General features: G+C 60.9%; 53 protein-coding genes (2 of these 53 running past the window's edge). 37 read left to right on the top strand and 16 right to left on the bottom strand.

The genetic code is table 11. From position 1 onward, the window contains the following. The 6 genes in view from rfbA to K5K89_RS02245 are tightly spaced (at most 36 nt apart) and all read left to right on the top strand, a layout consistent with a single transcriptional unit that may run on beyond the window. A protein-coding gene (gene rfbA, locus K5K89_RS02270; protein ID WP_222540781.1) for a glucose-1-phosphate thymidylyltransferase RfbA crosses the window boundary here: on the top strand, positions 1-110 show its final stretch. The gene continues 766 nt to the left of window position 1, outside the view; the window shows 110 of its 876 coding nt (coding positions 767-876); its start codon lies beyond the left edge, outside the window; the stop codon is at positions 108-110. Continuing rightward, positions 107-652, top strand: coding sequence for a dTDP-4-dehydrorhamnose 3,5-epimerase (rfbC, locus tag K5K89_RS02265; RefSeq protein ID WP_222540780.1), 546 nt, complete (start codon positions 107-109; stop codon positions 650-652). Before rfbA ends, rfbC begins: the two co-directional genes overlap by 4 nt. Next, on the top strand, positions 649-1,518 hold the full coding sequence (rfbD, locus tag K5K89_RS02260; RefSeq protein ID WP_093121629.1) for a dTDP-4-dehydrorhamnose reductase: 870 nt from the start codon (positions 649-651) through the stop codon (positions 1,516-1,518). Before rfbC ends, rfbD begins: the two co-directional genes overlap by 4 nt. Before the next feature lie 36 nt (positions 1,519-1,554). Next, on the top strand, positions 1,555-3,363 hold the full coding sequence (locus tag K5K89_RS02255; RefSeq protein WP_071492473.1) for an ATP-binding protein: 1,809 nt from the start codon (positions 1,555-1,557) through the stop codon (positions 3,361-3,363). Further along, positions 3,360-4,736 carry a sigma-54-dependent transcriptional regulator gene (locus tag K5K89_RS02250; RefSeq protein WP_222540779.1) on the top strand — a complete coding sequence of 459 codons (1,377 nt, stop codon included), beginning with the start codon at positions 3,360-3,362 and terminating at the stop codon, positions 4,734-4,736. The genes K5K89_RS02255 and K5K89_RS02250 overlap by 4 nt, the downstream gene beginning before the upstream one ends. Before the next feature lie 26 nt (positions 4,737-4,762). Further along, entirely contained in the window at positions 4,763-5,218 is a 456-nt protein-coding gene (locus K5K89_RS02245; protein WP_071492475.1) for a YiiD C-terminal domain-containing protein, read from the top strand. 26 nt (positions 5,219-5,244) lie between these two features. Here the strand turns inward: K5K89_RS02245 and cysQ are convergent, their stop codons facing one another. After that, positions 5,245-6,081 carry a 3'(2'),5'-bisphosphate nucleotidase CysQ gene (gene cysQ, locus K5K89_RS02240; protein ID WP_071492476.1) on the bottom strand — a complete coding sequence of 279 codons (837 nt, stop codon included), beginning with the start codon at positions 6,079-6,081 and terminating at the stop codon, positions 5,245-5,247. Then, a complete protein-coding gene (gene nudE, locus K5K89_RS02235) occupies positions 6,078-6,644 on the bottom strand; it encodes an ADP compounds hydrolase NudE (protein WP_071492477.1) in 567 nt (188 codons plus the stop codon). The genes cysQ and nudE overlap by 4 nt, the downstream gene beginning before the upstream one ends. 87 nt (positions 6,645-6,731) lie before the next feature. On the opposite strand from nudE, the gene yrfG reads away from it, so the two are divergent. After that, on the top strand, positions 6,732-7,394 hold the full coding sequence (gene yrfG / locus K5K89_RS02230) for a GMP/IMP nucleotidase (protein WP_222540778.1): 663 nt from the start codon (positions 6,732-6,734) through the stop codon (positions 7,392-7,394). A gap of 107 nt (positions 7,395-7,501) precedes the next feature. On the opposite strand, the gene lysM is transcribed toward yrfG, so the two are convergent. Next, positions 7,502-7,942, bottom strand: a complete 441-nt coding sequence (gene lysM, locus K5K89_RS02225; RefSeq protein WP_071492479.1) for a peptidoglycan-binding protein LysM — start codon at positions 7,940-7,942, stop codon at positions 7,502-7,504. A 132-nt stretch (positions 7,943-8,074) separates the two neighbouring features. Here lysM and K5K89_RS02220 point away from each other — a divergent pair, with 132 nt between their 5' ends. The 4 genes from K5K89_RS02220 (at position 8,075) to K5K89_RS02205 (ending at position 12,986) form a co-directional block, all read left to right on the top strand. Continuing rightward, positions 8,075-8,962, top strand: a complete 888-nt coding sequence (locus K5K89_RS02220; protein WP_222540777.1) for a LysR family transcriptional regulator — start codon at positions 8,075-8,077, stop codon at positions 8,960-8,962. 97 nt (positions 8,963-9,059) lie between these two features. Next, positions 9,060-9,899, top strand: a complete 840-nt coding sequence (fdhD, locus tag K5K89_RS02215) for a formate dehydrogenase accessory sulfurtransferase FdhD (protein WP_071492481.1) — start codon at positions 9,060-9,062, stop codon at positions 9,897-9,899. After that, complete coding sequence (locus K5K89_RS02210) at positions 9,896-12,244, top strand: FdhF/YdeP family oxidoreductase (RefSeq protein ID WP_071492482.1); 2,349 nt, start codon at positions 9,896-9,898, stop codon at positions 12,242-12,244. The genes fdhD and K5K89_RS02210 overlap by 4 nt, the downstream gene beginning before the upstream one ends. A gap of 265 nt (positions 12,245-12,509) precedes the next feature. Then, on the top strand, positions 12,510-12,986 hold the full coding sequence (locus K5K89_RS02205) for a glycine zipper domain-containing protein (RefSeq protein ID WP_058424794.1): 477 nt from the start codon (positions 12,510-12,512) through the stop codon (positions 12,984-12,986). A gap of 34 nt (positions 12,987-13,020) precedes the next feature. Here the strand turns inward: K5K89_RS02205 and K5K89_RS02200 are convergent, their stop codons facing one another. After that, entirely contained in the window at positions 13,021-13,455 is a 435-nt protein-coding gene (locus K5K89_RS02200; RefSeq protein WP_071492483.1) for an acyl-CoA thioesterase, read from the bottom strand. A 22-nt stretch (positions 13,456-13,477) separates the two neighbouring features. Continuing rightward, positions 13,478-15,415 carry an ATP-dependent DNA helicase RecQ gene (locus K5K89_RS02195; RefSeq protein ID WP_222540776.1) on the bottom strand — a complete coding sequence of 646 codons (1,938 nt, stop codon included), beginning with the start codon at positions 15,413-15,415 and terminating at the stop codon, positions 13,478-13,480. A gap of 164 nt (positions 15,416-15,579) precedes the next feature. Here K5K89_RS02195 and K5K89_RS02190 point away from each other — a divergent pair, with 164 nt between their 5' ends. Beyond that, positions 15,580-16,629, top strand: coding sequence for a S8 family peptidase (locus K5K89_RS02190; RefSeq protein ID WP_222540775.1), 1,050 nt, complete (start codon positions 15,580-15,582; stop codon positions 16,627-16,629). 62 nt (positions 16,630-16,691) lie between these two features. Here K5K89_RS02190 and K5K89_RS02185 read toward each other — a convergent pair whose 3' ends face one another. Beyond that, positions 16,692-17,867, bottom strand: coding sequence for a tetratricopeptide repeat protein (locus K5K89_RS02185; protein ID WP_092248522.1), 1,176 nt, complete (start codon positions 17,865-17,867; stop codon positions 16,692-16,694). Between the two features lie 175 nt (positions 17,868-18,042). Here K5K89_RS02185 and K5K89_RS02180 point away from each other — a divergent pair, with 175 nt between their 5' ends. The 4 genes from K5K89_RS02180 (at position 18,043) to K5K89_RS02165 (ending at position 20,671) form a co-directional block, all read left to right on the top strand. Then, positions 18,043-18,213, top strand: coding sequence for a YhfG family protein (locus tag K5K89_RS02180; RefSeq protein ID WP_016979054.1), 171 nt, complete (start codon positions 18,043-18,045; stop codon positions 18,211-18,213). Then, on the top strand, positions 18,213-18,812 hold the full coding sequence (locus K5K89_RS02175; RefSeq protein WP_071492487.1) for a putative adenosine monophosphate-protein transferase Fic: 600 nt from the start codon (positions 18,213-18,215) through the stop codon (positions 18,810-18,812). Before K5K89_RS02180 ends, K5K89_RS02175 begins: the two co-directional genes overlap by 1 nt. Before the next feature lie 266 nt (positions 18,813-19,078). After that, positions 19,079-19,711, top strand: coding sequence for a DUF1493 family protein (locus K5K89_RS28835; protein WP_261400888.1), 633 nt, complete (start codon positions 19,079-19,081; stop codon positions 19,709-19,711). A 96-nt stretch (positions 19,712-19,807) separates the two neighbouring features. Further along, positions 19,808-20,671 (top strand): DMT family transporter, encoded by an 864-nt coding sequence (locus K5K89_RS02165; RefSeq protein ID WP_231999476.1) that lies wholly within the window; start codon positions 19,808-19,810, stop codon positions 20,669-20,671. A 58-nt stretch (positions 20,672-20,729) separates the two neighbouring features. Here K5K89_RS02165 and K5K89_RS02160 read toward each other — a convergent pair whose 3' ends face one another. Together K5K89_RS02160 and hslO are read right to left on the bottom strand one after the other, a co-directional pair. After that, entirely contained in the window at positions 20,730-22,271 is a 1,542-nt protein-coding gene (locus tag K5K89_RS02160) for a phosphoenolpyruvate carboxykinase (RefSeq protein ID WP_071492490.1), read from the bottom strand. A gap of 179 nt (positions 22,272-22,450) precedes the next feature. Then, a complete protein-coding gene (gene hslO, locus K5K89_RS02155; protein ID WP_071492491.1) occupies positions 22,451-23,353 on the bottom strand; it encodes an Hsp33 family molecular chaperone HslO in 903 nt (300 codons plus the stop codon). 103 nt (positions 23,354-23,456) lie between these two features. On the opposite strand from hslO, the gene K5K89_RS02150 reads away from it, so the two are divergent. Beyond that, positions 23,457-24,260 carry a phosphatase PAP2 family protein gene (locus K5K89_RS02150; RefSeq protein ID WP_071492492.1) on the top strand — a complete coding sequence of 268 codons (804 nt, stop codon included), beginning with the start codon at positions 23,457-23,459 and terminating at the stop codon, positions 24,258-24,260. 52 nt (positions 24,261-24,312) lie between these two features. On the opposite strand, the gene K5K89_RS02145 is transcribed toward K5K89_RS02150, so the two are convergent. Next, complete coding sequence (locus tag K5K89_RS02145; protein ID WP_058424805.1) at positions 24,313-24,720, bottom strand: RNA-binding S4 domain-containing protein; 408 nt, start codon at positions 24,718-24,720, stop codon at positions 24,313-24,315. Positions 24,721-24,836: 116 nt separating this feature from the next. Here K5K89_RS02145 and K5K89_RS02140 point away from each other — a divergent pair, with 116 nt between their 5' ends. The 3 genes from K5K89_RS02140 to rimK are packed head-to-tail and all read left to right on the top strand — an operon-like array spanning position 24,837 to position 27,014. Then, positions 24,837-25,616, top strand: coding sequence for an EAL domain-containing protein (locus tag K5K89_RS02140; RefSeq protein ID WP_222540773.1), 780 nt, complete (start codon positions 24,837-24,839; stop codon positions 25,614-25,616). A gap of 31 nt (positions 25,617-25,647) precedes the next feature. Next, entirely contained in the window at positions 25,648-26,112 is a 465-nt protein-coding gene (locus tag K5K89_RS02135; protein WP_371322030.1) for an ATP-dependent zinc protease, read from the top strand. Next, on the top strand, positions 26,109-27,014 hold the full coding sequence (rimK, locus tag K5K89_RS02130; protein ID WP_010214091.1) for a 30S ribosomal protein S6--L-glutamate ligase: 906 nt from the start codon (positions 26,109-26,111) through the stop codon (positions 27,012-27,014). Before K5K89_RS02135 ends, rimK begins: the two co-directional genes overlap by 4 nt. A gap of 95 nt (positions 27,015-27,109) precedes the next feature. Here rimK and K5K89_RS02125 read toward each other — a convergent pair whose 3' ends face one another. Together K5K89_RS02125 and ompR are read right to left on the bottom strand one after the other, a co-directional pair. Next, positions 27,110-28,423 carry an ATP-binding protein gene (locus tag K5K89_RS02125; protein WP_071492496.1) on the bottom strand — a complete coding sequence of 438 codons (1,314 nt, stop codon included), beginning with the start codon at positions 28,421-28,423 and terminating at the stop codon, positions 27,110-27,112. A 117-nt stretch (positions 28,424-28,540) separates the two neighbouring features. Continuing rightward, positions 28,541-29,281, bottom strand: a complete 741-nt coding sequence (gene ompR, locus K5K89_RS02120) for a two-component system response regulator OmpR (RefSeq protein ID WP_016979041.1) — start codon at positions 29,279-29,281, stop codon at positions 28,541-28,543. 357 nt (positions 29,282-29,638) lie between these two features. On the opposite strand from ompR, the gene K5K89_RS02115 reads away from it, so the two are divergent. From K5K89_RS02115 to tauD, 7 genes are all read left to right on the top strand, one after another. After that, positions 29,639-31,963, top strand: a complete 2,325-nt coding sequence (locus K5K89_RS02115; protein WP_071492497.1) for a Tex family protein — start codon at positions 29,639-29,641, stop codon at positions 31,961-31,963. Next, entirely contained in the window at positions 31,963-32,346 is a 384-nt protein-coding gene (locus K5K89_RS02110) for a PaaI family thioesterase (RefSeq protein ID WP_071492498.1), read from the top strand. Before K5K89_RS02115 ends, K5K89_RS02110 begins: the two co-directional genes overlap by 1 nt. Positions 32,347-32,560: 214 nt before the next feature. Next, positions 32,561-34,144 (top strand): glutamate--cysteine ligase, encoded by a 1,584-nt coding sequence (gene gshA, locus K5K89_RS02105; protein WP_222540772.1) that lies wholly within the window; start codon positions 32,561-32,563, stop codon positions 34,142-34,144. A 189-nt stretch (positions 34,145-34,333) separates the two neighbouring features. Next, the gene (gene tauA, locus K5K89_RS02100) at positions 34,334-35,311 is read left to right on the top strand and encodes a taurine ABC transporter substrate-binding protein (protein ID WP_071492500.1); all 978 of its coding nucleotides are present in this window, start codon (positions 34,334-34,336) and stop codon (positions 35,309-35,311) included. Positions 35,312-35,327: 16 nt separating this feature from the next. Then, on the top strand, positions 35,328-36,107 hold the full coding sequence (gene tauB, locus K5K89_RS02095) for a taurine ABC transporter ATP-binding subunit (protein WP_071492501.1): 780 nt from the start codon (positions 35,328-35,330) through the stop codon (positions 36,105-36,107). After that, positions 36,104-36,940 carry a taurine ABC transporter permease TauC gene (gene tauC, locus K5K89_RS02090; protein ID WP_071492502.1) on the top strand — a complete coding sequence of 279 codons (837 nt, stop codon included), beginning with the start codon at positions 36,104-36,106 and terminating at the stop codon, positions 36,938-36,940. The genes tauB and tauC overlap by 4 nt, the downstream gene beginning before the upstream one ends. 15 nt (positions 36,941-36,955) lie before the next feature. Continuing rightward, positions 36,956-37,792, top strand: coding sequence for a taurine dioxygenase (gene tauD / locus K5K89_RS02085; RefSeq protein WP_222540771.1), 837 nt, complete (start codon positions 36,956-36,958; stop codon positions 37,790-37,792). A gap of 71 nt (positions 37,793-37,863) precedes the next feature. Here the strand turns inward: tauD and mgrA are convergent, their stop codons facing one another. The 3 genes from mgrA to K5K89_RS02070 all read right to left on the bottom strand — a co-directional run bounded on the left by mgrA (position 37,864) and on the right by K5K89_RS02070 (position 41,390). Beyond that, the gene (mgrA, locus tag K5K89_RS02080) at positions 37,864-38,901 is read right to left on the bottom strand and encodes an L-glyceraldehyde 3-phosphate reductase (protein ID WP_071492504.1); all 1,038 of its coding nucleotides are present in this window, start codon (positions 38,899-38,901) and stop codon (positions 37,864-37,866) included. A gap of 108 nt (positions 38,902-39,009) precedes the next feature. Continuing rightward, complete coding sequence (locus K5K89_RS02075) at positions 39,010-40,338, bottom strand: OprD family outer membrane porin (RefSeq protein WP_222541672.1); 1,329 nt, start codon at positions 40,336-40,338, stop codon at positions 39,010-39,012. Between the two features lie 161 nt (positions 40,339-40,499). Then, a complete protein-coding gene (locus K5K89_RS02070; RefSeq protein ID WP_222540770.1) occupies positions 40,500-41,390 on the bottom strand; it encodes a LysR family transcriptional regulator in 891 nt (296 codons plus the stop codon). Between the two features lie 120 nt (positions 41,391-41,510). On the opposite strand from K5K89_RS02070, the gene K5K89_RS02065 reads away from it, so the two are divergent. Further along, positions 41,511-42,242, top strand: a complete 732-nt coding sequence (locus K5K89_RS02065; protein WP_071492507.1) for an SDR family oxidoreductase — start codon at positions 41,511-41,513, stop codon at positions 42,240-42,242. Positions 42,243-42,286: 44 nt separating this feature from the next. Further along, positions 42,287-42,742 (top strand): DoxX family protein, encoded by a 456-nt coding sequence (locus K5K89_RS02060; RefSeq protein ID WP_231999475.1) that lies wholly within the window; start codon positions 42,287-42,289, stop codon positions 42,740-42,742. A gap of 97 nt (positions 42,743-42,839) precedes the next feature. On the opposite strand, the gene betT is transcribed toward K5K89_RS02060, so the two are convergent. Continuing rightward, on the bottom strand, positions 42,840-44,801 hold the full coding sequence (gene betT / locus K5K89_RS02055) for a choline transporter BetT (RefSeq protein WP_165447923.1): 1,962 nt from the start codon (positions 44,799-44,801) through the stop codon (positions 42,840-42,842). A gap of 342 nt (positions 44,802-45,143) precedes the next feature. On the opposite strand from betT, the gene K5K89_RS02050 reads away from it, so the two are divergent. Beyond that, the gene (locus K5K89_RS02050; protein ID WP_222540769.1) at positions 45,144-50,225 is read left to right on the top strand and encodes a dermonecrotic toxin domain-containing protein; all 5,082 of its coding nucleotides are present in this window, start codon (positions 45,144-45,146) and stop codon (positions 50,223-50,225) included. Between the two features lie 5 nt (positions 50,226-50,230). On the opposite strand, the gene epsC is transcribed toward K5K89_RS02050, so the two are convergent. Beyond that, positions 50,231-51,148, bottom strand: a complete 918-nt coding sequence (gene epsC, locus K5K89_RS02045) for a serine O-acetyltransferase EpsC (protein ID WP_222540768.1) — start codon at positions 51,146-51,148, stop codon at positions 50,231-50,233. 165 nt (positions 51,149-51,313) lie between these two features. Here epsC and K5K89_RS02040 point away from each other — a divergent pair, with 165 nt between their 5' ends. The 7 genes from K5K89_RS02040 to K5K89_RS02010 all read left to right on the top strand — a co-directional run. Next, positions 51,314-52,309, top strand: coding sequence for a D-cysteine desulfhydrase (locus K5K89_RS02040; protein ID WP_092248586.1), 996 nt, complete (start codon positions 51,314-51,316; stop codon positions 52,307-52,309). Between the two features lie 290 nt (positions 52,310-52,599). Continuing rightward, positions 52,600-53,394, top strand: coding sequence for a cystine ABC transporter substrate-binding protein (tcyJ, locus tag K5K89_RS02035; protein ID WP_222540767.1), 795 nt, complete (start codon positions 52,600-52,602; stop codon positions 53,392-53,394). Beyond that, complete coding sequence (gene tcyL, locus K5K89_RS02030) at positions 53,394-54,059, top strand: cystine ABC transporter permease (RefSeq protein WP_010214112.1); 666 nt, start codon at positions 53,394-53,396, stop codon at positions 54,057-54,059. The genes tcyJ and tcyL overlap by 1 nt, the downstream gene beginning before the upstream one ends. Positions 54,060-54,062: 3 nt before the next feature. Continuing rightward, positions 54,063-54,809, top strand: coding sequence for an L-cystine ABC transporter ATP-binding protein TcyN (gene tcyN, locus K5K89_RS02025; RefSeq protein ID WP_071492513.1), 747 nt, complete (start codon positions 54,063-54,065; stop codon positions 54,807-54,809). A 371-nt stretch (positions 54,810-55,180) separates the two neighbouring features. Beyond that, positions 55,181-55,945, top strand: a complete 765-nt coding sequence (locus tag K5K89_RS02020; RefSeq protein ID WP_071492514.1) for a hypothetical protein — start codon at positions 55,181-55,183, stop codon at positions 55,943-55,945. A gap of 187 nt (positions 55,946-56,132) precedes the next feature. Beyond that, the gene (locus K5K89_RS02015) at positions 56,133-57,374 is read left to right on the top strand and encodes an SfnB family sulfur acquisition oxidoreductase (RefSeq protein ID WP_222540766.1); all 1,242 of its coding nucleotides are present in this window, start codon (positions 56,133-56,135) and stop codon (positions 57,372-57,374) included. 24 nt (positions 57,375-57,398) lie between these two features. Then, positions 57,399-57,671: the 5' end (the start) of an SfnB family sulfur acquisition oxidoreductase gene (locus K5K89_RS02010; RefSeq protein WP_071492516.1), read on the top strand. Its footprint extends 921 nt past the window's final position; 273 of the gene's 1,194 nt are visible here — the first part of the coding sequence; it begins with the start codon at positions 57,399-57,401; the stop codon falls past the right edge of the window.

The raw sequence follows: 57,671 nt of genomic DNA, 5'->3' as shown, positions 1-57,671 counted from the left end.
CCTACGAAAATGGCTGGATCGACCGCGACTACCTGCTGGAGCGTGCCAAGTACTTTGGCAAAACCGGCTATGGTCAATATCTGTTCACGATCGCAGGGGAAACTCCATGAATGTAACCGCCACTGCGCTGCCCGATGTACTGATCATCGAGCCTAAGGTTTTTGGCGATGAGCGTGGTTTCTTTTATGAGAGCTTCAACGCTCGAAATTTTGCGCAAGCCACTGGACTAGAAGCGCAATTTGTCCAGGACAACCACTCGCGCTCGCAAAAAGGGGTGTTGCGCGGTTTGCACTACCAGATCGAACACGCCCAAGGAAAACTGGTGCGTGTGACAGCGGGTGAAGTATTAGACGTAGTGGTGGACATCCGTCGCAGCTCACCTCAATTCGGCAAATGGGCCAGCGTGCGGTTGTCTGCTGACAACAAAAGACAGCTCTGGATTCCGCCAGGGTTTGGCCACGGGTTTGTGGTGCTCAGTGACTATGCCGAATTCCTGTACAAAACCACTGATTACTACACCCCCTCAGCTGAACGCTGCATTCGCTGGAACGATTCTGATCTCAATATCGATTGGGAGTTTGCTGGCGATCCGACGCTATCCGTCAAGGATCAAAACGGCCAAAGCCTGAAAGATGCAGACCTGTTCCCATGAAGATCCTGATCTGTGGCCAGCACGGCCAAGTCTCCCGCGAACTGCAACAACGCCTCCAGGGCTTGGGCGAACTCATCGTCCTGGGCCGCGACCAGCTTGACCTGGCCAATGCAGAACAGATCCGCCAGCAAGTGCGCGCCCACCGCCCCAGCCTGATTATCAACGCAGCGGCTCACACCGCTGTCGATCAGGCCGAAAGCGAACCGGACGCCGCATTTGCCATCAACGCCATCGCCCCCGGCATTCTCGCCGAGGAAGCCAAGGCACTGGGCATCCCGTTGATCCACTACTCAACCGACTACGTGTTCGACGGCAGCAAACCGGCGCCTTACACCGAAGCCGACACGCCGAACCCGCTGGGCGTCTATGGCCAGAGCAAGCTGGCCGGCGAGCAGGCGATTGCAGCCGTAGGGGGTCAGTACCTGGTTCTGCGCACCAGTTGGGTCTACTCCAACCACGGCAAGAACTTCCTGCTGACCATGCAACGCCTGCTGCAGGAAAAACCGCAGATGCGCATCGTCGCCGATCAGATCGGCGCACCGACCTGGGCCGGTAGCATCGCCAACAGTACGCTTGCGTTGATCGAGCGCTGGCAAGCCGGCACAGCGGGGGAATGGGGGGTATATCACCTGACCGCCCAAGGTGAAACGTCGTGGTTCGGTTTTGCCGAGGCCATCGGCGAGCATCTGCGCAAGCAGGGCAAAGCCTGTGCCGAGCTGGAAGCCATCCCTTCCAGCGCCTACCCGACGCCCGCCCAGCGTCCCTTGAACTCACGCCTCGATTGCAGCCGCTTGCAACAACAATGGCACGTCAGCCAGCCGCAGTGGCAAGACGCATTGCGCGAGTGTCTTGCACAGCAGCACTAGGCATAATGCGCCTGTACCCACAGGCGCACGACTCCCATGACTCCACCCCTCCCGCGCAGACCCCGCTGGCGCAGCCTCGCCCTCCTGGCGCTTTGCCTGGCGCCGCTATTGTGGCCGCTGGAGCATCTGGCCGAGCGTTATTACCGCAGCGAACTGGCCGGCCAGAACCGCCAGACCCTCGACCTGTACGTCGCCAACCTGCTCGGCACCCTGCACCGCTATGAAGTGCTGCCGCAAATCCTCGGCGACCTGCCGGCACTGCGCACTGCATTGGACGCGCCCAACGTCAGCACCAACCTGGTCAACGCCAACCTGCTGCTCAAGGAGGTCGCCGCCCAGGCCGGGGTGGAAGTGATGTACCTGATGGACACCACCGGCAAGACCCTCGCGGCGTCCAATTGGGATAAACAAGATAGCTTTGTCGGGCGCAACTTCTCGTTCCGCCCGTATTTCAGCGAAGCCATGGCCGGGCGTCTGGGGCGGTTTTTCGGCCTGGGCACTACATCGGCCAAGCGCGGTTATTTCTTCGCCGCCGCCGTACGTGACGGCGATAAGATCATCGGTGTATTGGTGGTCAAGGTCGACCTGGACCACACCGAAAGCCTGTGGGGCAACACCCCGGAACAACTGCTGGTCACCGACCATAACGGCGTGGTGATCCTGACCTCGCGCCCGCAATGGCGATTCCGCGCGACCCGTCCGCTGACCGCTGAAGAACGCCAGGCCATCATCGCCATCCAGCCCTACCCGACCCGCGACCCGCAGCCGTTGAGTCTGAGCAGCACCGCGTGGCTGCGCCAATCCACGGCCATCGCCGAAACGGGCTGGAATGTGGAAATCCTTGCGCCACGCTCGTTGATCAACCGCCCGGTGCGCACCGTGGTTGCCGTCGGCGGCGCGACGCTGCTGGTGTTGATGTTGCTGCTGGGACTGATGATGCAACGTCGCCGTCACTACCTGGAGCGCATTGCGTTCGAAGCCAAGGCCCGCCGCGAGCTGGAAGCGCGGGTGGTCGAGCGTACCAGTGACCTGGAGGGCCTCAACCGGCGCCTGAAACAGGAAGTGCTGGAGCGCGAACACGCCCAGCAGGAGCTGGTACGGGCCCAGGACGACCTGGTGCAAGCAGGTAAACTGTCGGCGCTGGGCACCATGTCGGCGAGCATCAGTCACGAACTCAATCAGCCCCTGGCCGCCATTCGCAGCTACGCGGAAAACGCCGAAATCCTGCTCGACCATGAACGCACCAATGACGCCCGCGGCAACCTCAAGCTGATCAGCGAACTGACCGGGCGCATGGCCTCGATCATCGCCCACCTGCGCGCTTTCGCCCGTCGCGACCGCCATGCGCCCGAAAGCGTGGCCCTGCAACCGGCGCTCGACGATGCGCTGGCGTTGCTGGCCAAGCGGCGACGGTCGATGGAAGTGGAACTGATCCGCGACTTGCCGGAAGCCACCCTCTGGGTACAAGCCGGCGAAACCCGCCTGCGCCAGGTGCTGGGCAACCTGCTGGCCAACGCCCTCGACGCCCTCACCGAAAAAGGCCCGCCGCGCAGACTCTGGCTGAGTGCCGAAACCACCGAACAGGGCGTCAACCTGTACATTCGCGACAACGGCCCGGGTTTTTGCATGGAGGCCCTGGGGCGCGCCAGCGAGCCGTTCTACACCACCAAGACACGCACCCAGGGCCTGGGCCTGGGGCTGGCGATCTGCGAGACCCTGATGCGTGCCTTCGGCGGCGAACTGCTGTTTGCCAACCACAAGGAAGGCGGCGCGCTGTTAACCTTGAAATTGCGCGCCGGCTCGCCGGGCGTCAGTCTGCAACCGTCCGAGGACCGCAGTGTATGAGTATCGATAACCAGATTCAGGTGGTGTTGATCGACGACGATCCACACCTGCGTCAGGCGCTGTGCCAGACCCTGGACCTGGCCGGGCTGAAAGTCCTGCCCCTGGGCGAAGCCAGCGGCCTCACCGCACGCCTGTCGCGGGACTGGCCGGGGGTGGTGGTCAGCGATATCCGCATGCCCGGCATGGACGGCCTGGAGCTGCTCGCCGAACTGCACGGCCAGGACCCGGACCTGCCGGTGCTGCTGATCACCGGTCATGGCGATGTGCCGCTGGCGGTGCAAGCCATGCGCGCCGGTGCCTATGACTTTCTGGAAAAACCCTTCGCCAGCGACGCCCTGCTCGACAGCGTCCGCCGTGCCCTGGCTCTGCGCCGCCTGGTACTGGACAACCGCAGCCTGCGCCTGGCCCTCAGCGATCGTCAGCAATTGAGCACGCGACTGGTCGGGCATTCGCCGCAAATGCTGCGCCTGCGTGAACAGATCGGCGCCCTGGCCGCGACCAAGGCCGATGTGCTGATCCTCGGCGAAACCGGCGCCGGCAAAGAGGTGGTGGCGCGTGCGCTGCACGACCTGTCGAGCCGCCGCAGCGGGCCGTTCGTGGCGATCAACGCCGGGGCGCTGGCTGAATCGGTGGTCGAAAGCGAGCTGTTCGGCCACGAGCCTGGCGCCTTCACCGGCGCGCAGAAACGCCGCATCGGCAAGTTCGAGTTCGCCAACGGCGGTACCTTGTTCCTCGATGAAATCGAAAGCATGAGCCTGGACGTGCAGGTCAAACTCTTGCGCCTGCTGCAGGAGCGTGTGGTGGAGCGGCTGGGCGGCAATCAACTGATCCCGCTGGATATCCGCATCATCGCCGCCACCAAGGAAGACCTGCGCCAGTCCGCCGACCAGGGTCGCTTCCGTGCCGACTTGTATTACCGACTCAACGTCGCGCCGCTGCGTATTCCGCCGCTGCGTGAGCGGGGTGAGGATGCCTTGATGCTGTTCCAGCACTTCGCCGATGAAGCCAGCAGTCGTCACGGCCTGCCGCTGCACGAACTGCAACCGGGCCAGCGCGCCCTGCTGCTGCGCCATAACTGGCCGGGCAATGTACGCGAACTGCAAAACGCCGCCGAACGCTTCGCATTGGGGCTGGAACTGGCACTGGATGCCACGCCGGACAACCCTGCCGCCGGTGTGTTGACGTCCAACTCGGGTGGCCTGAGCGAACAGGTCGAGCAGTTCGAAAAAAGCCTGATCGCCGCTGAGCTGACCCGCCCCCACGGCTCCATGCGCAGCCTCGCCGAAGCCCTCGGCGTACCGCGCAAGACCTTGCACGACAAGCTGCGCAAGCACGGCCTGAATTTCGCCAACCAAAGCGGCGATGACGAATGACCGCTCCCACTCGCCAAGAGGCCCCCATGAACCGCGACAGCCGTTACCTGGAATCCATTCTTCACCACGACATCCCCCTCACCCGGGAAATGGGCCTCAAGGTGCTCGACTGGCACCACGGGCGGCTGGAACTGCATCTGCCCTTGCACGCCAACATCAACCACAAGAGCACCATGTTCGGCGGCAGCCTGTATTGCGGCGCAGTGCTGGGGGGTTGGGGCTGGCTGCACTTGCAACTGCGTGAAGAAGGCATCGAAGACGGGCACATCGTGATTCAGGAAGGGCAGATCAGTTATCCGCTGCCGGTCACGCGGGATGCAACGGTGGTATGCCAGGCGCCGGAGGAGAAGGTGTGGAAGCGCTTTTTAGCGACGTACCAGCGCTATGGTCGCGCGCGCATCACGCTGGAGACGTGGGTTGTGAATGAAGGCAGCGAGGAGCGTGCAGTGGCCTTCACCGGGCAGTACGTCCTGCACCGCTGACTGCCACCCCCCTCCCACCTTCCGCCTCAGGATCTGGCCAGGGTCAGCAAGCGCTCGCGCCACGCAGCCTTGGCCGGCAACGCCAAAAAGAACGGGTTCAACAACGATGCCCGCGCCGGGTAGCTGAACGGCTCACCGCTCAGCTCCAACACTTCGCCCCCCGCGCCTTCGAGTACGCCCTGGGCCGCCGCCGTGTCCCACTGCGAGGTCGGCGCCAGGCGCGGATAGCAGTCCGCACTGCCCTCGGCCAACAAACAGAACTTCAGCGAGCTGCCGATATTCGTCAGCTTCAACGCGCCCAGGCCTTCGCTCAGCCCGCCCAGTAAACGCTCCTGCTCCGCGCTGGTATGCCGACGACTTGCAACTACGGTGAACGACTCGCCCGCTGCCGGTGCTTCACGCACCTGGATCTGCTTGGGCGCTTCATTCACATCGGATCGCCAAGCACCCAAGCCGGCGCCACCGAAGTAGCAACGGCCGTTGGTGGGCATCGAGACCACGCCGAACACGACGCGGCCCTGTTCGATCAGGGCGATGTTCACGGTGAATTCTTCGCTGCCGGAGATGAATTCCTTGGTGCCATCCAACGGATCCACCAGCCACCAGCGCTGCCAGCCGGCGCGCACGCTCTGGTCGATATCGGCATCTTCTTCGGACAGCACCGGAATGCTCGGGTCCAGCGCGGTCAGGCCGGCCAGGATCAGGTGATGAGCGGCCAGGTCCGCGGCCGTCACCGGCGAATCATCGGCTTTGGACGTAACGGCCACGTCAGCGCGCCAGTACGGCAGGATCACTTCACCGGCCTGACGGGCCAGCTCGATCACCGGGGCAATAAACGGGTGGCCTAAAAACAGTTCGCTCATGCGTTAAACGCTCCTCGCTGGGTCAACAGGTCTCGTACCAGGTACAGCGCGGCCAGAGCCCGGCCTTCGCTGAATTGCTCATTTTGCGCCAGCATCGACAGCTCGCGCAGGTTGACCCGGTCCACACGCATCGGCTCAGGTTCATCGCCTTCCAGGCGTTCTTCATAGAGGTCGGTGGCCAGTACCACCTGGATTTTCTGGCTCATGTAGCCAGGCGACAGCGACAGTTCCGTGAGGTGCTCCAACTGCCGTGCGCCGTAGCCCGCCTCTTCCTTGAGTTCGCGATTGGCCGCCGCCAGTACGTCTTCACCGGGCTCGATCAACCCCTTGGGCAACGACAGCTCATATTCGTCGGTACCGCCGCAGTATTCTTCCACCAGCAACGCATGGTCTGCGTCGATCATGGCCACAATCATCACCGCGCCGTAGCCGGCACCGCGACCCACCAGGCGCTCGTAGGTCCGCTCAACGCCATTGGAGAAGCGCAATTGCACTTCCTCCACGCGGAACAAACGGCTACTGGCGACTATTTCGCGGGCGAGGACGGTGGGTTTCTGGCGCATGAGCGGCTCCTTGGCGTGATCGGGTTACTATACCGTGGCTTTTCCGATTGTCTGTGTCGGATATCTTTACTTACATGAGACCGCCCCATGCCCTCTTTGCCCTGGCACGCCATCGACACTGTCCTGCTGGACATGGACGGCACCCTGCTCGACTTGCATTACGACAACCACTTCTGGATGGAACACCTGCCCCAGCGCTACGCCGAACTGCATGGCGTGAGCCGCGCCCTGGCCGAGATGGAGTTGCAGCCGCTGTTCGAGCGTAACGCCGGACAGTTGCAATGGTATTGCCTGGACTTCTGGAGTACCGAACTGAAGATCCCGGTGCGCGAACTCAAGCTGGAAACCGCGCACCTGATCGCCCTGCGCCCGGATGCCGACACATTCCTCACGGCAATCAAACGGGCCGGCAAGCGCGTGATCCTGATCACCAACGCTCATCGTGATTCCCTGTCATTGAAGCTGGAACGCATTGAACTGGCGCCGTATTTCGAGCGGTTGATCAGCTCCCACGATTACGGTTTCGCCAAGGAGAACCCGCAGTTCTGGGATGCCCTGCAAGCCGATATCGGCTTCGACCCGGCACGGAGTTTGTTTATCGATGACACCTTGCCGATCCTGCGCAGCGCCCGGGCGTTTGGCGTGGGGCATTTGTTGGCGGTAAAGGAGCCGGACAGCAAGAAAGGTCCAAAGGACACGGCGGAATTTGCGGCGGTCGACGACTACCGAGATCTCATTGCCGGACTCTGACCCCATGTGGGAGGGGCTTGCCCCCGATTGCTGTGCATCAGAGACACATTCAGTCACTGACACACCACCATCGGGGGCAAGCCCCATCCCACCTTTCGTCCTGCGTTTTACTCAGGAATACGCAGCGTCTGCCCTGGGTAGATTTTGTCCGGGTGCGACAACAGCGGCTTGTTGGCTTCGAAGATCTTGTTGTACTGGTTGGCGTTGCCATACACCGCCAGGGAAATCGCGCTCAGTGTGTCGCCCTTTTTCACCACGACGAAACGGGCGGCAGCCACAACAGGCCCGGAAACGGTGATCTGGTCATCTACACTGGCCACACCGGCAATGTTGCCCAGCGCCAGCAGGATCTTCTCTTTCTCTTCCTGGGTGGCGACTTCACCGGTCACCGTCACCTTGTCGCCATCCACCGTGGTCTGCACATTCGGATTACCCAGGCCCACTTTGGCCACGTGCTCCTTCAACTGCTCACTGGCGTTTGCATTACCCGGCGTCAACAGGTCGACAATCTTTTCGCCGGCTTCCTTGATAAAGCTGAAAATGCTCATAGTGCGCGCTCCTTGTTAATTGATTTCCAGATGCCCAAGACTAGACCAGTCCTACAGACTTGGGTTCCAGCCCGGCAAAAGACCCAAACGCGCTAGAATCCCCCCGCCATTGGAATAAGCCCTGGAGCGAAGATGGACATCAAACAGTTGAAATTCCTCATCGCCCTCGACGAGACCCGCCACTTCGGCCAGGCGGCCGCGCGTTGCCACATCACTCAACCGACCCTGTCGATGCGCCTGCGCAGCCTTGAAGAAGAGCTGGACCTGCCTTTGGTCAATCGCGGCCAGCGCTTCGAGGGCTTTACCGCCCCCGGTGAGCGCGTGCTGGCCTGGGCACGCACGGTGCTGGCGGCGTACGACGGCTTGCAGGCCGAAGCGGCCGCCTGTCGCGGCAACCTCGTCGGCACATTGCGCCTGGGCGTGGTGCCGTTGTCGAGCTTCGATCCCTTGGCATTGATGCAGCAACTGCACAAAGAACACCCGAACCTGCGCTTCGAGCTGTCGGCGCTCAGCTCCGAACAGATCCTTGAGCAACTGGCGAGCAATCGCCTGGACCTGGGCGTGTCTTACCTGGAGCGCCTGGACGCTGAGCGCTTCGACTCGCTGGCCTTGGGCGAAACCCGCATGGGCCTGCTCTACGACCAACGCTTCTTCAGCTTTGGCGACACGCCATTGAGCTGGGAAGCCCTGATCGAACTGCCCCTGGGCATGCTCACCAGCGGCATGCACTTTCGCCAATCCATCGACCACAACTTCCACAGCCGTGGGCTCAACCCGCAGCCATTGTTGCAGACCGATGCCGTCCATCAGTTGTTGCAAGCCGTGCATGGCGGCTTGTGCTGCGCCGTGATGCCTTTGGACGGTGGCCTGGATGCACTCACCGAGCATCTGCGCCTGCAGCCGATCGAAGACGCCCATACACTCGCGCGCCTGGGCTTGATCATGCGCCGCAGTGCACCGCGCTCGGCGCTGGCAGAGGCGTGTTTCGCGCTGTATCAGAAATCGCAAAACGAGTCTTGATCGACGTCATCTATCGGAAGATCAGTACTGGCGATTAGACGCGACGCTTTGTCGCGCCTAGTCTAAACACTGATCAATCCGCCGGTGGTACTGCCCCATGAACGCCAAGCGCCCAGTCTGCGCGGCGCCCGCTCTTGAAACGCCAGCGCCCGCCGCCAGCCAGAGCTACCAGTATTGCAATCTCGAACATACGGAATTCGCCAGCACAGCCCTGGCCGAGGAAGTGGCGTTGGCGATTGCCTACAACGACATCAGCCAAGCGGTAATGCTGGTGACGCCGACAGACCTGGAAGACTTTATCGTCGGCTTCAGTATAGGCAGCGGCATTATCGCCGACGTTAGCGACATTTATGATCTAAAACTCAGCGGATCGGGCTCTGCTCAATACGCTCAGGTGCAGATCTCCAGCCGTGCCTTCTGGAACCTCAAGCAACAGCGCCGGCAACTGGCCGGCACCAGTGGTTGCGGTCTGTGCGGTGTAGAGGCGGTAGAACAAGCATTGCCTGACCTTGATGTACTGCCGGGTGCGCCTTTGCCGCCTGCCGAATGGCTGGATGGCCTGCGCCAACGCATCAGCGCGTTCCAGCCCTTGGGCCAGTACAGCGGCGCCGTGCATGCCGCCGTATTTATGAACGGCCAGGGCGAATTGTTGCTGGGCCGCGAAGACATTGGCCGACATAACGCCCTGGATAAATTGATCGGTGCATTGATCCGCCAAAAAATTCCGACCGAAGGCGGCCTGGCGATTGTTACCAGCCGTTGCAGCCTGGAGTTGATCCAGAAAGTCCTGCGCGCGGGCATCCAGACCCTGGTCAGCCTGTCGTCACCCACCGGTCTCGCCCTGCAATGGGCGCGCCGGCATAACCTCAATCTCATCCACCTGCCGCAGAAAAGTGCGCCGCGGGTCTACAGCCCTGCGATGGAGAACCAGCCATGAGCCAGCACCACCAAGCCGACCAAACCCCGACCCCGCGCTACAAGCCCTACAAAGGCCCGGCCGGCGGCTGGGGCGCACTGATCAGCGTGGCGCAAGCCTGGCTGACCAGCGACAACGCGCTGAAAAACCTGCGCATGATGCTCAAGACCAACCAGAACGGCGGCTTCGACTGCCCGGGCTGCGCCTGGGGTGACTCGCCGGAGAGCGGCATGGTCAAGTTCTGTGAAAACGGCGCCAAGGCGGTCAACTGGGAAGCTACCAAGCGCCGTGTGGATGGTGCATTTTTTGCCAAGCACAGCGTCACCGCCTTGCTGGAACAGAGCGACTACTGGCTGGAATACCAGGGCCGCCTGACCGAGCCGATGCGCTATGACGCCGAAACCGACCGCTACACGCCCATCAGTTGGGAAGCGGCCTTCGACCTGGTCGGCAGGCACCTCAACGCCCTGCCCAGCCCTGACATGGCCGAGTTCTACACCTCGGGTCGCGCCAGCAACGAAGCGGCCTACCTGTACCAATTGTTCGTGCGCGCCTACGGCACCAACAACTTCCCGGACTGTTCGAACATGTGCCACGAAGCCAGCGGCGTTGCCCTGGCGCAAAGCGTGGGGGTCGGCAAAGGCACCGTGACCTTTGATGACTTCGAACATGCCGATGCGATCTTCGTCTGGGGCCAGAACCCCGGCACCAACCACCCGCGCATGCTTGAACCGCTGCGTGAAGCGGTTAAACGCGGCGCTCAGGTGGTGTGCATCAACCCACTCAAAGAGCGCGGCCTGGAACGCTTCCAGCACCCGCAACACCCGCTGGAAATGCTCACCAACGGCGACAAGCCAACCAACACCGCCTACTTCCGCCCGGCGCTGGGGGGCGACATGGCCATCCTGCGCGGCATGGCCAAGTTCCTGCTGCTGTGGGAACGCCAGGCCCAGGCCGAAGGCAAGGAGGCCGTGTTCGACCACGACTTCCTCAACGAGCACACCGCCAACGTGCTGGAATACCTGGGCAAGATCGACGATACCTCCTGGGATGAGATCGTCGAACAGTCCGGCCTGACCCTGGTCGAGATCGAGCAAGCGGCGCGCATGTACGCCAAAGGCAAGAACGTGATCATGTGCTGGGCGATGGGCATCACCCAGCACCGCCATTCGGTGCCGACCATCCAGGAAATCGCCAACCTGATGCTGCTGCGCGGCAATATCGGCCGCCCAGGCGCCGGCCTGTGCCCGGTGCGTGGCCACAGTAACGTGCAGGGCGACCGCACCATGGGCATCAACGAACGCCCTCCGGTGGCGTTCCTCGATGCCCTGGAGCGTCGCTTCCAATTCCAGGTGCCGCGTGAAAACGGGCACAACGTGGTGGAAGCCATCCACGCCATGCTCGAAGGCCGCTCCAAGGTGTTTATCGGCCTGGGCGGCAACTTCGCCCAAGCCACGCCGGACAGCCTGCGTACCTTCGAAGCCCTGCGCAATTGCGACCTTACCGTGCAAATCAGCACCAAGCTCAACCGTAGCCATTTGATGCACGGCAAAGATGCACTGATCCTGCCGTGCCTGGGCCGTACCGACATCGATATCCAGGCCGAAGGCCCGCAAGCGGTGACGGTGGAAGACTCGTTCAGCATGGTCCACGGTTCCAATGGCCAGTTGCAGCCGCTGTCGAAACTCATGAAATCCGAACCGGCAATCCTGGCCGGTATCGCTGCCGCGACCCTGGGCAGCAAGCCGGTGGACTGGAACTGGCTGGTGGCCGACTACAGCCGCATCCGCGACCTGATTGCCGACACCATTCCCGGCTTCAAGGACTTCAACGAGAAGATCAAGCATCCGGGCGGTTTCTATCTGGGCAACTCCGCGGGCGCGCGCCGCTGGAATACCCCGTCGGGCCGCGCCAACTTCCGCCCGAACATCCTGCCCAAGGACTTGATCCACGAACGCACCCACGCGACCGGCCGCGTACCGGACCTGATCATGCAATCGATGCGCTCCCACGATCAGTACAACACCACCATCTACGGCCTGGACGACCGCTACCGTGGGGTCAAGGGCCAGCGTGACGTGCTGTTCGTCAACGAAGCCGACATCATCCGCCTGGGCTTCAAGCCAGGGCAGAAGGCCGACATCGTGTCGTTGTGGGAGGACGGCCGCGAGCGCCGTGTGAAGGGCTTTACCTTGCTGGCGTTCGATATTCCGGCGGGGCAGGCTGCGGCTTACTACCCGGAAGTGAACCCGCTGGTGCCGTTGGAAAGCACCGGGGATGGCAGCCATACACCGACGTCGAAGTTCGTGGCGATCCGGTTGGAAGCGGCGAGTGACAATGGCTTGATCATGGCGCGCTCGGCCTGATCGGGACCGTTGTGGTGGGCAGACTTGTATTGGCCTGCTCGCCACTGGGAATTACCCGCAAAGGAATTTCAGGCACAAAAAAGGCCGCTTTTGCATAAAAGCGGCCGTTCCGAAGTAGCTAAAGACTCGCAAAACAGACTTAAGTTCCCGAGTAAAAACAGTAACTTATAGAATTGTGTACAACTCGTGCTACTGGTCGGATTTCTATTGTCACAATCCAGATACAGCCTCAGGATCGCGCCGTCATCCTCTTGAGGTCTCCCTAATGAAGTTCTCCTCGATTCTCTTGTTGTCCCTTGGCCTGGTCAGTGGCGCAGCCATGGCCGGTGGCACCACCGAAGCCGGTGTGGGCGGCGCATTGGGCGGGGTTCTGGGTTCGGTCGTTGGCCAGCAGCTAGGCGGCAACACGGGTTCGACCATCGGCGCAGCCTTGGGTGGCGCGGGTGGTAGTGCGGTGGGCGCCGACAAGCGCAGCCGTGGCGAAGCCGCTATTGGCGGCGCATTGGGCGCAGCCGGCGGCAACGTTGTGGGCCGCAGTGTCGGCGGCAGCACCGGCGCACTGATCGGTTCAGCGGCCGGCGGTGGTGCCGGTGGCGCACTGGGCAACTACATGGGCAACAAGAGCGATGACGACGACCGGCGTAGCCGTGGCCGTGATCACCGCCGTTATGACCGTGACGACCACCGTGGGCGCGGTCATGCCTATGGGCATCGCAAGAACAAGCATCACTACCGCGACTGATAGTTGCTGAGTGCAGGAGCCGGCTTGCCGGCTCCTACAGGGTGATCAACCGCTGCAATGCCTCGCGCAACCGCCCCGGAATCGTCACCGGCTGGTTCGTCCCCCGATCCACGAACACATGCACAAACCGCCCCGCCGCACAGGCGTCTTCTTCGCCCGCCTTGAACACCGCCAACTCGTACTGCACTGAGCTGTTGCCCAGCTTGCCCACCCGCAGGCCGATGTCGATGCGCTCGGGAAAGGCGATCGACGCAAAGTAATCACACGCCGAACTCACCACAAACCCCACCACATCGCCGTCCTGAATATCCAGACCACCTTGCTCGATCAGGTAGGTATTCACTGCCGTGTCAAAGAAGCTGTAGTAGGTCACGTTGTTCACATGGCCATACACATCGTTGTCGTGCCAACGCGTGATGATCGGCTGGAAGTGAGGGAAATCGGCGCGTTGCGGTACGGTATCAGGCATCGGGTCATCTCGTGAAGGTGAATTACAGGTCATTCAAATGGGCCTGGGCCCACTCGCGTACCTCGGCGTACGGATACTCTTCCAGCACAGCAAAACCCGGAATACCTCGCGCCTTCAGCTTGGTAAACAACGGCACGCTGATGCCCCCGAGGAAACGCGTCAGGCGTTCCGCGCCAGGCAGTTGCCCGGTGTGTTCATGATGCCTGTGGATAAAATCGCCGCACAGCTCCATGAAGTTCTTATCCACAAGTGGCGGCAAGCCCGGCGGCGAAGGAAGGCGCGCAACATGACCGTGGCACACCGAGCAATGCCCACAACGCTGCGGTGCATTTTCATCGCCAAAGTACTGTGCCAGGCGCTGCCCCAGGCAGTGTTCGGTGGCAAACAGATCGAGCATGGCGTGAATCCGCGCGACTTCTGCCACCTCGTGCTGCTTGAAGCCTGTGTATAACTCAACGCTCAACACCTGTGGATCGAAATCGGTCTCCAGCAGGCTGTAGACCTCGGTCATTTGCTTGCTTTCCAGTTCGATCAGGCCCTGCTCCTGGAAATAATCCAGCGCCTTCACCACCCGATTGCGCTCGGCGTTGTGCTGCTGATACAGCACGTCGAAATCCACTGTCGCCCAGCTCCTCGCGCGCTTGCAAACCTGGATGATCGCCGCGACAAACTGCTGCCGCTCACCGGAGAAACGTGCCAGCAAAGCCTCAGGTTCGACCAGGTATTTGAAACGGTACTCGGCATAAAACGCGTAACGCGGCGCGATCACGCCCTTGAGCTCCAACTGCACCAGCAGCGTCTTCAACGGCAGCTCGCGGATATTGCTGAGGTCCGACAAGGACCTGAGCAAAAACTCCCACTGCCCATCGCCCCGCGCGGCCTGCAACTCTTCCAGCACCCGCCGGATACCTTCCTGCTCTGGCGTATCGCCGTACACGAAGTTTTCCAGCACATTGAGGCTGTCGCGATTGGCCAGCACCAGGCAGTCGGATGGCTGCCCATCACGCCCCGCCCGGCCAATCTCCTGGCTGTAGTTCTCGATGGATTTGGGCAGGTCAAAGTGCACCACGTTGCGGATATCACTCTTGTCGATGCCCATGCCAAACGCGATGGTGGCGACGATGCAATTGGAGCGCCCCCCCATGAAGCGCTGCTGGATACCCTCGCGTTTATCGTGGGGCAGACCCGCGTGATAGGCCTCGGCCTGGATGCCGTTGCGATTCAGGTGCTCGGCAATCTGCTCGGCGGTTTTCTGCAAGGTCACGTAGACAATGCTCGGCTGCTCGACGCGCTCACTCATCCACTGCACCAGCCGGCGACGCTTGTCCGCACCGCTGACCGGCTCCACCAGCAGGTTGAGGTTGGGCCGGTAGAAGCCCGTGGTGACCACATCGTCCGGGGCAATGGCGAACTTGGCCTGCATGTCGGCAATCACCTTGGGCGTGGCTGTCGCCGTCAGCAGCAGTGCTTGTGGGATATTGAACTGACGCTGGTAGTCCGGCAGTTTCAGATAGTCCGGACGGAAGTTGTGACCCCATTCGGAAATACAGTGGGCCTCGTCCACCACCAACAACGAGATCCGCACACTTTGCAGGAAGTTACGGAAGCGCTCGTTCTTCAAGCGCTCCACCGAAATCATCAGGATCTTGAGTTCGCCCGACCGCGCACGGGCCATGACCTCATTGGCCTCATCGCGGTTCTGGGCCGAGTCGATACTGCCCGCCGCAATGCCATGGCGCTGCAGGAAACCCAGCTGGTCCTGCATCAACGCCAACAGCGGCGATACCACCAGCGTCAGGTGCGGCAGCAACACCGCCGACAGCTGGTAACACAGGGACTTGCCCGACCCGGTAGGGAAAATAGCGGCCGCCGAACGCCCGGCCAGTATGGCGCTGACCGTTTCTTCCTGGCCCGGACGAAACTGTGGATAACCAAAGACCTGTTGGAGGGTGTCGTGCATAGGCTGTCACTCCATTGACCGCTGAGGGAGTCAAAAACATAGATCAGCGATCGAGAATAGGTCGGGGATAAACGCTACAAACTGATACAGAGAAAACCAGCAGGCCGACGCAAAAACGAAGACATTAACATGCCTGATCACAAGCGCCCGACACGGAGTCGTGAATGTCGCACAAGCCAGTATTCCCATCGCTACGCCCGATCCTGCTCACATTGCCGCTGTTGCTGTTGGGGTGCGTGACCCCACCCTCCCCAAAGCCCGCCGAGCCGGATACACAGCGCTTTGAAACCCTCGAATACCTGGCGCAAAAAGCCCTGCCCGTCGTCAAGGCATCAGCACTCTACGCACGGGGTGGCACAGGCCAGGGTGTCAAAGTGGCACTGATTGATTCAGGCCTGAACCAGGACCTGCCTGAGTTCTACGGTCGCGTGGCCGACCCGGGCTACGACTTTGTGCGCAGCCAGCCAGGAACGCTCGATATCAAGGGTCACGGCACCCAGATGGCCGGTATTCTCGCCGCCAACAAGAACGACCAGGGCATCCACGGCATTGCGTTTAACGCCCAGTTGATTCCCATGCGCTTCGGTGATGACAAGGAGCCTTTTTATTTTGACAGTGAAATTGCCCGGGCCTGGACGCTCGCACACACAAAGGGCGCACGGATCTTCAGCAACTCATGGGCCAATCCCATCGAAGCCAACACCAACGAAGTTCCCATCTATGAACGCTTGATGGGGGACTCATTGGACGTGGCGAAAAAGCTGGTCGCCGAGGGTGATGTTTTCGTGTTTTCCACCGGCAATGAGGTCAAGCGTGAGCCGCTTGCCGAGCCCGGCCTGCCGGCACTGGTGCCTGAACTGGAGAAGGGCTGGATAGCCGTCATGGCACTCAAGAGCGACGGCACCGCCATCAATCTCAAGTCCAACTATTGCGGCCTCGCGGCGCGCTGGTGCATCGCGGTACCGGGAGGTGACGGTGGTGCAGGGCTGTTGACCACCAACAAGGACGGCAGCTACGGACCTACGGCCGGCACTTCGCCAGCCGCTGCGCTGGTCAGCGGCGCCTTGGCTGCCTTGCAAAGTCGCTTTCCCGAAATGACGCCGCAACAAGTGCGTGACCGCCTGCTCAGCACCGCCAATCGAACAGGCATCTACGCCAACAGCGAAGCCTATGGGCGTGGGTTGATGGACCTGGACGCTGCCTCGCGCCTGTAATCGTGCCCAAACGAACAACGCGCCCTAAGGCGCGTTGTCGGTAGAACATTTGTCGCTGTGTATCAGCGGTTCTGCACCCGCTCGATCGCCGTGTCATACACCGGGTTAGCCTTCTGCTCCTTGGCCAACTGATAGTGACGCAACGCATCCGGGAACTGCCCCGCCGCTTCGTAGATCCGCGCAATGTTGTAGTAAGCGCCCGCTCGCACCGTCGCAGCGTTCGCGCCCGTGGCGAGGGCGATAGCCTTGCGGTTGGCCCAGATCGACTCGGCGGTGTTGCCGGCCTTCTGATACGCCAGGCCCAGGTTGCCGTAGGCCTTGCCGAAACCATTGTCCAACTCGATAGCCTGGCGGAACAGGTCGATAGCCTGGTCCAGCTTGCCGGCCTGGTAAGCCGCTTCACCTTGCACGTTCAGACGTTTCGCATCGGCTTGTGCAGAAGAGCTCACCGCCACAGCGGTAACGGCCACGCTGTCATCCAGCAACGGTTTGACTTCGTTAAGCACGTTCGCCGCGTTCACCGTCACGCCACTGAAGGTGTTGATGTCCTGGAAGTCGCCACTGCCGGTCATGCGGAACACGGTCCACAGGTTGCCGCTGCGGTTTTTCGGCACGTAGTAGGTACGCACCAGCGATTGGCCCATGTACACGAATACCTTGGCTTCGCTGTTGGACAGCTGGCGCGAGCCTGGATTGCCGCCGTTGGTGAAGTCATGCACGGCATACACGTAGCTTTCGCCGTAGTGTTTTTTCTGCAGGGTGATGGTTTCCGGGCCGTAGCTGTCGACGTCATCCACGTCCAGTTCAGCGTCGGTGCCCGTCTTGTTCTCGAAGTAGATATTGTTGCCAGGGAAGATCATGTGGGAGTCGAGGTCTTCCGGGGTTTTGCCCCAGGTCAGTACCACACGCAGGCCGTCGAGGTTTTCCATCACCGGGCTGATGGCATACGTCATCCCGGCGCATGGGCACTTCACCACCAGGTTCGAGTAGCCGGGCTTCTTGATGATCAGAAGATTGGTGGCATCGTCTGCGGCTTCGCTGGTGAGGGTCACTTGCCCCTGGGCGTTGGTACGGCCCACTACGTTCTGCGCACCGTTGCGTTGCAGCAACACCTCGGCGTCGGCGATTTTCTGGTCCTTGACCACCGCACTGAGCACTTCAATCGGCAATTGCGCCGCCTGGACTGAAAACGCGACCGCACACAATGACATTGCCGAAGCAACACGCAGCAAACCCATGCTTAACTCCCTTTAAGTAGCGGGCGGAATCGCCCTGCAAGATTTTGCGGTGAAACATACTCCGAAATGCGTGGGCTGGCGGATTATTTATACAGAATGTGACGTGGTTTTTATCCCGTCTGCCTGTTGAAGCATTGCGCTACAATCAAACCTTGCTACCCAAGAGTACGCTGCCATGAGCGAACCGACGTTTGAGCAAAAACAGGATCATTACCACAAGATCCGCCGTTCCAATTACCTGGCCAGCCTGCGCCTGGAAGGGTTCGACACCCAACCGGCCGACGTCGACAAGCCCTTGCCGACCCGTGAAGCCGTCCTTGCCAAGTACCGCAACACCCCACGCTGATGCTCGACAAATACGGGGTGGGCCAGGATCCGTACTGCTATCCCGGTAGCAGCGTCCTGCGCAACCGCCTCGATCTGCACGACGAAACCCGACTGCACCAGGCCGAGCGAGAATTATCCGAAATCGCCGTAGGCAACCTACCTCTCTTCCCGCCGCCCTACGACCTCGAACGCCTGCAACACATCCACCGCGTCCTGTTCGGCGACCTCTACGACTGGGCCGGTGAACTGCGCAGCGTCAACATCCAGAAGGGCGACACGCTGTTCTGCACCCCGGAACGCATCCCCCCGGAAGCGGCGAAGATCATCCGGCAAATGGAGGCAGCGAACTGGTATGTCGGGGCGAGCCAGGCCGAGCTGGTGAAGCAGATTGCCGAAGCCTATGGCGACCTCAACGTCATCCACCCCTTCCGCGAAGGCAACGGCCGGGCGCAGCGGATTTTGTTCGAGCAGATCATCGTGAATGCCGGGTTTTCAGTGAACTGGTGGCTGGTGAAACACGCAGCGTGGATACCGGCGAATATTGATGCGGTGGCCTGTGATTATCGGGGGTTGGAGGCAATTTTTGAGCGGTGTGTGAGTAGGCCGGTCGGCAACTGACACACCCCAGCCCCCCACTCACATCACTTGCCTGTTTTGCTGTTAAGTCACTGCAAGCCACAAATCCCGGAAAGCCCTGTAAGAAACCTCCAAATACCACGACATCCCCTTCTGAAACTGCTTAAAACTCCTGCCCACCCCTCTATAAAACTCACCTTTCTCTGACTGAAACTGGCGCCCTTTCAGCAGCCCCGGCAAATACAAGTGAACATTGAAAGGACTCAACATATCGGCCACGGCTCAACAGCTCCAGAGTGGCTAAGACGATGAACGAATACATCGAATGGATTTATCTGCTCCTCCTCATCGCACTGGCCGCCATAATTGACAGGTCAATAAGGCTACCAGTGCTCAGAAGATGGTTTGGACTCTGCCTCTTGGTCACCGGCCCAATACTTCTGTTGTATGCCACCTCATGGATCAGAGGTGCCCAGCTTGGGAGCCTGCCGATAATCGCCTTCGTGACAGGCATCGGGTTATTGAGCACTCAGAATATCTATTGCAAAGTAAAAGCCAATCACCCACTCCTGCGTGCCCCCACCATGAACCTCGCCCCCAACTTCCCCGAAGACCTCGTGATGCAGCAACTCCTGCAGCTCTTGCACGAAGAAATCGGCCTGCCAAAACACAAGACGATCCGCCTGCAAACTTCGATCAACTTCGACCTGGGCTGCGACGGCAGTGAGGCCAAGCACCTGATGGAAGCGCTGGAGCAGGAATTCGCCCTCGACTTGGGTGACTACGACACTTATCGTTACTTCAACCCGCCGGTGTTTGATGTGTTCCTCAAGCGCCGGGCCAAGGGGCGCGGCGAAAAAGTGCCGCTGACCATCGGCATGCTCTACCTGGCGATCAAGACTCACAGCTGGGACACGCAGACGCTGGAAAACCTGAGCTGAGCGAACACAAATTCCAGGCACACCGGTACTCAAATGTGGGAGGGGGCAAGCCCCTCCCACATTCGATGAGCGTGCTCAAAACAACAAGGACCTTACATGGACGTAACAATGGGCCTGCTGGCCGCCCTGCTGTGGGGCGGCACGGATTTTCTCGTGGGCCTCAACGCCCGCGCCGTGGGTGTTAAGCGTGCGGTGTATTTCGGCCAGGCGCTGGGCTTCCTGATCATGACCCTGCTGCTGGTCATCCTCCCGACCTTCCTGTTCAAAGCCCTCGACGCCGCGCTGAGCGTCTGGCTCCTGGGCATCGCTGCCGCCCTGTTCACTGTCTCCGGCGCTCTTGCACTGTCCAAGGCCTTCGCCCTGGGCAAAGCCGCCATCGTGGCGCCGCTGGTGACCTCCTACGGCGTGGTGACCACACTTCTGTCCTGGGCCAGCGGTGAACACATCAGCCCGACGCAACTGGGCTGCATCGCCCTGTGTGTAATCGGCGTGATCCTCTCCAGCATCCATAAGGACAACGGCGTCCCCCACAACAACCCCAGCCAGTCGATCGCCTACGCCATGCTCGCCGCCCTGCTGTATGGCACCAGCTTCTGGCTGCAAGGCCGCTACACACTGCCGGCGCTGGGACCGATCACCATGCTGTGGCTGGGTTACCTGGTGGGCCTGTGCGTACTGCTGGTGATGGTGTTGAAGATCAAGGACGGCTTGAAAATCCCACCGCTGAAAAACTGCGCGACGCTGACCGGGGCGAGCTTGATGAACCTCGGCGGGTTCTCGGCGTTTTCATGGGGGGCGATGGCGGGGTCGGTGTCGGTGGTGACCGTGATCAGTACGTTGTCGGGCGGGATCGCGGCGATCCTGGGGTTCGTGTTTTTCAAGGAACGGTTGTCGGCGGTGCAGGTGCTGGGGGTTGTGCTGGTACTGGTCGGCGCAGTGGTTTTACATATCGCCGACTAATCCGACACGCACAAAAAAGCCGCCTCACAAGAGGCGGCTTTTTCACAACCACTGAATCTTACAACTTGGGACCCGCGGCCTTGATCGCATCGCTCACTTCAAACTTCTTGAAGTTCTCGATGAACAGACCGGCCAGCGCCTTCGCCGCTTCGTCGTAGGCAGCTTTGTCGGCCCAGGTGTTACGTGGGTTCAACAGGCCGGTCTCAACGCCCGGTACGGCCAATGGCACATCGAGGTTGATGGTGTCGAGGTGTTCGGTTTCAGCACCGACCAACGCGCCGCTCTGGATCGCTGCAATCACGCCGCGAGTGGTCGGGATGTTGAAGCGCTTGCCGACGCCGTAGCCGCCGCCGGTCCAGCCGGTGTTGACCAGGTAGACCTTGGAGCCGAAGCCGCGGATACGCTTGATCAGCAGTTCAGCGTATTCGCCAGCCGGACGCGGGAAGAATGGTGCGCCGAAGCAGGTGGAGAAGGTCGACTTGATGCCGCCGCCGGAACCCATTTCAGTCGAGCCCACCAGTGCGGTGTAGCCGGACAGGAAGTGGTAGGCCGCTTGTTCTTCGCTGAGGATCGACACAGGCGGCAGTACGCCGGTCAGGTCGCAGGTCAGGAAGATCACCGCGTTTGGCTCGCCGCCCAGGTTCTTCTCGGAACGCTTGGCCACGTGCTCCAGCGGGTAGGCGGCGCGGCTGTTCTGGGTCAGGCTGACGTTGGTGTAGTCGGCGTGCCCGGCTTCGTCGATCACCACGTTTTCCAGCACGGCGCCGTGCTTGATGGCTTTCCAGATGACTGGCTCGTTCTTCTCGGACAGGTCGATGCACTTGGCATAGCAACCGCCTTCGATGTTGAACACCACGCCTTCGCCCCAGCCGTGTTCGTCGTCACCGATCAGGTAACGGCTTTCGTCGGCGGACAGGGTGGTCTTGCCGGTGCCCGACAGACCGAAGAACAGGGTCACGTCGCCTGCTTCGCCGATGTTGGCGGCGCAGTGCATCGGCAGTACGTCGGAAGCCGGCAGCAGGAAGTTCTGCACCGAGAACATGGCTTTTTTCATTTCACCGGCGTAGCGCATGCCGGCGATCAGGACTTTTTTCTGTGCGAAGTTGAGGATCACGCAACCGTCGGAGTTGGTGCCGTCACGCTCTGGCACGCATTCGAAGTTGGCCACGTTGAGCACTTGCCACTCGTCACGACCGGCCGGGTTGTACTGGGCCGGGTTGATGAACAGGCAACGACCGAACAGGTTCTGCCAGGCAGTCTGGGTGGTCATTTTCACAGCCAGGTAGTGGTCTTCGGAAGCCCCTACGTGAACGTGGGAAACAAAATGCTCTTGCGCGTTGTTGAATGCCTCGACGCGAGCCCAGAGGGCATCGAACTTGTCGGCCGGGAACTTGCGGTTGATCGGGCCCCAGGCGATGGAAGCCTGGGTGGATGGCTCTTCAACGATGAAACGGTCGACCGGCGAACGGCCAGTACGGTGACCGGTTTCGACGACCAGCGCGCCAGTATCGGCGAGCACGCCTTCACCACGCTGCAGGGCTTCTTTAACCAGATCGTCAACACTCAGATCGGTGTATACGGCGTTGTTGGCTTGCGTCATGAGGTTCCCCGTCGGCCTATGGCCGAGTGCTCCAAACGTTTTGTAGTAGAAAGTTGCGCACTACTACCGCGAAAAAAGTGGGCCGGATTATGCCAGAAAAGCCCAAAAAGAGTAGGGCCCTCCCGTCAGAACTGCGCTAATCCGGCGTTTGTCAGGTGATTTACCTGTGCTTAAACGTTTTAGTGGCGGGTGTCGGAAGGGGTGTCGATGCCTGCGCCGGCGAACAATTGCGCTACATCGGCCGCATCGAACAGGTAGCGCTCGTTGCAGAACTGGCAGTCGATCTCGATATGGCCACCGTGCTCCACCACCAGGTTTTGCGCATCTTCCAGGCCCAGGCTGGCCAGCGCATTGGCCGAACGCTCACGCGAGCAACTGCAGTTGAAGCGCAGGCCCTGTGCGTCAAACAGTCGCACGGCCTCTTCGTGGTAAAGGCGGTGCAGGATGGTTTCGTTGTCCAGGCCCAGCAATTCTTCAGCTTTCAGTGTGTCAGCCAGGGCGATGATGTGCCGCCAGCTTTCTGCGCGATCATCGTCGTCTTTGATACGGTCAGCCGGCAATTGCTGCAACAACAGGCCGCGGGCGCGCTTGCCGTCGGCGTTAAGCCAGAACTTGGTGCCCACCTGCTGGGACATGACGAAATAGTTGGTGAAGCAGTCCGACAGGGTTTCGCCATCCAGATCGACGATGCCCTGATAGCGCTGGCCTTCGGTCGGGTCGATGGTAATTGCCAGCACGCCGTTGGCCATCAGGTCGGACAAGGTGGCATCCGGCGCGATCTGATCGGCTTCATAACGGGCCAAGCCACGGATTTCACGCTCGCTGGAGCATTCGATCATCAGCATCGGCACCGGGCCTTCGGAACGCGCCTGCAGAATCAGCAAACCGTCGAACTTCATGGTGCCCACCAGCAACGCTGCCGCGGCCATCAGCTCACCGAGCAGTTGCGCGACCGGCTCCGGATAAGGGTGCTTGGCAAGGACTTCGGCATAGCTGCGCTCCAGCGAGACCAGTTCGCCGCGGGCGTCGCTCTCGTCGAAGATGAAGCGTTGGGTGAAGTCGGTATCCGGTAGATCAGTCATAGGTCTGGGTATCTGAATTGATGACAAAATGATTACAAGGTTTATAGAATTAAACGCTTTAGCACCGTTTTGGTGCGGTTTCTAGAGCCATGAGGGACAGTTTATGAACAATCCGGGTTTGTTCCAAGCCAAGTGGAACCTCGGGCGATGGGCCGTCTGCAATCTACTCGCTATCGGGCTGCTGTGTTTTTGGCTGTGGCCCACCGGCCAGATGCTGTGTGTGATGTTCGACGAGTGGCTGTTTCACCTGCTCAATGACCCGCTGGCGAGCAGCTCCACATGGCTGCACGTGTGGGCTGTCGCCAGTTTGCGACCGTTCGATGCAGTGGTCGGGGTGATTCTGCTGATGCTGTTGATTCGCGGCGATTGGGTGTTCAAGGCGGTGCAAGTGCGCCAGGCCTTGTTAGGTTTTGTCGGCATTCTGTTGCTGTTGCTGTTTATCCGCATGCTGTTTTCCAAACTCGCCGCGCACATGGGCTGGCAACACAATAGCCCGTCCATGGTGATCAGCGGGGCGATCCAGATGAGTGACTACTTCCCGGGCCTGGAGAAGACCTGGGAGTTGAAGGACCGTTCGAGTCAGAGCTTCCCGGGGGACCATGCCTCGGTGCTGCTGATCTGGGGGATGTTCATGACCGTGTTCGCCAAGCGCATCGGCCAGGTGCTGGTGATCTGGGGCCTGGCGCTGCTGTTCATGATGCCGCGCCTGGTGGCGGGGGCACATTGGGGGCAAGACGATTACATCGGCGGAGTGTTGCTGGCACTGTTGGCGTTGGGCTGGGGGTACTACACACCGTTTGCGGCGAAGGTATCGGGTGGGTTGTTGCGGGTAACGGCGCCGGTGTTCGGGATGGCTGCTCGTTTACCCATAGTGGGGCGAATGAGCGTCGTTAGAACACGGCAATAATCTGTGGCGAGCGGGCTTGCCCCGCTCACTACAAAAGCCCGTTCGATTGAGGCTAGTCATCGTTGCCACTGCCGCGAAACTTGAACAGGTCGCGGCGTTGTTTCTTGCTCGGTTTGCCATCGGTGGTCATGCCAGTGGCACCGGCCTTGCGCATCGCTGCCGCATTTTCACGCTTGGCAATGCTGGCTTCGGTTTCGGCGTATAACGCTTGCGCTTCAGGTGCGCCACGACGAACGATGGAAAGCGCCTGAACCACGACCGTCTTTTCATCAAACCCTGCACGAATCTGAAACTCATCACCGACACGTGGCTCTTTGCCCGGCTTGCAGCGCTCGCCACGATGATGCACCTTGCCGCTCTCGATGGCGGCCTTGGCCAGGGCACGGGTTTTATAGAAACGCGCCGCCCACAGCCACTTGTCCAGACGGACCTTTTCTTCCTCTTCCTGCTTTTGAGCCACTTGAATTCCTCGCTCTGAAAAATGTCGCAACTTTACCGTTGAAACCCTTCGACGCATAAATCCCAAGGCTCACCTAAGATACGCCAGGTAGCACCCTGTTTTCGCGAGGATATGTTGTGACCGAATTCCCCCTTTCACTCACCTCGCCCAACCAGCGCTGCGTGGGTTGCCAGCAAAGCGAGCCCCTCGGGTTCGATTTTGCGTTCGCTTACCAGCCTATCGTAGACCTGCGGGACCATTCGATCTTTGCCCATGAAGCCTTGGTGCGTGGCACACAAGGCGAAGGGGCGCTGTCGGTGCTGGACCAGGTCAACGAAGGCAACCGCTACCGCTTCGACCAACGCTGCCGAACCCAGGCGATCGCCGGTGCGGCAACCTTGGGAATGCAAACTCACCTTTCGATCAACTTCATGCCCAATGCCGTGTACCGCCCGGAACTGTGCATCCGTAGCACACTGGAGGCGGCTCGCGTACATAATTTTCCGTTGAACCAGCTGATTTTCGAGACCCTGGAAAGCGAGCATGTAGATAACTATCGCCATTTGACGAATATTCTGCGTGAATATCGCGAATTCGGCTTCAAGACCGCCATCGACGATTTCGGCGCGGGCTATTCGGGGCTGAACCTGCTGGCCGACTTCCAACCTGACCTGATCAAACTCGACATGGCGCTGATCCGCGATGTTGATCAGGACCGTGTCCGTCAGGTCATCGTCCAGGGGATTGTCACAATCTGTGAGCAGTTGGGAGTTACTGTCATCGCCGAAGGCATCGAAAGTGCCGGCGAACGGGACTTTCTCTCCGACTGTGGAATATTTCTGATGCAAGGCTACTGGTTCGCCAAGCCTGCATTTAAAGCCCTGGCCGAGATATCCCCTCAGGCCTGGGCAAATTGATCGGTTATCCATATTGAAGACATTTGACCATTTGACCGTTGTGGGTCTGCGTGAGTGGGTGGCACTTCCCGACTTGGGAGTCGCAGGCCTGCGCGCGAAGATCGACACCGGTGCCAGCACCTCGAGCCTGCACGCCACCGACATTGAGCCGTTCGAGCGCGACGGCGAGCAGTGGGTGCGTTTTACCGCACACTTGGGCAGCGTCGTGCAACTGCGTCACCGCCGCTGCGAAGCGCCGCTGGTGACGATGAAAACCATCAAGAGCTCCAATGGCCATGCGCAGGTGCGCTATGTCATCAGCACCACGCTGGCGCTGGGTGATCGGGTATGGCGGGTGGAGTTTACCCTGGCCTGTCGCAAGGCCATGCGTTACCGCCTGTTGCTGGGTTCCAAAGCCTTGATTGACGGCCATTTGGTGGTCAATCCCGGCATCAAGTACGTACAAGACAAGCCGGTGTTCCCGGTCTCTACCCTATCTGCCCCAGGTGCTGCATGAAGATTGCTGTGCTGTCGCGAAACCCGCGTCTGTATTCCACCCGCCGCCTGGTTGAGGCCGGCACCGAACGTGGCCACGAAATGGTGGTGATCGACACGCTGCGTGCCTATATGAACATCGCCAGCCACAAGCCGCAGATCCACTACAGGGGCAAGCCGCTGGAAGGGTTTGATGCCGTGATCCCGCGAATCGGCGCTTCGGTGACGTTTTATGGCTGCGCAGTGCTGCGCCAGTTTGAAATGATGGGGGTGTTTCCTCTCAACGAATCGGTAGCCATTGCCCGCTCGCGGGACAAGCTGCGCTCGCTGCAGTTGCTGTCGCGCCGTGGTATCGGCCTACCGGTGACTGGCTTCGCCCACTCCCCCGACGACATCCCCGACCTGATCGACATGGTCAATGGCGCGCCGCTGGTGATCAAGGTGCTGGAAGGCACCCAGGGTATCGGCGTGGTGCTGTGTGAAACTGCGACGGCGGCGGAATCAGTGATCGAGGCGTTCATGGGTCTCAAGCAGAACATCATGGTGCAGGAATACATCAAGGAAGCCGGTGGTGCGGATATCCGCTGCTTCGTGGTGGGCGACAAGGTGATTGCGGCGATGAAACGCCAGGCCAAGCCGGGGGAGTTCCGCTCCAACCTGCACCGTGGCGGCAGCGCCAGCCTGATCAAGATCACCCCGGAAGAACGCATGACCGCACTGCGGGCGGCCAAGGTGATGGGGTTGAGTGTGGCGGGTGTGGATATATTGCGCTCCAACCATGGGCCACTGGTGATGGAGGTGAATTCATCACCGGGTCTGGAAGGGATCGAGACCACCACCGGGAAGGATGTGGCGGGGATCATCATTCAGCATCTGGAGAAGAATGGTGGGCCAAATATGACCAGGACCAAGGGCAAGGGCTAGAGAAGCAGCCAACAGCCTCAAGCTTTAAGCTGCAAGGACAGGCAAAGCAATTCACCTTTCTCTTGCAGCTTTAAACTGGGAGCTTGCAACTGTGCCTATACCGCATCCCTGGGCAACATCAGCCCAAGCGGCAAGCGCACCCGCGCCTCCAGGCCACCCTCTTCGCGGTTGCGCAACTCAACATTGCCACCATGCATCGAAGCAATCCGCCGCACAATCGCCAACCCAAGGCCAGTGCCCTTGCCACCCCGGGCACGGTCGCCACGAGTGAAGGGGTTGAAGATGCCTTCCAGCTCGTCCGGGTCAATGCCCGCCCCACGGTCCATCACGCTCAGCACCACATAGGGCGCTGCACTGTCGCCAGACACATACGCCGCCACTTCCACGTCAGAACCGGCGTGATGCAAGGCGTTGCCAATCAGGTTGTTCAACAGGCGCTTCATCGACACCCGACGCAACGCAAACGGCCGGATCGGCTCCAGACGCATGCGCACCTGTTCGCCGTTCTGGTTATAGGGCGCGACCACCTCACGCACCAGGTCCGTCAGGTCGACTTCTTCCACTACCTCATCACGGCCATCGCGGATAAACGCCAGGAACTGGTCGAGAATCGCGTCCATGTCCTCAATGTCGCGGACCATGTCATCGGTGAGATCAGTATGGTTGCCCATCAACTCCAGCGACAGGCGCAATCGCGTCAACGGTGTGCGCAAGTCATGGGACACCCCCGCCAGCATCAGCTCGCGCTCACGCCCAGCCTGTTCGACGTCTTCCGCCATCTGGTTGAATGCGCCATACACCTCGGTCATTTCGCTGGGCGTATCGCTGACTGGCAGGCGCACACTACGCCCCTGACCCAACTGGCGGGCGGCAAACACAAGACGCTTGAGCGGTTGGTTGAGCTGACGCACGAAGATCCACGCCGACGCCGTTGAAAGCAGCCCGATCGCCAGGAACCAGCCCAGCACGTTCCAGATTTTCTGCCCCCGCAGCGGATGCGGATACAACGGCACCTTCAACCAGTCCTCGCCCAGGCTCGGCGCACGCACCCACAATGCCGGCGATACATGCATGCGCAACCGCACCTCGGTATCTTCACCGAGTTCAGCCTGCATCTGGCGCTGGTAGATCTCACTGTAGGGCCAATGCTGCTCGCCTTCCGGCACACCCGCGCCCGCCACACGAACCAACGTAGCGGCCTTGGCGATTTTTTCGCGATTCTCAGGGTCAGCTGCCCAATAGGCACGCAGGGTAAGGGCAACACCGTGACTGTATTGTCGATCCACCAGCACGTCCTCGTTCATCAACAGATAAACCAGCGTGAGTGCCTTGGAAAACAGAACGACGATCAGCACCAGCCAAAGGGTGCGGGAGAAGAAACTTTGGGGGAACCACAACGGGGTTTTCATAGAAGACAGCTGGATACCTTGCAGAAACGAGCGGCGCTCGCAGAATTGCAGACGCCGGGCATCCCGTCGACCCTCATGGAGTCAGACACCGGGAGGCCCGTAACTGCAAATCATCGGTCAACTGGTTTTGTTGCCATCCGGCACAAACACATAACCTACGCCCCACACCGTCTGGATATACCGTGGCTTGGACGGGTCGGGCTCGATCATCCGACGCAGTCGGGAGATCTGCACGTCGATGGAGCGCTCCAGCGCATCCCATTCCCGGCCACGGGCCAGGTTCATCAGCTTGTCGCGGGTCAGCGGCTGTCGAGCGTTCATCACCAGGGCCTTGAGCACGGCGAATTCGCCGGTGGTGAGCATGTGCACTTCATCGCCACGCTTGAGCTCACGGGTCGCCAGCGACAGTTCGTAGTCGCCAAAGGTGACACTTTCATCTTCGCTGCCCGGTGCACCCGGTACCGGTGGGGCCTGCCGACGCAGTACGGCCTTGACCCGCGCCATCAGCTCGTCGGGGTTGAAGGGTTTGGCCAGGTAGTCATCAGCGCCCAGTTCCAGGCCCTTGATGCGGCTCAGCTCATCGCCCTTGGCGGTGAGCATGATGATTGGAATCTGGTTGTTCGCGCCGCGCAGGCGCTTGCAGGCGGTCAGGCCGTCTTCACCGGGCAGCATGAGGTCGAGTACGACCAGGTTGAAGACTTCGCGCCCCAGCAGGCGGTCCATCTGCTCGGTGTTCGGCACCGCGCGGGCACGGTAACCCTTGGAGTTGAAGAAACGCTCCAGCAGGCTGCTGAGCCCCGGATCGTCATCAACGATGAGAATTTTTTCGCCTTCAGCAGTTTGTGCAGTGCTGCTCATTGGATGCTCCTCTTATCTCGGCGCGCATTATGGCCTAGCTGCCGTTATACGCACCGTGTGCATTGTTAGCAGATTTTTCCTCTACCGCCAGCGAACCCGCGCCCTACAACCGTTGGCGCAATCCCCCCCAAGGACAGAACGCTGGTTATAATGCGCCGCCGCCGTGCAGGGCAACGTCAGATCGTTACCGTTTGCTGCCGAGGCTTTTTTCACCCGCTTGTCGCGAATTTTTCGATTTCGAGGGTCAATAGGCTGCCTCTTGACCCAGGCAGCGGCGCCAGTCGGGCCGCTCAACCAGCCTCCCAGAGCCTTGTTTTCCGGGCCTGCGAGCTGCTTTTCAGAATTTCAGGTGGTTTTATGGACAGCATCAACAGCCGCATCGCCGAGGAACTCGGTGTACGCCCACAACAGGTCGAAGCGGCCGTCGCTCTACTGGATGAAGGCTCCACGGTGCCGTTCATCGCCCGTTACCGTAAAGAAGTAACCGGCAGCCTCGACGACACCCAACTACGTCACCTGGAAGAGCGCCTGCGCTATCTGCGAGAACTCGACGAACGGCGCATCAGCATCCTCGCCAGCATCGAGGAACAGGGCAAGTTGACCCCGCAACTCGAGCGCGACATCAAGCTCGCCGACACCAAGACCCGCCTCGAAGACCTCTACCTGCCTTACAAACAGAAGCGTCGCACCAAGGGCCAGATCGCCCTGGAAGCCGGCCTGGGCGAGCTGGCCGACGGTCTGTTCAACGACCCGTCGCTGACCCCGGAAACCGAAGCCGCCCGTTTCATCGACGCCGAAAAAGGCGTCGCCGACGTCAAGGCCGCCCTCGAAGGTGCCAAGTACATCCTCATGGAACGCTTCGCCGAAGACGCCAGCCTGCTGGAAAAGCTGCGCAGCTACCTGAAGCAGGAAGCCATCCTCAGCGCCCGCGTCATCGCCGGCAAAGAGGAAGAAGGCGCCAAGTTCCGCGATTACTTCGAACACGACGAGCCGCTCAAGAGCATGCCGTCCCACCGCGCGCTGGCGATTTTCCGTGGCCGCAACGAAGGTATTCTCAGCTCCGCGCTGAAGGTCGGCGACGAATTGCCGGGCACCATGCACCCCTGCGAAGGCATGATCGCCCAACAATTCGGCATCCAGAATCAGAACCGTCCTGCGGACAAGTGGCTCGGTGAAGTGGTGCGCTGGACCTGGAAGGTCAAGCTTTACACCCACCTGGAAACCGACCTGCTGGGCGAGCTGCGCGACGGCGCCGAAACCGAGGCGATCAACGTGTTCGCCCACAACCTGCACGACCTGCTGCTGGCCGCCCCGGCCGGCCCGCGTGCCACCCTGGGCCTCGACCCGGGCCTGCGTACCGGCTGCAAGGTCGCAGTAGTCGACGCCACCGGCAAACTGCTGGACCACGCCACGGTGTATCCGCATGTGCCGCACAACAAATGGGACCAGACCCTCGCGATCCTGGCCGCCTTGTGCGCCAAGCACGCGGTGGACCTGATCGCCATCGGCAACGGTACCGCCAGCCGCGAGACCGACAAGCTGGCCGCCGAACTGATCAAAAAATACCCAGCCATGAAGATGACCAAGGTCATGGTCTCCGAAGCTGGCGCTTCGGTGTACTCGGCGTCGGAACTGGCGTCCAAGGAATTTCCGGACCTCGACGTTTCGATCCGTGGCGCGGTATCCATCGCCCGTCGCCTGCAGGATCCGTTGGCCGAGCTGGTGAAAATCGACCCTAAATCCATCGGTGTCGGCCAGTACCAGCACGACGTGTCGCAGCTGAAGCTGGCGCGCGGCCTGGATGCAGTTGTGGAAGACTGCGTAAACGCCGTGGGCGTCGACGTGAACACCGCCTCCGTGGCACTGCTGGCGCGAATCTCCGGCCTCAACGCCACCCTGGCACAGAACATCGTCAGCCACCGTGACGAAAACGGCGCGTTCAAAACCCGTGCCGCGCTGAAAAAAGTCGCGCGCCTGGGTGAAAAAACCTTCGAACAAGCCGCCGGTTTCCTGCGCGTCATGAATGGCGACAACCCGCTTGACGCGTCTGCGGTCCACCCGGAAGCCTACCCGCTGGTGCAGCGCATCGCCGCCGAGACCGACCGCGACATCCGTTCGCTGATCGGCGACGCCGCTTTCCTCAAGCGCCTGGATCCCAAGAAGTACACGGACGAAACCTTCGGTGTGCCGACCATCACCGACATCCTGCAAGAGCTGGAAAAACCTGGTCGCGACCCACGCCCCGAGTTCAAGACCGCCGAGTTCCAGGACGGTGTCGAAGACCTCAAGGACCTGCAACCGGGCATGATCCTCGAAGGCGTGGTGACCAACGTGACCAACTTCGGCGCCTTTGTGGACATCGGCGTGCATCAGGACGGTTTGGTGCATATCTCTGCGCTTTCGGAGAAATTCATCAAGGATCCCCGCGAAGCGGTCAAGGCCGGTGACGTGGTCAAGGTCAAGGTCATGGAAGTCGACATCCCGCGCAAACGCGTCGGCCTGTCGATGCGCATGAGCGACACCCCCGGCGAGAAAATCGACGGTGCCCGTGGCGCGCGCCCAGGCTCGGCACCGCGCCAGTCGCAAAACACTACGGCTCGCAAGGAAACCGCCACCGCAGCCCCAAGCAACAACGCCATGGCCTCGCTGTTCGCCAACGCCAAGCAGTTGAAGAAGCGCTGATGGAGATCCCGGCCGGCTTGACCCAGAGCGCCTTCAGCGAACTGATCGGCTGCCGCCTGCAACGCCTTGAAGAAGGCGTTGCCGAGGTGGCCCTGACCCTGGAGCCGCAACTGCGCAACCGCGCGGGCAAGCTCCATGGGGGGGCGATTTTCAGCCTCGTGGACATTACGATGGGGCTGGCCTGTTCCAGCGCCCATGGTTTCGACCAGCAGAGCGCGACCATCGAGTGCAAGATCAATTACATCCGCGCCGTGTCGGACGGTGACGTGCTGTGCACCAGCCGGGTGATTCATGCCGGCCGCCGCACGCTGGTGGTCGAGGCGGAGGTGTATCAGGACGAAAGACTTGTCGCAAAAGCACAGGGCACCTTCGCTGTCCTATAGCTCCCCACCCCCGATTTGAGTTAATTTCGGCGCTGCACTAACGGCGTCGGAATTTTCTCGCTGCGCTGTAGCCAAATTCATGGAGTGAAGTCGGCATATTCAGAGCGGGTCAAATCGACTCAAAACCAGGCGATCACGCCAGTTTCAACTTCACCCTTGTAGACCGTCCTGCCCACCCCCATATTGGGGCGACTGACGCGTGAAGGAATCCAACTTGAGCGAACTTCTCAACCGCCGCCTGGCTCTGCTCGGCAAGCGCGAACACCTCTCCCTGCTAGAGCAGTGCTTGCACGGCATCGAGCGCGAATGCCTGCGTGTCACCGGTGAGGGTCGACTGGCGCAAACGCCGCACCCCGAAGCCCTGGGCGCCGCGTTGACCCACGAACAGATCACCACCGACTACTCGGAATCGCTGCTGGAGTTCATCACTCCCGCCCTGCCCGACCCGGCCGATACCCTGAGCAGCCTGGACAAGATCCATCGCTTTGCCTATACCAAGCTCGGCAGCGAATACCTGTGGAGCCCCTCCATGCCGTGCCCGCTGCCGGCCGAGGAAGATATTCCGATTGCCTACTACGGCACCTCCAATATCGGCCAGCTCAAGTACGTGTACCGCAAGGGCCTGGCCCTGCGTTACGGCAAGACCATGCAGTGCATCGCCGGCATCCACTACAACTTCTCGTTGCCCGAGGCGCTGTGGCCGTTGCTCAAGGAAACCGAAGGGTTTGTCGGCACTGACCGCGACTACCAGTCCAACGCCTATATCGCGCTGATCCGCAATTTCCGCCGCTACAGCTGGCTGTTGATGTACCTGTTCGGTGCTTCGCCGGCCCTGGACGCCGGGTTCCTGCGTGGTCGTTCGCACCAGTTGGAAGTGCTCGACGCCGACACGCTGTACCTGCCCTACGCCACCAGCCTGCGCATGAGTGACCTGGGTTACCAGAGCAACGCCCAGGCGGGCCTCACGCCGTGCTACAACGACCTGGCCAGCTACACCGACAGCCTGCGCGAAGCGGTGGCAACGCCCTACGCGCCCTACGTCGAAATCGGTACGCACAAGGACGGTGAGTGGGTACAGCTCAACACCAACATCCTGCAGATCGAAAACGAGTACTACTCCAACATCCGCCCCAAGCGCGTGACCTATACCGGCGAGCGGCCGATCCAGGCGCTGATGGCCCGTGGCATCCAGTACATCGAAGTGCGCTGCCTGGACATCAACCCGTTCCTGCCCATGGGCATCGACTTGCAAGAGTCGCGCTTCCTCGACGCCTTCCTGCTGTTCTGCGCACTGAACGACAGCCCACTGTTCGCCAACAACGAGTGTGGCAACGCCACCTCCAACTTCCTCAGCGTGGTCAAGGAAGGTCGCCGTCCGGGCCTGCAATTGCAACGCCAGGGCCAGCCGGTGGACATGAAGGAGTGGGCGTCCGAGTTGCTGGAGCAGATTGCACCGCTGGCTGCCTTGCTGGACGAGAGCCACGGCATCACTGAGCACAGCCAGGCGCTCGACGCCCAGTTGGCCAAGGTCAACGATTCGTCCCTGACCCCGTCGGCCCAGGTGCTGGCGGCGATGGCCGAGCGTAAAGAGAGTTTTGCGCAATTCTCCCTGCATCAGAGCCAGTTGCACGCCGAGCATTTCCGCAAGGAGCCGCTGGCGGCTGAAGAGCAGGCGCGCTTTGAAGAGCTGGCGCGGACGTCGCTGGCGCAGCAAGCAGAGCTGGAGCAGAACGAAGTGGGCGATTTCGATGTGTTTGTTGGGTCGTACCAGGCCAGCATCCTCGCCATCAGCAACTAAGTAAGCTCAAACCGGGGCAAATGTGGGAGAGGGCAAGCCCCTTCTCACATTTCACCTCATTTCAATTGACGATCAGCGCTCACGGTTCTTCTCATAAGCTAATTCGAAAATGTTATTTATTTTCGGATTCTTAGATCATTTAGTCTCCTCGCACGCCGACCCTCGGCCGCCTGATTGAGGAGCTTCCCCTTGAAACTGTTAACCCCTCTGCGTCTCCTGGCCGCATTGTCCCTGGCCGGTGCCAGCCTGTTTGCCCAGGCGGCGGACGTGACCATCGCTTACCAGACCACCGTGGACCCGGCCAAAGTCGCCCAGGCCGATGGCGCCTATGAAAAAGCCACAAACGCCAAGATCAACTGGCGCAAATTCGACAATGGCGCCGACATCATCGCCGCCATCGCTTCCGGCGACGTGCAGATCGGCTACCTCGGTTCCAGCCCGCTGACTGCCGCGATCACCCGCAAGGTACCGGTGGAAACCTTCCTGGTCGCCACCCAGATCGGCGGCGCCGAAGCCCTGGTAGCGCGCAACGGTTCGGGCATCAACAGCCCGCAGGACCTGGTCGGCAAGAAAGTCGCCGTACCCTTCGTGTCCACCGGGCACTACAGCCTGCTGGCCGCGCTGAAGCACTGGAACATCGACCCGTCCAAAGTGACCATCCTCAACCTCGCGCCACCGGCGATCATCGCCGCCTGGAAGCGCGGTGATATCGACGCCACCTACGTATGGGATCCTGCCCTGGGCGTGGCCAAGGAAAACGGCAAGGTGCTGATCACCTCGGGCGAACTGGCCAAGTTCGGCGCGCCGACCTTCGATGCCTGGATCGTGCGCAAGGACTTCGCCGAGAAACACCCGGAAATCGTCACCGCGTTCGCCAAAGTCACCCTGGATGCCTACGCCGCGTACCGCAAAGACCCACAAGCCTGGCTCGCCGACAAAGGCAACGTCGACAAACTGGTGAAACTCTCCGGCGCCAAGGCCAGCGACATCCCACTGCTGCTGCAAGGCAACGTCTACCCGCTGGCTGCTGACCAGGTGACCCTGCTGGGCGCACCGACCACCAAGGCTGTGACCGACACCGCCGCGTTCCTCAAGGAACAAGGCAAGGTCGACGCCGTGCTGCCGGACTACGCCCCTTACGTCAGCGCCAAATTCATCACTCACTGATCGGGAGTTCATTGCGATGGCCTTGCTACAACTGGAGCGCATCAGCGCACAGTACCCAGGCGCCACAGAACCGGTACTGTCAGACATTTCACTCGACCTGGGGCCCCAGCAGTTGCTGGTGGCTCTCGGCCCGTCCGGCAGTGGCAAGACTTCGCTGTTGAACCTGATTGCCGGTTTCGTCGAACCTTGCGCCGGGCGCATCACCCTCGATGGCGTGCCGGTCAAAGGCCCCAGCGCTGAACGCGGCGTGGTGTTCCAGGACGACGCCCTGCTGCCCTGGCAGGATGTGCTGGCCAACGTCGGCTTCGGCCTGGAGCTGGCCGGCGTGCCCAAGGCGCAACGCGAAGTACGCGCCCGGGAAATGCTCGCGCTGGTCGACCTGGCCGGGTTCGACAACCGACGCATCTGGCAGCTTTCCGGCGGCCAGAAGCAACGTGTCGGCCTGGCCCGCGCCCTGGCCGCCGACCCTCGTGTACTGCTGATGGACGAGCCCTTCGGCGCCCTCGATGCCTTTACCCGCGAACAGATGCAGGAGCTGTTGCTGCAAGTCTGGCGGCGCACGGCCAAGCCGGTGTTCCTGATTACCCACGACATCGAAGAGGCGGTATTCCTCGCCACCGATTTGATCCTGCTGGCGCCCAACCCCGGCCAGATCGTCGAACGCCTGCACCTGGACTTCGGCCAACGCTACGCCGCCGGTGAGTCGGCGCGGGCGATCAAGTCCGACCCACGCTTTATCGAAACCCGCGAACACGTGCTGGGCAAAGTGTTCTCCCAACGGCAGGTGTCCGCATGAGCAGCTACGAACTTCCCGCCACGGTGACCAAACCGGTGGCGCACGCAGTGGTCGCGGTACGACGCAGCCTGAGCACGCGCTGGATCAGCGTGTTGACCCTGGTCGCCTTGCTGGCCCTCTGGTGGGCCGTGACCGCCAGCGGCTTGATCGAACCGCTGTTCCTGCCGCCGCCGTCCGCCGTGCTGCAAAAGGGCTGGCTGCTGGCGACCACCGGCTATATGGACTCCACCTTGTGGCAGCACCTTGGCGCGAGCCTAAGCCGTATCGGCCTGGGCCTGGGCTTCGCGGTGCTGACCGCCGTGCCGGTGGGGATCGCCATCGGTTCCAACCGAATCGCCCGTGGCATCCTCGACCCGCTGATCGAGTTCTACCGGCCGATCCCGCCGCTGGCCTACCTGCCGTTGATCGTGATCTGGTGCGGCATCGGCGAGCTGTCCAAGGTGCTGCTGATCTACCTGGCAATCTTCGCGCCGATAGCCATCGCCACCGCCACCGGCGTGCGCACCGTCGACCCGGCCAGACTGCGTGCGGCGCAGTCGCTGGGTGCCACCCGTGCCCAGTTGATTCGCCATGTGGTCCTGCCGAGCGCCCTGCCCGACATCCTGACTGGCGTGCGCATCGGGCTGGGTGTGGGTTGGTCCACGCTGGTCGCCGCCGAGCTGATCGCCGCCACCAGCGGCCTGGGCTTCATGGTGCAGTCGGCGGCGCAGTTCCTGGTCACCGATGTGGTGGTGCTGGGGATTCTGGTGATCGCCCTGATCGCCTTCGCCATGGAAATGGGCCTGCGTGCCCTGCAGCGTAAACTGGTGCCGTGGCATGGCCAGGCACACTGAGTGAATGAGAACCGCATGAGCAGCCTGACCATTACCCCATTAAGCACCGCCCTGGGCGCCCAGATCAGCGGTGTCGATATCACCCAGCCGCTGCCCCCTGAACAGCGCGACGCCATCGAACAGGCGTTGCTCACCCACTCGGTGCTGTTCTTCCGCGGCCAGTCGATCACCCCGCAGCAGCAAGCGCGGTTCGCGGCGAATTTCGGTGACCTGCATATCCACCCGATCTACCCCAACGTGCCGGACCAGCCCGAAGTGCTGATCCTCGACACCGCCGTCACCGACGTGCGCGACAATGCCGTGTGGCACACCGACGTGACCTTCCTGCCCACTCCGGCGCTCGGTGCAGTACTCAGCGCCAAGCTGCTGCCGGCGTTTGGTGGCGATACGCTGTGGGCCAGCGGGATTGCAGCCTATGAAGCATTGTCCGAACCGCTGAAGCGCTTGCTCGACGGGCTGACGGCGACCCATGACTTCACCAAGTCCTTTCCGCTGGAGCGCTTTGGCAACACCGCCGAAGACCTGGCACGCTGGGAAGAAACCCGCAGGAAGAACCCGCCGTTATCGCACCCGGTGGTGCGTACGCATCCGGTGAGTGGGCGCAAGTCACTGTTCGTGAGTGATGGGTTTACCACCAAGATCAATGAGCTGGAACCGGCGGAGAGTGAAGCCATCTTGAAGCTCTTGTTCGCCCACGCGACACGCCCGGAATTTACCATTCGCTGGCGTTGGCAGGAAAACGATGTGGCGTTCTGGGATAACCGCGTGACACAGCACTACGCGGTGGATGACTACCGGCCGCAGCGGCGGGTGATGCATCGGGCGACGATTCTCGGGGATGTGCCGTTCTAAGGCCAGGCCCGTTATTCATCACACCAGAAATCAAATGTGGGAGGGGGATTGCTCCCTCCCACATGGACTGTTTATTCAGCCGTGGATGGCTTTTCCCACAGGTTGATCCCGCCTTCCTGGGCAAACCGATCGATCTCCGCCAGTTCTTCCACGCTAAAGCTCAAGTTCTTCAACGCACCGACGTTCTCGATAATCTGCTCCGGCCGGCTTGCACCGATCAGCGCACTGGTCACCCGTGGATCACGCAACGTCCAGGCCAGTGCCAGTTGGGCCAGGCTCTGACCACGACGCTGGGCGATCTCATTCAGCGCACGCACGTGGGCGATGTTGGTTTCGGACAGGTGCTTGGCCTGCAACGAACCACCGCCCGGCCGATTCACCCGTGCATCCGCCGGCACGCCGTTGAGGTACTTGTCGGTCAGCAAACCCTGGGCCAGCGGCGTGAAGGCAATCACCCCGGCGCCGAGTTCTTCGGTGGTGTCCAGCAGGTCTTTTTCCACCCAGCGGTTGAGCAGGTTGTAGGCCGGCTGGTGAATCAGCAGCGGCACTTTCCACTCTTTGAGCAGGGCGGCGATTTCGCGGGTTTTTACCCCTGAGTACGACGAGATACCGATGTACAACGCCTTGCCTTGTTGCACGGCAGTGGCGAGGGCGCTGGCGGTTTCTTCCAGGGGGGTGTCGGCGTCAAAACGGTGGGAATAGAAGATATCCACATAGTCGACCCCCAGGCGTTGCAGGCTCTGGTCGAGGCTGGCCAGCACGTACTTGCGCGAACCGCCGCCCTGGCCGTAAGGGCCGGGCCACATGTCCCAGCCGGCCTTGCTGGAGATGATCAGTTCGTCGCGGTAGTGCTTGAAGTCTTCACGCAGCAAACGGCCGAAGTTGATCTCGGCGCTGCCGTAGGGCGGGCCATAGTTGTTGGCCAGGTCAAAGTGGTTGATCCCCAGGTCGAACGCGGTGCGCAGCAAGGCGCGCTGGGTGTCGATCGGGGTGCTGTCGCCAAAGTTGTGCCACAGGCCCAGGGACAGTGCGGGCAGCACCAGCCCACTGCGGCCTACGCGGCGATACGGGATAGATTCATAGCGGTTTTCGGCAGCAATGTAAGTCATCGAATCCTCTCTTGGACGTCGGCAAATAAGGCCTGGGAATAAAGGTATTCCCAGGCCTTTTAACCAGCTGAATCGCTTAAGTCTGCCGTTCCGTTCTACAGCAATTGCCTACCAGAGTGGAACGACATAACTCACATAGAAGCGGTTTTCATCTTGCACGGTGGCACCGCTGACGTCCGGGCTGGCGTGGGCGTTTTTCCAGGTGACACCCAGGCCTTTGAGGGTGCCGGTAGGCACTTGATACGCCACGGCGACGTTACGTTCCCATTCGCTGGTAGTGCCTTGCGCCGTGCGGATGTCATCGCCGTGGGCATAGGCGGCGGAGAACGTCAGGCCCGTGAGGCCAAGCTTACCGAAGTCATACTTGTACTGCGCAAGCCAAGTGCGCTCACCGGCGTGTTGAAATTTATTCAACTGCATGTTGGTCAGCGCCGGCGTGTCGGCGCCTGAGCCTGGGCCCTGGCGGTTGTCGCCGCTGTTCAGGCCGGAATCCAGGTAGGGGAAGTCGCTGTCGCCGCTGTTCTTCTGGATGCCCAGGCCGACGGTGTGGCCGTCCAGGCTGTAGCTCTCAAGCAGGCTGGCGGTGGTCTGGTTGATACGCCCCTTGCCCGTGCCGTCACCGTAGAGGCCGGCGGCTGCGTAGTCTTTGTCGCCATCGGCGTTGCCGCCCACGCCCAGGCTGCGGAACACCCGCAAGTCGGTGTCGATCGCGCCCACGGACAAGGCGTCATGCCGCTTGGCGCCGAGGAAGAACTGCTGGTAGTAATCCTCAAGGTTGGAGTACCACAGGCTGACCGTGGTGTTCTGGATGCCAGTGTAGTCCGCACCGCCGAACAGGAAGCGATCGCTCTCTTTGGTGCCACCGGCGGTGATCATGCCCTGGTCGCCGGTTTCGTTGCGGATCTTGGTCTTGAAGATATCGCCGCCGGTGAAGGTGAAGTCACTGAGGTCCTTGGACACCAGCTGTACACCCGTGTTGGTCTGCTGGTAAAGGCGCCCGTCGGTGTTGGCCAGCACCGGGTTGTTGCCGTAGAGCGTACCCAAGCGCAACTCGTCCTTGGCGAAACGCATCTTGAACGTCGGGCTCAACACACCGAACTGGTCGGCGGACTTGCCGTTGTCCAGCGGGAACATGCTGCCCGGGTAGCGGCCCTGGTGATCCTTGTCGTTGAGGTCGCCGCCGGAGTCCAGCTTCAACCCATAGAACGCCTGCAGGTCCAGGCCGAACCCCACCGGGCCTTCGGTGTAGCCGGACTTGAAGTTGAACTCGAAACCCTGGCCCCAATCGCGAATGCTGTGGGCCTTGGCGTTGCTGTTCACCACGTCACGCCCCTGCTGGTTGAGGTAGCGGTTGAGCAGGGTCACATCGGCGTGGCTGTCATCGATAAAATCGGCATGGGCGGACAGCATAAAGCTCGCCATGGCGGCACCCACCATAGGGCTTATCAACGTCTTCATTGGTACCGGTCTCCGTCACTGTTCTGAAATGAAAGCGTCAAACGCTTCACACAATTACGCAGTGACCAGATGACAGTTACGCGTCAAACCGTGGCGTGAACGGATGAAATTAAATTTAAGAAACCCTTCTATTACGCGGCTTAGCGGGAATTTTCGAAGACTTCGGCAAGCCAGTCGACGAACACCCGCACCCTCGGCGACAAGTGTCGGTTCTGCGGATACAACACCGACACCGGCATCGACGGCGGCGGTGTGTCAGGAAGGATTTCGCGCATCACGCCCTGCTCGATCAATTCGGCCATGCGGTAGTGCGGGCACTGGATAATGCCCAATCCCGCCACTGCGCTGGCGGAATAAATCTCGGCGCCGAACACCGACAGCGCACCCTGGATACTCACTTCCTGCAGCTCGCCGTCCACCATGAACTCGAAGGGAAACAGTTTGGCCGTGGTGCGCGAAACATAGTTCACCGCGCGGTGCTCACTCAGCTCGGCCAGGCTCTTGGGTTCGCCGTATTTACGCAAGTAGGCAGGGCTTGCGCAGGTGACCTGGCGCAGGTTGGCGACGCGTCGGCCGATCAGCGCGGAATCACCCAGGGCGCCTGCGCGCAGCACGCAATCCACGCCTTCGGCGATCAGGTCGACAAAGCGATCCGCCTCGCTGATCGACAGCTCGACCTCCGGGTAACGCGCCATGAATTGCGGCAGTGCCGGCACCACAAAATACTTGGCCAGCGTACCGTGCAAATCCACGCGCAAACGGCCCTTGGGCGCCACGCTGCGAAATGCCAGTTCGGCCTCTTCCAGCTGCGCCAGCAACTGCAAACAGCGTTGGTAATACGCCTCGCCATCCAGGGTCGGGCGCACGTGACGGGTGCTGCGTTCCAGCAGGCGCGTGCCCAGCCACGCTTCGAACTGGTTGAGGGTGTGGGTCAGGGTCGCCCGAGGCAGATTCAGGTCATCGGCCGCCAGCGTGAAGCTGGAACGCTCGTAAATCCGCACGAAAACCTTCATGGCCTTGACTTGATCCACGCTGCACTCCGTCGCGCCGATTGTTGGCGATTATTGAACAGTCAAGGCAACTCTGGCGCATTTATCGCCCTGGGTAAACATGTGAACCTGCTGCCACCCACCGTTAAAGGAACCCAGATCATGACGACTCAAGTAGCAATCATCACCGGCGCTTCCCGTGGCATCGGCGCCGTCATTGCCAAGCAACTCGCCGCCGACGGTTACGCCGTGGCCATCAACTACGCCAGCAGTGCCACCGAGGCGTCGAAGCTGGTGGTGGAACTGCGCCAGGCCGGTCACCGGGCCATAGCGATTCAAGGCGACGTCGCCAACCCCGCCGACATCACGCGCCTGTTCGACCAGGCCGAGGCACAGTTGGGCAAGGTCGACGTACTGATCAACAACGCCGGCATCCTCAAGACCCTGCCCCTTGCCCAGCACAGCGATGAGCTCTACAACCAGAATTTCGATATCCACACCCGTGGCACCTTCAACGCCCTGCGTGAAGCCGCCACGCGCCTGAACGACGGCGGGCGCATCGTCAACTTTTCCAGCAGCACCGTCGGCCTCAATTTCCCCGGCTACGCGGTGTACATCGCCAGCAAGGCGGCGGTGGAATCCCTGACTCAAGTGTTCGCTAAAGAGATGCGCGGGCGCCGGATTACCGTCAACGCGGTGGCGCCAGGCCCGGTCGCCACCGAACTGTTCCTTCACGGCAAGACCGAAGAACAGATCCAGGGCATGGCCAAGATGCCGCCGCTGGAACGCCTGGGCCAGCCGGAAGATGTCGCCCGCGTGGTGGCGTTTCTGGTGAGCCCGGCCGGTGGCTGGGTGAATGGGCAAATCCTGCGCGCCAATGGCGGGCTGGTCTGAGTCGTACATCTGGGCCAGCGATGTTCACTTTGTGGAGTTCTTTCATGCCAACCTTATCGATCCCCGCACTCGCCCCGCTTTACCGCTTCGCCGAACCCCTTGCCTACGCGCTGCTGCGCGCAGGTTTCGGGGTAATCATGCTCACCCACGGCCTGCCCAAATTGCTGGGCCGTGCACATGGTTCGATGGCCGATCCGATGGCGGCATCCATCAACCTGATCGAGAACCGCCTGCACCTGCCGCAGCCGGAGTTGATCGGCCTGCTGGTCGCGTTGTTGGAAGCGGTGGGCGGGTTGCTGTTGATCCTCGGCCTGGGCACACGGCTGGTCGCGGCCATGGTGACCGTGCAGATGCTGACCATTGCTTACTTATTGGGGCCGACGTGGGCATGGATCGACCGGGGCATCGAGTACCCGGTACTGATGGCGCTGCTAGCGTTGTACCTGGTGTTTCGCGGTGCAGGCCGCTACTCCCTGGACAATGCGTTGGGCAAGGGGTAGTCACTGCCGGCCAGCCCAGGTCTCAGAGCTGGTGATCGGCAGTGGCGTGTTCGGCGCGCCGTGAGTGGAACTGGCCCTGTACATCAGGGCCTGAACCTCAGCGCACCAGGTGCAGGAACTGCAGGTGCCGTTCGTACTGGTCGAGGATGTCGTTGATGATCTGCTCCTTGGTGTAGCCCACCAGGTCGTAGTCCTGGCTGCCCTCGGCCAAGTGCACTTCCGCGCGGTAGTAGCGGCGGTTGTTGATCTCCTTGGAGCCCATGCCGCCACGGGCGAACGACGGCGTGAAGTAGCCGCGCATCTGCACCTGGTAGACGAAGGGATGTTCCTCGCCATGGCCGATTTCCAGGCTGACGCTGTCGTTGGAAGGGTCGGGCTGGGTGACCACACTCAGGCCCTTCTCGACGAACACCGCCGTTACCTCCTCAATCGCCGGACGCACGGTTGATTCCAGGAAGCGATACACCTCATCCCGCGACGGGAAATGCACCGCCTGGCTCAAACGCTGACGCCAGCCGCCTCGGCCCTTGCGCGCCGCCGAAACCGGCGCCAGCGAATGCAACTGGGCGATCTGCTTTTGCGACTCCAGGTAGAACGCCTTGTGCAGCCCCCACATCATCAGCAGCAGGATCATCGAGAACGGCAGCGAGGTCAGTACTACCGCTGACTTGAGCGAATCAATACTGCCGGCGAACAGCAAGGCGCTGGTGACCAGCGCGGTCATCGCCCCCCAGAACACACGCAGCCATTTCGGTCCGTCTTCATCGGCGTTGCCGCCCTTGGACGACAGGGTCGACAGCACCACGGTGCCGGAGTCGGCCGAGGTGACGAAGAACACGAAGCTGATAAACACCGTGACCGCGATGACGGTTTTGCTCCAGGGGTAGGTTTCCAGCAGCAGGTAGAGGCTCATCGACGGATCATCGATGGCCGACTGGCCGAGCGCGGCCATGCCGTGGTTGAGCACCTGGTCGATGGCGCTGTTGCCGAAGATCGACATCCAGGCCAGGGTGAAACCCAGCGGGATCAGCAGCACGCCGAACACGAATTCGCGGATGGTACGACCACGGGAAATCCGTGCGATGAACAGGCCCACGAACGGCGACCATGCGATCCACCAGGCCCAGTAGAACACGGTCCAGCCACCCAGCCAGTCGCTGGGTTTGTCGTAGGCGTATACGTCGAAACTCTTGGTCGGCAAGGCGCCCAGGTAGTCGCCGATGTTCTGGATCAGGGTGTTAAGCAAATGCTGGGTAGGCCCGGCGAACAACACGAACAGCAGCAGCGCACAGGCCAGCAGCATGTTGATGTCGGACATCACCCGCACGCCCTTGTCGACGCCGGCCACAGCGACCAGGATCGCGGCGCCCATCATCAGCGTGATGAGACCGACCTGGATCCACTGGGTATGGGCAATGCCAAACAGATAATCGAGACCGGAGTTGAGGTGCAGCACCCCAAAACCCATATCCGCGCCGAGGCCGAATACCGTGGCGATAATGCCAAAGCCATCCACCGCGTAACCGATGGGGCCATTGATGCGTTTGCCAATCAGCGGGTACAGCGCCGAGCGCAACGCCAGCGGCAGGTTATGCCGGTAGGCAAAGTACGCCAGGGCCATGCCCACAAACGCGAACACGCCCCAGCCATGCAGGCCCCAGTGCAGAAACAGGATCTGCATGGCCTGGCGCGCAGCGTCGGCGTTCATCGGCGCGCCCTGCGGCGGTTGCACCAGGTGCGTCAGCGGCTCGGAGACGCAGAAGAAGAACAGCGTGATGCTGATCCCGGCGGCGAACAGCATGCCGGCCCAGGACAGGTAACTGAATTCGGGCTCGTCGTGGTCGGCACCGAGTTTTATCTTGCCGTAGCCCGATAGCGCGGTGACCACCACGAAGACCAGATACAGGGTCATCGCCAGCATGTAGTACCAGCCGACCGTGTTGGCCGCCCAGTTTTGCGCCGCCAACAGCCAGGCACCGGCCTGTTGCGGGATAGCGATGACGGTGATGCCGAACAGCAGGATAAACGTCGCGGCAAAGTAGAAGACCGGCGCATTCATGCGCACCAGGCCGCTGGATGGGGTGGACGATGCACTCATGAACGATGCACCCCAAGGATGAGGGATATGGCTGTGAAAAACGGACTCAGCAAAGGTAAGCCTCCTGTTGTGAGCGGGCAGCGAACCACCGGGTTTAACTTGAACGAGCATTCAAGTTAAACATGAATAGGCGGTCTGGGACTAATCGCAGGGCTGAGTGGTAGGTGATTCCTACACAAGCTCAAGGAAAGGTATGACGGATCGCGCTGAAAAACGTTCAGCACGCCTTTCAATATGTGCAGCCTGCCTCCTGTTGCATTCACCACAATCGAATGACCACTGCCCACCTAAGGTCATTCAGCCATGCCAGAGACATTGAAGCATTTTGATTTTATCCGGCAACAATTGCCGCCATGGTTGCGGAGCACGTCACTGCAACGTTTTGCGGCGTTGAAAAAACAGCGCCCTGACTTCACGGAACTCTATCGCAATGCCCCTGGCTCGGAGCAGCGACTGCCCTTCAAGCACGCCCTGGACACCCACTGGGCCAGCCAGAACGCGCTGGACACGCTATTCGAGACACTCACCGACATTAAGGCCTTCGCCGAGCCCTTGCTGAAAAATGCCCTGCATGACTACGGCGCTATTGATGTGTTGAATACTTCGATCCGTCTATACGCGCCGGCCACATTGCCCTGGTGGACGTTCGGGACGCACCCGGGTGTCTCCGTCCGGACAACGACGCTGCTCGACGCCGCCTTGCACAACTTTTCAGCTTCGGAAACCTTTGTCGATTACGCTTTCCTTGCGGCAGAGGATGCCCGTGGGCAGCGTGAGATACTCACGTTCAAACACAGGGTGACAGGTCAACCCCTCACCGCCGACCATTTCAAAACCGTGTGCCGAAACCTGGATATCGGTGCGCGCTATGTGCAAAACCTCACCCTGACAGTGGGGTTCGGCAATGCCTCGGTCGCCACCTCCTTCCGACAAAAAGTCATCCACAACCTGAAAGCCGCCCTCAACAGTGCCGCTCACGTGGCGCTCGCCAAAAAAGACATCACCGAAGACAGCTGCACCCTCATTCAGTCGCTGCTCCAAAGAGACGGCCCGCTTCAACTGGGCGGGCAAACGATGGACGTCTACGCGCTGAGCCTGTTGGATACACGCCTGCCGGGCATTTTCATCATCGCACCCGCACGGTTGGACGCAGCGCTTCATAAAATCCTGGTCTATATCCCTGATGACCCCGCCCACCCTCTCAAGGAATACAGCTCGGCCCCGGCCTTCGTCAAAGAGCTGACCGGTCAACTGCGTGACCGCACGCCTTCCGACGACCCATCCCGCCGCAGCTACCAGCAGTTCTTCAGCCAATTCGTGGCCCATCAGGAACGTGGGCGCTTTTTTTACCAACTCAATCAGTTGCTCTCCACTGTGCGCTGGCACGACAGAGAACCTGGGGACAGCCGCCCCAACTGGCGCCCAGAGCCGGTAGAAACACCCAACCTGCAATTTCGCACCCTGGCTGTTCGTGACGATATTCAAAACCGTGGCGACAATCCGGGCCAGGATAATCTCTGGCACTACCTCTACCGCGTCAAACTGAACAAATGCGTGAACGACGCCCGAGAGATTGCCATCTCCACAGCCTACGCCGATCGCATGGCGCGCTGGGAGTGGTGGGATAACCTGGAGAAAATGCTCTCGGACATTTTCAATGCCGCGCTCCTGGTCATCACTCCGTTCGTTCCCTTGCTGGGGGAGTTGATGTTGGCCTACACCACCTACCAGATGCTCGACGATGTATTTGAAGGCATCGTCGATTGGGCCGAAGGCTTGCAGCGCGAAGCGGCAGAACATCTGCTCTCGATCGCAGAGAACACGCTGCAGCTCGCGCTGTTCGATGCGGGAGCCAGAGTGGGTGAAATTGCCAAGGTGAAACTGTCCACGTTTGTCGAGCAACTCCAACCCGTACAGACACCTTCCGCGCAGACGCGCCTCTGGGCCCCTGACCTCGCGCCTTACCAACATACCAACCTGCGCCTGCCCGAGACCTCCATTGCGCACGAAAATGGCCTTCACCACCATCAGGGCAAGCAGATTGCGAAAGTGGAAAACCACCACTATGAAGTCCGCAAGGACCCTGTCACCCAAACGTACACCCTTGCCCATCCCAAACGCACCAGTGCCTACCAGCCTCCCGTGGCGCTCAATGGCAGCGGCGCGTGCGTGCTGGCCGGTGAACAGCCAAGGACCTGGAACAATGCTCGCCTGCTGAGACGCCTCGGGCCACAGACAAACGGTCTGACGGCCGGTGAACTGGAGCAGGTACGGCAGATAAGCGGTGTCGAGTTCGGGGATTTACGCCATATGTATGTCAACAATGAACCCACCCCACCCTTGTTGGCCGATACCCTCAAACGCTTTAACAGTGAGAAGGGCATCAGAGAGGCCGGAGACGCTATCCGTACAGGCCAGCCCCTTGACCCGTCGTCGGACTGGTTCGAACAAATGGTCACCGAGCTTGAGGGCTGGCCTCGCGACAAAGCCTTGCTGGTGTACCCGCGCGGCGATTCATCAGGCACGCCCCGTCGTTATGGCAATGCACAAGCAACAGGCGCCGATACCCTGAGCCTGAACATCGCCGATGTCATGTCAGGCAGGCTGGCGGAAAAAGTCGTGGACTACCTGGATGAACCACAACTGACCCAGTTACTCGGCAAACAGTTGCCTGAGAATGAGCGCGTACAGGCGCTGCGTGAACGGCTGGCCGCGTATGTCGAGCAGCAAAGCGCCTCCCTCGCCCACAGCGACTACTCCCGCCAGGAGGCCAGCGACGAGCCCTCTATCCAATTGCTGCGCAGCCAGTACCCGGACCTCCCCCTGAGTATCGCTCAGAGCCTGGTTCGCCATACCCGTCGTCGCCACCTGAGCATTATGAGTGAAAAGAAACGCCTTCCATTGGAGGTAAAAAACCAAGCGCGGGAGCTGGATTTCGAAGTCCGCAGTACGCGCATGTTCGAACAGCTTGTCCAGGGTACCCCGCCCTCGACACACACCGAAAACCTGGCACTCAATACCCTCAGAATTCACTCAGACAGTTTTGCGAATCTGCGTATCCAGGTGCGTGAACGAACCCCCACCGGCGACCTGAGAACCCAGGTCGGCGCAGAGGATGCCGCACACCTCAAGATCCTGGTGCGTAACCGAAAAGGCCAGTATCGGGTGTTCGACGCCGGAGGCAAGCTGATACACGGCCCAACTGACTTCTACAATGCTGTATTCCAGGCATTGCCGCCCGAGAGCTCCTTGCGCGATAGCGACACACTGCGCACATGGCTGATTGAAAAAAACAAAGCGCCCACCGAACGGCGCTTGGCCCTCGCCGAGGCGCCTATCCCCACCCATCCTGAACGTAAAACACTGACCCTGCTCGGTGGCGGCAACAGCATGAGCCGCGTGGTCGATGTCGAGGTAAATCCCGTTACGGTGCAGGGGAATATCAAACACTGGCTGCCGGGGATGTCCGAGCAAGGCGTGAAACGCTTCGCTGAAAAAGCCGAGAGTGATGAAGGACGATTACAACTCGAACACCTGAAAGCCGAAGGCAAAGCCTTGGACAAGGCGCTACACGCCTATTTGCAAGACAGTACCCGATTTCCTTATCGCAACTCGCTGGAAGAGGTGCTTGCCAGGAAGGCATTTACCAGGAAGTTGAAAGAAGCCTGGCGCGAGGGGTACACAAAACTGCACGACGAGTTCAATACGGCAGGCAACGACGTGTACTTGGACCTGAGCGATACAGTGCTGCCGACTGAACTGCCCGTGCTGCCCTTTGAGTTGGGATTGGTCACGCACTTGCATATGAATGGCAGTGGGTTTGCCGCTGAACATACGCCATTCCTGGCGCATTTCCCTAAATTGAAGACGCTTGATTTAGCGGATAACCGTCTGGTCACACTGCCCGAGGCCATTGGAAACATGCGCTCGCTCAAAGCCCTTGACGTGAGCAACAACGCTATTGCCTTGGACAACACCGCTGTGCAGCAGTTGAAAAAACTGCGGCGGTTGCAGGGGCTGGATCTTTCAAAAAACCCTCTGGGACGGGTACCGGATATTAGTCACATGCGCGACCTGACGGCGTTGGACTTGTCCCACACAGGGATCAGCGAATGGCCCGCGGGCCTCTTTGCGCACGAGCGAGACGCGTCTTTTGACCTGTACCTTCGCGGCAACCCCATTACCACAATTCCAGAGGTCGCCAGGGAGTCCGCAGAGGCATTTACCGTGGCTAACACCTGGCTGGACCGCGCAACCCTCACGCCTGAAGCCAGGGCCCCTTGGGACGAGCACAAAACTGACTTTGGGTTGGACCCTTATCGCACTTACCCGCCCAAGGGCGATGCTGACTTTTGGGTGGATGACCTGGACGATGACAACCAGATACGTTTTGCCAATGTCTGGTTTGACTTGGAAAATGAAGAAGGCTCCCAGGGTTTTTTCGAAGTCATCAAGAAACTGGAGCAACCCGAGGCTTTCGAGGACCCGATGGACGAGATGCGTTACGAACAAAACCGAAGAATCCTGACCGATCAGGTGCGGCATATGCTGTTGAGCATGCACGAAGACACGATGCTGCGTCAGGAGCTGTTCAAAATGTCGAGCTTCCCGGGGCTGTGCCCGGACGCAAGCCGCCAGATATTCACCGAAATGGGGATTCAGGTCACCGCCACCACGGCCAGGCGATACAGTCGAACGCAAGCTGAACATGAAGAGACAATCACCCGTCTAGCCCAAGGCGCCGCGAGTCTCAAAATGGTGAACGATGTCGCCCGGGCGGACATCGCCAACCGTCTCAAACCTGCCAATCAAGGTGGCCAGGGACTGCGACTGTCCACCCAGGTTGTGGACGGACAGCCCGGCAGCGTCGACGAGGTGGAAGTTTACCTGGCCTACCAGACACGCCTGTCGAAAAGCCTCAACCTGCCCTGGGTCAGCGACAGCATGACGTATCGAAACACCGCCAATGTGCCCGAGTCTTCCATCATCCATGCGGGCAAAGCCGTGAAAGACTTGAGTGAAGGCGACGGACTGGTGAACCGCATGTTGCAGGAACCCTACTGGGAGCCCTTCCTGAAGGAACGCTACGCAAAAGACTACGCAGCCAACGAAGAAAACACGGTTCAACAGTTGGAAAGCCTGGAGCAACTGGATACCGAACAAAAAGCGTTTGCCCAGGCGCAGGATCTGAACGAGCAGGAGAAAACGCAAAAACGCGAGGCACTGAAGTCCCGGATCGAACAGTTACAGATCGAGGACCGAGTCGTCCCGGACCAGGTCATGTCCGAGGACCTGTACAACCAGCTCTACAATGACCTGTCGGAACGTCGCATGGAGTGGCTGCGCGAACAGACCCACCTGTCACTGGAGCGGCTTGAACGCTGACATGCTCACTTCTGCGTGCCGTCATCATGCTGCAGGTTCGCCTGGGTGATATTCGCCCCCGCCGGCACGCTGCGGGTCAGCCACACGTTGCCGCCAATGGTCGAGCCCTTGCCGATGGTGATGCGCCCCAGGATGGTCGCCCCGGCGTAGATCACCACGTCATCCTCGACAATCGGGTGGCCCTTTTGCAACTGTCCGTCCTCATCCGCCGGGAAGCGCTTGGCGCCCAGGGTCACGGCCTGGTAGATGCGCACCCGCTCGCCGATGATCGCGGTTTCGCCGATGACCACGCCGGTCCCGTGGTCGATAAAAAAACTCGGGCCGATCTGTGCGCCGGGGTGGATGTCGATGCCGGTGGCCGAGTGGGCGATCTCGGCACTGATGCGCGCCAACAGCGGCAGACCGGCGCGGTACAGGTGGTGGGCCAGGCGATGGTGAATCACCGCCAGGATGCCGGGGTAGCACAGCAACACTTCATCCACACTGCGAGCGGCCGGGTCGCCGTGGTAGGCGGCCAGTACGTCGGTGTCCAGCAGGCTGCGCAGGGACGGCAAGGCCAGGGCGAAATCCTGGATCAGGCGGATGGCGTGGGCGTTAACGGCGCTGTCGTCCTCGCCGCTCTGGCGCGCGGCGTAGCGCAGTTCCAGGCGCGCCTGGCCGAGCAGGGCATTGAGCGCCACATCCAGGGTGTGGCCGACGTAGAAGTCTTCACTTTCTTCACGCAGGTCCACCGGGCCCAGGCGCATGGGGAACAACGCGCCACACAACGACTCCAGGATCTGCGCCACCGCTTCACGCGAAGGCAACTCGCGGCCACCATGCTCACCGCTCAAGCGGCCATTGCGCGTTCGCCACTGGTCCCGGGCGCCGCGCAACTGGCTGACGATGGTCTGTAATTGCCAATGACTGGAACGCTCACTCACGGTTTTCACTCCTGACGTAATGGCGCTCACTTTACGGTATGCACCCTGGCCGCCCTTAAGAACCAATGGTGCAATACTAAGAACCATCCGGAATAAGCGATTGGCGGTTGCCCGATGAAAAGTGCCTGCCTATAGTCGCCCCATCCTCATCAACCGTGCGTAGCCATGATCAAACAACAGCTCGACCGTTTTAACCGCCTGGAACTGCTGGGTGGCGCCACCGCCCTGGAAAAACTCGAGCGGCTGTCGGCCTGGTCGGGCAGAGACATCTACGTCAAGCGCGACGACACCACACCGCTGGCCATGGGCGGCAACAAGCTGCGCAAACTCGAATACCTGGCCGCCGATGCCATCGCCCAAGGCGCCGACACCCTGGTGACCGCTGGCGCGATCCAGTCCAACCACGTGCGCCAGACCGCCGCGCTGGCCGCCAAGCTCGGCCTGGGCTGCGTCGCGCTGCTGGAGAACCCCACCGGCACCGAAGACCCCAACTACCTGGGCAACGGCAACCGCCTGCTGCTGGACCTGTTCGACGCCAAGGTGGAGCTGGTGGAGAACCTCGACAACGTCGACGACCAACTCAGTGCCGTCGCCGACCGCCTGCGCAGCAACGGCAAGCAGCCATACCTGGTGCCCATCGGCGGCTCCAATGCCCTCGGCGCACTGGGTTACGTGCGCGCCGGGCTGGAGCTGGCCGCGCAGATCGAAGCCAGCGGCATCGAGTTTGCCGCCGTGGTGCTGGCGTCCGGCAGTGCGGGCACCCACAGCGGCCTGGCGCTGGCGTTGAGCGAAGTGCTGCCGCAGTTGCCCGTGATCGGTATCACCGTATCGCGCACCGAAGAAGCACAGTTCCCGAAAGTGCAGGGCCTGGCCGAACGCACCGCCGAATTGTTGGGTGTGGATATTCCCGAGGCCTTCAAGGTGATCCTGTGGGACGAATATTTTGGCCCGCGCTATGGCGAACCGAACGCAGGCACCCTGGCGGCGGTCAAGTTGCTGGCGAGCCAGGAAGGCCTGCTGCTGGACCCGGTCTACACTGGCAAGGCCATGGCCGGCTTGCTGGACGGTATCGGGCGCCAGCGCTTCGAGGATGGCCCGATCATTTTCCTGCATACCGGTGGCGCGCCGGCGTTGTTTGCCTACAACAGCGCCTTCAACTGAATCAACGCGGACTAAATGTGGACCAACATGTGGGAGGGGGCTTGCCCCCGATGACGGAGTGTCAGCCATGACTTCTGTGACTGCTACACCGCTATCGGGGGCAAGCCCCCTCCCACATTAGAACTTCTATATATTTCTTATTGGAATATCAGATTTAATTTATATTATTTTCAAGTCTTAAAAACCGGCTTTATAGTCGCGCCGTAGGCGAAGACGCGCTACGCGCTTTAAGGCAGGATACGACTACTGCGTCACCTGCTTCGCACACCATAAAAACACAGGGGCTCTTCATGACTATTTCTGTATTCCGTCGCACGTTGCTGGTTGGCACTCTGGGCCTGGCACTCGGGGCTGGCCTGATCGGCCAGGCAGTCGCGGGTGAACAACTGGGCAACATCAAAAAAGCCGGCGAGATCAAGATCGGCCTGGAAGGTACTTACCCGCCGTTCAGCTTCGTCGATGAAAGCGGCAAGCTCAGCGGTTTCGAAGTGGAACTGTCCGAAGCCCTGGCCAAGGAGCTGGGCGTGAAGGTCAAGCTGCAAGCGACGCCATGGGACGGCATCCTCGCCGCCCTGGAATCCAAGCGCCTGGACGCCGTGGTCAACCAGGTGACCATCTCCGAAGAACGTAAAAAGAAATACGACTTCTCCCTGCCTTACACCGTCTCCGGTATCCAGGCGCTGGTCCTGAAGAAAAACGTCGACACCATCAAGACCGCCGACGACCTGGCCGGCAAGAAAGTCGGCGTGGGCCTGGGCACCAACTACGAACAATGGCTCAAGGACAATCAACCCAAAGCCATCATCAAGACCTACAACGACGACCCGACCAAGTTCCAGGACCTGCGCATCGGCCGTATCGACGCCATCCTGATCGACCGCCTGGCCGCCCTGGAATACGCCAAGAAAGCCCCGGACACCGCCGCTGCCGGCGACGCCTTCTCCCGCCAGGAAGCCGGTATTGCCCTGCGCAAGGGTGAGCCAGAACTGCTTGATGCCGTGAACAAGGCCCTCGACAAACTGCGCGCCGACGGCACCTTGAAGAAGCTGTCCGAGAAGTACTTCAACGCTGACGTCACTCAATAATGGAAGCAGGTTTCCAACTCGCGCTGGACTCCGCGCCCTTTCTGCTCAAGGGCGCGTATTACACGGTGATCCTCAGCCTCGGCGGGATGTTTTTCGGCTTGCTGCTGGGCTTCGGCCTGGCCTTGATGCGCCTGTCGCGCTTCAAGCTGGTGAGTTGGCTCGCCCGAGTCTACGTGTCGTTCTTTCGCGGCACGCCCTTGCTGGTACAGCTGTTTTTGATCTACTACGGCTTGCCGCAAGTGGGCATCGAGCTGGATCCTATCCCGGCAGCCATGATCGGCTTCTCGCTGAACATGGCCGCCTACGCCTGTGAAATCCTGCGTGCCGCTATCGGCTCCATCGAGCGTGGCCAGTGGGAAGCCGCCGCCAGTATCGGCATGACCCGCGCGCAAACCCTGCGCCGGGCCATCCTGCCGCAGGCAATGCGCACAGCCTTGCCGCCGCTGGGCAACAGTTTCATTTCGCTGGTCAAGGACACGGCGCTGGCCGCCACCATCCAGGTGCCCGAGCTGTTCCGTCAGGCGCAACTGGTGTCGGCAAGGACCTTCGAAATCTTCACCATGTATCTCTCCGCTGCCCTGATCTACTGGATTTTGGCGAGCATCCTGGCGCACTTGCAAAATCGCCTGGAAGACCGGGTCAACCGGCATGACCTGGAGTCCTGAAGCATGATCGTGGTTGAAAAACTGACCAAACAATTCAACGGTCAGGTGGTGCTCAACGGCATCGACCTGGAGGTCAAGGAAGGCGAAGTCATCGCCATCATCGGCCCCAGCGGTTCCGGCAAGACCACCTTCCTGCGCTGCCTGAATTTCCTCGAACAACCCACCAGCGGCCGCATCAAGGTGGGTGACATCGAGATCGACACCAGCAAGCCGATCAACCAGCAACAAAGCCTGGTGCGGCGCCTGCGCCAGCACGTGGGTTTTGTGTTCCAGAACTTCAACCTGTTCCCCCACCGCACCGCGCTGGAAAACGTCATCGAAGGCCCCACCGTGGTCAAGAAGATGCCGCACGATGCCGCGGTCGCACTGGGTCGCAAGCTGTTGGCCAGGGTAGGCCTGGCAGGCAAGGAAGACGCCTACCCACGGCGTTTGTCCGGCGGCCAGCAGCAGCGCGTGGCGATTGCCCGTGCGCTGGCCATGGAGCCGGAGGTGATCCTGTTCGACGAACCCACCTCGGCGCTGGACCCGGAGCTGGTCGGTGAAGTGCTGGCGACCATCCGCAGCCTCGCCGAAGAAAACCGCACCATGGTCATCGTCACCCACGAGATGAGTTTTGCGCGGGATGTGGCCAACCGGGTGATTTTCTTCGACAAGGGTGTGATCGTGGAACAAGGCGAAGCCAAGGCGCTGTTCGCCAACCCCAGGGAAGAGCGTACCAAACAGTTCCTGAGCAAGTTTCTCGCCCACTGAAGCTTTGGGTAGGCGCTGGCTTGCCTGCGATACAGCCACCTCGGTGAACCTCTCACACCGGGGCGATGCCTTCGCAGGCAAGCCAGCTCCCACACAAGCCTGTTCCTACACGAGGTGCTCATTCCAACCAGCAAAACACCCCACGGCATCCGTCCGAATATCCCCGCCTCAGTCAGACCCTTCTGAATCTCTCCAACACCGCCGTTTAGCCCTTTGCCGCCATTGACGCCCCCCGGCCAACCCTCTTATCTAGCGCCCAGAGGATTGGATCCTATCCCGGCTACTCACTGAATCGTTTCGTTCGGCCCACCGCGCACACCTGCGCCAAAGGTCCGGAGCGATTGCTGCTGGCTGCATCAAGGAGATTACTTATGACGCACCCCCTGCTCACCGCCCCGACACTGCCCCAGGCCGTCGGCAATGGCATCAATGCCCTGGCCGCCGCACACTTGCAGGTTGACATCCCACCGTATCCCGGCATGGATGAAGGCGACCTGATCGAGCTGTTCTGGAACAACTGTTTCGCCGCTTCACGTCGGATCACCACAGGCAAGATCGGCGAGTTCACTCACCTGCGAGTACCAGAGAGTTTTGTGCTGGAGGGGCCGACGCAGGTGCATTACCAAGTCATGCAGGTCGGCCACGGCCCTGCTCGCTCAGCCGTGACGCGAGTGCGTGTAAAGACCCTGTGCCCAGGCGGCCAACCCTCGCCCCTTTGCGGTGACGAAAACCAGAACCTCGCCCCCGTGGGCCTGCCCGATATCATCCGCCGCTACGGCGTCAATGCCAGCCAGGTTCGGCGCGGTATTCCCCTGACCATCGAGCCTTACCTGCACATGACCACCGGCGATGCCATCACCTTGCGCTGGGGCGATGTACGCCTGGATCTGCCGAAGATCCGGGCCAGGGAAGTCGGCCTGGCGGTACAGGTATGGGTACCTTCGACGGTGATTATCGAAGCGGGCGACGACTGCCGGCTGGAAGTCACGTACTGCATTCTTGACCGCGTCGGCAACAATTCACGCTGGGCACCCGCGCGCACCTTGCGCATCGCAGCGGGGGCACAGCCCCGCCCGGCCGGGACCGCGCTGACCTATCAGCCACGAGCGCTGGGATCGCCCTGTGAACCTGGGTGACAGACCTTCTATGCATATTCCCAAAAGTTAGTTTATTTAAATATTTAACACGCTTAGGGTATATACACCGGACCACCGGACATCTCTGATTTTTCTGTTTTTATTTCATTGAATGCGAGGTCGGTATGGTCAGGATTACCCCGGTGCGCAACGCCAGGGCATTACGTGCAGCCAAGGAGCGGCGCTGATGTCTAACTTGGCTCTAACACCCCCCCAGAATGATCTGGACGTAGCCCCCCTGCTGTTGCCGGCCACCGTGCTGCGCAACGACGCAGAGGCGCTGAAAGCTGCCCATGAGCTGGCCCAGGCGGCACGCCTGCAAGCCGCCAGGCGCGACCAGCAACGCAAGCTGCCGTGGGCGCAGATCGAGCAGTTCACCCGCAGCGGGCTGGGCAGTATTTCCATTCCCCGTGAGTACGGCGGCCCGCAGGTGTCGTTCGTGACCCTGGCCGAGGTGTTCGCGATCATCAGCGCGGCCGACCCGGCCCTCGGTCAGATCCCGCAGAACCATTTCGGCATCCTGCACCTGTTGCAGGGCGCCGCCACCGAACGCCAGAAAAAACAGCTGTTCCAAAGCGTGCTCGACGGCTGGCGCATCGGCAATGGCGGCCCGGAACGCGGCACCAGGAATACCCTGGAGCTCAAGGCGCGCATCACCGCCAACGGTGACGGTTACGTAATCAGCGGCCAGAAGTTCTATTCCACCGGCGCGCTGTTTGCGCATTGGGTCGCGGTCAAGGCGTTGAACGATGATGGCAAGCAGGTCATGGCGTTCGTGCGCCGAGGCACTGAAGGGCTGCGCATCGTTGACGATTGGTCCGGCTTCGGCCAGCGCACCACCGCCAGCGGCACGGTGCTGCTGGATCAGGTGCCGGTGGAGGCCGAACTGGTCGTGGAAAACTGGCGCATCGGCGAAACCCCGACGATACAGGGCGCCGTCTCGCAATTGATCCAGGCGGCCATCGACGCCGGCATCGCCCGTGGCGCGCTGGATGACACCATCGCGTTCGTACGCGAACGCTCGCGCCCCTGGATCGACGCCAAGGTCGAACGTGCCAGCGATGACCTGTATGTGATCGCCGACATCGGCAAGCTCAAGATCGAACTGCACGCCGCCGAAGCCTTGCTGCGCAAAGCGGGGCAAGTGCTGGACCAGGTCAGCGCCGCGCCGATCACCGCGCAGTCCGCCGCACGGGCCTCCATCGCCGTGGCCGAGGCCAAGGTGCTGACCACCGAAGTGTCGCTGCTGGTCAGCGAAAAGCTCTTCGAATTGGCCGGCAGCCGCGCCACCCTTGCCGAATTCAACCTCGACCGTCACTGGCGCAACGCCCGGGTGCACACGCTGCACGACCCGGTGCGCTGGAAGTATCACGCCATCGGCGCCTATCGCTTGAACGGTACCTTGCCGGCTCGCCATTCCTGGATCTGACCGACCAGACATCTGGAGAACATCATGACTTTCTCTCATCCCGTCGCGGTCATCACCAGCGACGAACAAGCCCTTGTTGTCGCCAGCGACCTGGCCGAAGACTTTCGCCGCGACAGCGCCCAGCGCGACCGCGAGCGCCGCCTGCCCTTGCCCGAGCTGGATGCGTTCTCGCGCTCCGGCCTGTGGGGCATCAGCGTGCCGAAGGCATACGGCGGCGCGGGCGTATCCAATGTCACCCTGGCCAAGGTCATTGCCTTGATAGCCCAGGCCGATGCATCCCTGGGCCAGATCCCGCAA

Origin of the sequence: Pseudomonas sp. DR208 (assembly GCF_019823005.1) — a bacterium.
GTDB classification, from domain to species: Bacteria; Pseudomonadota; Gammaproteobacteria; order Pseudomonadales; family Pseudomonadaceae; genus Aquipseudomonas; species Aquipseudomonas extremorientalis.
Note: the sequence above shows the minus strand (reverse complement) of the source record. Positions and strands in the feature narration are given on the sequence as shown.

Coding starts and splice junctions, on each gene's coding strand:
- rfbC (WP_222540780.1), top strand. CDS start 107: ATGAATGTAACCGCCACTGCGCTGCCCGATGTACTGATCATCGAGCCT.
- rfbD (WP_093121629.1), top strand. CDS start 649: ATGAAGATCCTGATCTGTGGCCAGCACGGCCAAGTCTCCCGCGAACTG.
- K5K89_RS02255 (WP_071492473.1), top strand. CDS start 1,555: ATGACTCCACCCCTCCCGCGCAGACCCCGCTGGCGCAGCCTCGCCCTC.
- K5K89_RS02250 (WP_222540779.1), top strand. CDS start 3,360: ATGAGTATCGATAACCAGATTCAGGTGGTGTTGATCGACGACGATCCA.
- K5K89_RS02245 (WP_071492475.1), top strand. CDS start 4,763: ATGAACCGCGACAGCCGTTACCTGGAATCCATTCTTCACCACGACATC.
- cysQ (WP_071492476.1), bottom strand. CDS start 6,081: ATGAGCGAACTGTTTTTAGGCCACCCGTTTATTGCCCCGGTGATCGAG.
- nudE (WP_071492477.1), bottom strand. CDS start 6,644: ATGCGCCAGAAACCCACCGTCCTCGCCCGCGAAATAGTCGCCAGTAGC.
- yrfG (WP_222540778.1), top strand. CDS start 6,732: ATGCCCTCTTTGCCCTGGCACGCCATCGACACTGTCCTGCTGGACATG.
- lysM (WP_071492479.1), bottom strand. CDS start 7,942: ATGAGCATTTTCAGCTTTATCAAGGAAGCCGGCGAAAAGATTGTCGAC.
- K5K89_RS02220 (WP_222540777.1), top strand. CDS start 8,075: ATGGACATCAAACAGTTGAAATTCCTCATCGCCCTCGACGAGACCCGC.
- fdhD (WP_071492481.1), top strand. CDS start 9,060: ATGAACGCCAAGCGCCCAGTCTGCGCGGCGCCCGCTCTTGAAACGCCA.
- K5K89_RS02210 (WP_071492482.1), top strand. CDS start 9,896: ATGAGCCAGCACCACCAAGCCGACCAAACCCCGACCCCGCGCTACAAG.
- K5K89_RS02205 (WP_058424794.1), top strand. CDS start 12,510: ATGAAGTTCTCCTCGATTCTCTTGTTGTCCCTTGGCCTGGTCAGTGGC.
- K5K89_RS02200 (WP_071492483.1), bottom strand. CDS start 13,455: ATGCCTGATACCGTACCGCAACGCGCCGATTTCCCTCACTTCCAGCCG.
- K5K89_RS02195 (WP_222540776.1), bottom strand. CDS start 15,415: ATGCACGACACCCTCCAACAGGTCTTTGGTTATCCACAGTTTCGTCCG.
- K5K89_RS02190 (WP_222540775.1), top strand. CDS start 15,580: ATGTCGCACAAGCCAGTATTCCCATCGCTACGCCCGATCCTGCTCACA.
- K5K89_RS02185 (WP_092248522.1), bottom strand. CDS start 17,867: ATGGGTTTGCTGCGTGTTGCTTCGGCAATGTCATTGTGTGCGGTCGCG.
- K5K89_RS02180 (WP_016979054.1), top strand. CDS start 18,043: ATGAGCGAACCGACGTTTGAGCAAAAACAGGATCATTACCACAAGATC.
- K5K89_RS02175 (WP_071492487.1), top strand. CDS start 18,213: ATGCTCGACAAATACGGGGTGGGCCAGGATCCGTACTGCTATCCCGGT.
- K5K89_RS28835 (WP_261400888.1), top strand. CDS start 19,079: ATGAACGAATACATCGAATGGATTTATCTGCTCCTCCTCATCGCACTG.
- K5K89_RS02165 (WP_231999476.1), top strand. CDS start 19,808: ATGGACGTAACAATGGGCCTGCTGGCCGCCCTGCTGTGGGGCGGCACG.
- K5K89_RS02160 (WP_071492490.1), bottom strand. CDS start 22,271: ATGACGCAAGCCAACAACGCCGTATACACCGATCTGAGTGTTGACGAT.
- hslO (WP_071492491.1), bottom strand. CDS start 23,353: ATGACTGATCTACCGGATACCGACTTCACCCAACGCTTCATCTTCGAC.
- K5K89_RS02150 (WP_071492492.1), top strand. CDS start 23,457: ATGAACAATCCGGGTTTGTTCCAAGCCAAGTGGAACCTCGGGCGATGG.
- rimK (WP_010214091.1), top strand. CDS start 26,109: ATGAAGATTGCTGTGCTGTCGCGAAACCCGCGTCTGTATTCCACCCGC.
- K5K89_RS02125 (WP_071492496.1), bottom strand. CDS start 28,423: ATGAAAACCCCGTTGTGGTTCCCCCAAAGTTTCTTCTCCCGCACCCTT.
- ompR (WP_016979041.1), bottom strand. CDS start 29,281: ATGAGCAGCACTGCACAAACTGCTGAAGGCGAAAAAATTCTCATCGTT.
- K5K89_RS02115 (WP_071492497.1), top strand. CDS start 29,639: ATGGACAGCATCAACAGCCGCATCGCCGAGGAACTCGGTGTACGCCCA.
- K5K89_RS02110 (WP_071492498.1), top strand. CDS start 31,963: ATGGAGATCCCGGCCGGCTTGACCCAGAGCGCCTTCAGCGAACTGATC.
- tauB (WP_071492501.1), top strand. CDS start 35,328: ATGGCCTTGCTACAACTGGAGCGCATCAGCGCACAGTACCCAGGCGCC.
- tauC (WP_071492502.1), top strand. CDS start 36,104: ATGAGCAGCTACGAACTTCCCGCCACGGTGACCAAACCGGTGGCGCAC.
- tauD (WP_222540771.1), top strand. CDS start 36,956: ATGAGCAGCCTGACCATTACCCCATTAAGCACCGCCCTGGGCGCCCAG.
- mgrA (WP_071492504.1), bottom strand. CDS start 38,901: ATGACTTACATTGCTGCCGAAAACCGCTATGAATCTATCCCGTATCGC.
- K5K89_RS02075 (WP_222541672.1), bottom strand. CDS start 40,338: ATGGTGGGTGCCGCCATGGCGAGCTTTATGCTGTCCGCCCATGCCGAT.
- K5K89_RS02065 (WP_071492507.1), top strand. CDS start 41,511: ATGACGACTCAAGTAGCAATCATCACCGGCGCTTCCCGTGGCATCGGC.
- K5K89_RS02060 (WP_231999475.1), top strand. CDS start 42,287: ATGCCAACCTTATCGATCCCCGCACTCGCCCCGCTTTACCGCTTCGCC.
- betT (WP_165447923.1), bottom strand. CDS start 44,801: ATGAATGCGCCGGTCTTCTACTTTGCCGCGACGTTTATCCTGCTGTTC.
- K5K89_RS02050 (WP_222540769.1), top strand. CDS start 45,144: ATGCCAGAGACATTGAAGCATTTTGATTTTATCCGGCAACAATTGCCG.
- K5K89_RS02040 (WP_092248586.1), top strand. CDS start 51,314: ATGATCAAACAACAGCTCGACCGTTTTAACCGCCTGGAACTGCTGGGT.
- tcyJ (WP_222540767.1), top strand. CDS start 52,600: ATGACTATTTCTGTATTCCGTCGCACGTTGCTGGTTGGCACTCTGGGC.
- tcyL (WP_010214112.1), top strand. CDS start 53,394: ATGGAAGCAGGTTTCCAACTCGCGCTGGACTCCGCGCCCTTTCTGCTC.
- tcyN (WP_071492513.1), top strand. CDS start 54,063: ATGATCGTGGTTGAAAAACTGACCAAACAATTCAACGGTCAGGTGGTG.
- K5K89_RS02020 (WP_071492514.1), top strand. CDS start 55,181: ATGACGCACCCCCTGCTCACCGCCCCGACACTGCCCCAGGCCGTCGGC.
- K5K89_RS02015 (WP_222540766.1), top strand. CDS start 56,133: ATGTCTAACTTGGCTCTAACACCCCCCCAGAATGATCTGGACGTAGCC.